At 71.2% G+C, this 56,949-nt stretch carries 47 protein-coding genes, 1 tRNA gene, 4 pseudogenes and 1 riboswitch (2 of these 53 only partly in view); of the genes and pseudogenes, 24 read left to right on the top strand and 28 right to left on the bottom strand.

The genetic code is table 11. The features are described 5' to 3' along the window. Positions 1-2,201: the 3' portion of an ABC transporter permease gene (locus tag G6W55_RS05585; RefSeq protein ID WP_175519609.1), read on the top strand. It extends 325 nt beyond the left edge of the window; only the last 2,201 of its 2,526 coding nucleotides appear in the window; the start codon falls outside the window, past its left edge; the stop codon is at positions 2,199-2,201. Positions 2,202-2,261: 60 nt separating this feature from the next. Here the strand turns inward: G6W55_RS05585 and G6W55_RS05580 are convergent, their stop codons facing one another. Then, positions 2,262-3,560, bottom strand: a complete 1,299-nt coding sequence (locus G6W55_RS05580) for a cyclopropane-fatty-acyl-phospholipid synthase family protein (protein WP_175519608.1) — start codon at positions 3,558-3,560, stop codon at positions 2,262-2,264. Between the two features lie 290 nt (positions 3,561-3,850). After that, positions 3,851-5,242, bottom strand: a complete 1,392-nt coding sequence (locus tag G6W55_RS05575; protein ID WP_175519607.1) for an NAD(P)/FAD-dependent oxidoreductase — start codon at positions 5,240-5,242, stop codon at positions 3,851-3,853. 468 nt (positions 5,243-5,710) lie between these two features. Between G6W55_RS05575 and G6W55_RS05570 the strand changes: the two genes are divergently transcribed. Both G6W55_RS05570 and G6W55_RS05565 read left to right on the top strand, forming a co-directional pair. After that, on the top strand, positions 5,711-5,983 hold the full coding sequence (locus G6W55_RS05570) for a type II toxin-antitoxin system Phd/YefM family antitoxin (protein WP_175519606.1): 273 nt from the start codon (positions 5,711-5,713) through the stop codon (positions 5,981-5,983). After that, positions 5,980-6,243, top strand: a complete 264-nt coding sequence (locus tag G6W55_RS05565; protein WP_175519605.1) for a type II toxin-antitoxin system RelE/ParE family toxin — start codon at positions 5,980-5,982, stop codon at positions 6,241-6,243. Before G6W55_RS05570 ends, G6W55_RS05565 begins: the two co-directional genes overlap by 4 nt. Positions 6,244-6,282: 39 nt before the next feature. Here the strand turns inward: G6W55_RS05565 and G6W55_RS05560 are convergent, their stop codons facing one another. From G6W55_RS05560 to G6W55_RS05515, 10 genes are all read right to left on the bottom strand, one after another. Further along, on the bottom strand, positions 6,283-7,224 hold the full coding sequence (locus tag G6W55_RS05560; RefSeq protein ID WP_175519604.1) for a Ppx/GppA phosphatase family protein: 942 nt from the start codon (positions 7,222-7,224) through the stop codon (positions 6,283-6,285). After that, positions 7,221-7,763 (bottom strand): DUF501 domain-containing protein, encoded by a 543-nt coding sequence (locus G6W55_RS05555; protein ID WP_030792648.1) that lies wholly within the window; start codon positions 7,761-7,763, stop codon positions 7,221-7,223. The genes G6W55_RS05560 and G6W55_RS05555 overlap by 4 nt, the downstream gene beginning before the upstream one ends. 26 nt (positions 7,764-7,789) lie before the next feature. Next, positions 7,790-8,266: a septum formation initiator family protein gene (locus G6W55_RS05550; protein WP_030792646.1), complete on the bottom strand. Its 477-nt coding sequence runs from the start codon at positions 8,264-8,266 to the stop codon at positions 7,790-7,792. Positions 8,267-8,372: 106 nt separating this feature from the next. Continuing rightward, positions 8,373-9,659, bottom strand: coding sequence for a phosphopyruvate hydratase (gene eno, locus G6W55_RS05545; protein WP_175519603.1), 1,287 nt, complete (start codon positions 9,657-9,659; stop codon positions 8,373-8,375). A gap of 375 nt (positions 9,660-10,034) precedes the next feature. After that, positions 10,035-10,772: a transglycosylase family protein gene (locus G6W55_RS05540; protein WP_175519602.1), complete on the bottom strand. Its 738-nt coding sequence runs from the start codon at positions 10,770-10,772 to the stop codon at positions 10,035-10,037. A gap of 4 nt (positions 10,773-10,776) precedes the next feature. After that, positions 10,777-10,945: riboswitch (cyclic di-AMP (ydaO/yuaA leader) on the bottom strand. 204 nt (positions 10,946-11,149) lie between these two features. Continuing rightward, the gene (locus G6W55_RS05535) at positions 11,150-12,160 is read right to left on the bottom strand and encodes a transglycosylase family protein (protein WP_175519601.1); all 1,011 of its coding nucleotides are present in this window, start codon (positions 12,158-12,160) and stop codon (positions 11,150-11,152) included. 208 nt (positions 12,161-12,368) lie between these two features. After that, positions 12,369-13,703 carry a cytochrome P450 gene (locus G6W55_RS05530; protein ID WP_175519600.1) on the bottom strand — a complete coding sequence of 445 codons (1,335 nt, stop codon included), beginning with the start codon at positions 13,701-13,703 and terminating at the stop codon, positions 12,369-12,371. After that, positions 13,700-14,719 (bottom strand): nucleoside triphosphate pyrophosphohydrolase, encoded by a 1,020-nt coding sequence (locus tag G6W55_RS05525; protein WP_175519599.1) that lies wholly within the window; start codon positions 14,717-14,719, stop codon positions 13,700-13,702. The genes G6W55_RS05530 and G6W55_RS05525 overlap by 4 nt, the downstream gene beginning before the upstream one ends. 95 nt (positions 14,720-14,814) lie before the next feature. Then, on the bottom strand, positions 14,815-15,462 hold the full coding sequence (locus tag G6W55_RS05520) for a SurA N-terminal domain-containing protein (protein WP_175519598.1): 648 nt from the start codon (positions 15,460-15,462) through the stop codon (positions 14,815-14,817). Positions 15,463-15,613: 151 nt separating this feature from the next. Next, positions 15,614-16,444: a glycoside hydrolase domain-containing protein gene (locus G6W55_RS05515; RefSeq protein ID WP_175519597.1), complete on the bottom strand. Its 831-nt coding sequence runs from the start codon at positions 16,442-16,444 to the stop codon at positions 15,614-15,616. Positions 16,445-16,661: 217 nt separating this feature from the next. Here G6W55_RS05515 and G6W55_RS05510 point away from each other — a divergent pair, with 217 nt between their 5' ends. Next, positions 16,662-17,036, top strand: coding sequence for a hypothetical protein (locus tag G6W55_RS05510; protein WP_244368660.1), 375 nt, complete (start codon positions 16,662-16,664; stop codon positions 17,034-17,036). A gap of 84 nt (positions 17,037-17,120) precedes the next feature. Here G6W55_RS05510 and G6W55_RS05505 read toward each other — a convergent pair whose 3' ends face one another. Beyond that, positions 17,121-17,876, bottom strand: coding sequence for an HNH endonuclease family protein (locus G6W55_RS05505; RefSeq protein WP_309243635.1), 756 nt, complete (start codon positions 17,874-17,876; stop codon positions 17,121-17,123). Between the two features lie 208 nt (positions 17,877-18,084). On the opposite strand from G6W55_RS05505, the gene G6W55_RS05500 reads away from it, so the two are divergent. Beyond that, positions 18,085-18,267, top strand: coding sequence for an antitoxin (locus G6W55_RS05500; RefSeq protein WP_030792626.1), 183 nt, complete (start codon positions 18,085-18,087; stop codon positions 18,265-18,267). A 115-nt stretch (positions 18,268-18,382) separates the two neighbouring features. Here G6W55_RS05500 and G6W55_RS05495 read toward each other — a convergent pair whose 3' ends face one another. Next, complete coding sequence (locus G6W55_RS05495; RefSeq protein ID WP_175519595.1) at positions 18,383-19,297, bottom strand: hypothetical protein; 915 nt, start codon at positions 19,295-19,297, stop codon at positions 18,383-18,385. Positions 19,298-19,424: 127 nt separating this feature from the next. Here G6W55_RS05495 and G6W55_RS05490 point away from each other — a divergent pair, with 127 nt between their 5' ends. Then, a complete protein-coding gene (locus G6W55_RS05490) occupies positions 19,425-19,994 on the top strand; it encodes a TetR/AcrR family transcriptional regulator (RefSeq protein WP_175519594.1) in 570 nt (189 codons plus the stop codon). Between the two features lie 46 nt (positions 19,995-20,040). On the opposite strand, the pseudogene G6W55_RS05485 reads toward G6W55_RS05490, so the two are convergent. Next, positions 20,041-20,518 (bottom strand): annotated as a pseudogene (locus G6W55_RS05485) (IS5 family transposase); the annotation flags it as partial. 37 nt (positions 20,519-20,555) lie between these two features. On the opposite strand from G6W55_RS05485, the pseudogene G6W55_RS05480 reads away from it, so the two are divergent. Further along, positions 20,556-21,365: pseudogene (locus G6W55_RS05480) on the top strand (IS5 family transposase). 8 nt (positions 21,366-21,373) lie between these two features. Here the strand turns inward: G6W55_RS05480 and G6W55_RS05475 are convergent. Next, positions 21,374-21,732, bottom strand: a pseudogene (locus G6W55_RS05475) (transposase); the annotation flags it as partial. 227 nt (positions 21,733-21,959) lie between these two features. Between G6W55_RS05475 and G6W55_RS05470 the strand changes: the two are divergent. After that, complete coding sequence (locus G6W55_RS05470; RefSeq protein ID WP_254876102.1) at positions 21,960-22,433, top strand: trypco2 family protein; 474 nt, start codon at positions 21,960-21,962, stop codon at positions 22,431-22,433. 1 nt (position 22,434) lies between these two features. After that, a complete protein-coding gene (locus G6W55_RS05465) occupies positions 22,435-24,150 on the top strand; it encodes a trypsin-like peptidase domain-containing protein (RefSeq protein ID WP_175519593.1) in 1,716 nt (571 codons plus the stop codon). Between the two features lie 493 nt (positions 24,151-24,643). On the opposite strand, the gene G6W55_RS05460 is transcribed toward G6W55_RS05465, so the two are convergent. Continuing rightward, positions 24,644-25,003: a DUF6193 family natural product biosynthesis protein gene (locus G6W55_RS05460; protein WP_175519592.1), complete on the bottom strand. Its 360-nt coding sequence runs from the start codon at positions 25,001-25,003 to the stop codon at positions 24,644-24,646. Between G6W55_RS05460 and G6W55_RS05455 the strand changes: the two are divergent. Further along, a pseudogene (locus tag G6W55_RS05455) lies at positions 24,985-25,808 on the top strand (IS5 family transposase). The gene G6W55_RS05460 and the pseudogene G6W55_RS05455 overlap by 19 nt on opposite strands. Here the strand turns inward: G6W55_RS05455 and G6W55_RS05450 are convergent. From G6W55_RS05450 to G6W55_RS05440, 3 genes are all read right to left on the bottom strand, one after another. Next, positions 25,790-26,257: a DUF5959 family protein gene (locus G6W55_RS05450; RefSeq protein ID WP_175519591.1), complete on the bottom strand. Its 468-nt coding sequence runs from the start codon at positions 26,255-26,257 to the stop codon at positions 25,790-25,792. The pseudogene G6W55_RS05455 and the gene G6W55_RS05450 sit on opposite strands and share 19 nt — an antisense overlap. An 85-nt stretch (positions 26,258-26,342) precedes the next feature. Beyond that, on the bottom strand, positions 26,343-29,873 hold the full coding sequence (gene mfd, locus G6W55_RS05445) for a transcription-repair coupling factor (RefSeq protein WP_175519590.1): 3,531 nt from the start codon (positions 29,871-29,873) through the stop codon (positions 26,343-26,345). Positions 29,874-30,082: 209 nt separating this feature from the next. Next, positions 30,083-30,424 carry a helix-turn-helix domain-containing protein gene (locus tag G6W55_RS05440; protein ID WP_175519589.1) on the bottom strand — a complete coding sequence of 114 codons (342 nt, stop codon included), beginning with the start codon at positions 30,422-30,424 and terminating at the stop codon, positions 30,083-30,085. A gap of 451 nt (positions 30,425-30,875) precedes the next feature. On the opposite strand from G6W55_RS05440, the gene G6W55_RS05435 reads away from it, so the two are divergent. Next, positions 30,876-31,304, top strand: coding sequence for a phospholipase A2 (locus G6W55_RS05435; protein WP_309243634.1), 429 nt, complete (start codon positions 30,876-30,878; stop codon positions 31,302-31,304). Positions 31,305-31,491: 187 nt separating this feature from the next. Here G6W55_RS05435 and G6W55_RS05430 read toward each other — a convergent pair whose 3' ends face one another. Beyond that, a complete protein-coding gene (locus G6W55_RS05430; protein WP_175519587.1) occupies positions 31,492-34,071 on the bottom strand; it encodes an ABC transporter permease in 2,580 nt (859 codons plus the stop codon). After that, on the bottom strand, positions 34,068-34,856 hold the full coding sequence (locus G6W55_RS05425) for an ABC transporter ATP-binding protein (RefSeq protein WP_030792612.1): 789 nt from the start codon (positions 34,854-34,856) through the stop codon (positions 34,068-34,070). Before G6W55_RS05425 ends, G6W55_RS05430 begins: the two co-directional genes overlap by 4 nt. 415 nt (positions 34,857-35,271) lie before the next feature. On the opposite strand from G6W55_RS05425, the gene G6W55_RS05420 reads away from it, so the two are divergent. The 3 genes from G6W55_RS05420 to G6W55_RS05410 all read left to right on the top strand — a co-directional run bounded on the left by G6W55_RS05420 (position 35,272) and on the right by G6W55_RS05410 (position 39,074). Then, the gene (locus G6W55_RS05420; RefSeq protein WP_175519586.1) at positions 35,272-36,822 is read left to right on the top strand and encodes an MFS transporter; all 1,551 of its coding nucleotides are present in this window, start codon (positions 35,272-35,274) and stop codon (positions 36,820-36,822) included. A gap of 204 nt (positions 36,823-37,026) precedes the next feature. Next, positions 37,027-37,428: a DUF485 domain-containing protein gene (locus tag G6W55_RS05415; RefSeq protein ID WP_175519585.1), complete on the top strand. Its 402-nt coding sequence runs from the start codon at positions 37,027-37,029 to the stop codon at positions 37,426-37,428. Then, on the top strand, positions 37,425-39,074 hold the full coding sequence (locus tag G6W55_RS05410; protein ID WP_175519584.1) for a cation acetate symporter: 1,650 nt from the start codon (positions 37,425-37,427) through the stop codon (positions 39,072-39,074). The genes G6W55_RS05415 and G6W55_RS05410 overlap by 4 nt, the downstream gene beginning before the upstream one ends. Before the next feature lie 104 nt (positions 39,075-39,178). On the opposite strand, the gene G6W55_RS05405 is transcribed toward G6W55_RS05410, so the two are convergent. The 3 genes from G6W55_RS05405 to G6W55_RS05395 all read right to left on the bottom strand — a co-directional run bounded on the left by G6W55_RS05405 (position 39,179) and on the right by G6W55_RS05395 (position 44,039). Further along, the gene (locus G6W55_RS05405) at positions 39,179-40,063 is read right to left on the bottom strand and encodes a cellulose-binding protein (RefSeq protein WP_175519583.1); all 885 of its coding nucleotides are present in this window, start codon (positions 40,061-40,063) and stop codon (positions 39,179-39,181) included. A gap of 174 nt (positions 40,064-40,237) precedes the next feature. After that, positions 40,238-43,036, bottom strand: coding sequence for an SUKH-4 family immunity protein (locus G6W55_RS05400; RefSeq protein WP_175519582.1), 2,799 nt, complete (start codon positions 43,034-43,036; stop codon positions 40,238-40,240). Positions 43,037-43,043: 7 nt separating this feature from the next. Then, a complete protein-coding gene (locus G6W55_RS05395; protein ID WP_175519581.1) occupies positions 43,044-44,039 on the bottom strand; it encodes an SMI1/KNR4 family protein in 996 nt (331 codons plus the stop codon). Between the two features lie 301 nt (positions 44,040-44,340). Here G6W55_RS05395 and G6W55_RS05390 point away from each other — a divergent pair, with 301 nt between their 5' ends. Further along, positions 44,341-44,901, top strand: a complete 561-nt coding sequence (locus tag G6W55_RS05390) for a YwqJ-related putative deaminase (RefSeq protein ID WP_175519580.1) — start codon at positions 44,341-44,343, stop codon at positions 44,899-44,901. Between the two features lie 52 nt (positions 44,902-44,953). Then, entirely contained in the window at positions 44,954-45,451 is a 498-nt protein-coding gene (locus G6W55_RS05385; protein WP_175519579.1) for an SUKH-3 domain-containing protein, read from the top strand. A 247-nt stretch (positions 45,452-45,698) separates the two neighbouring features. Here G6W55_RS05385 and G6W55_RS05380 read toward each other — a convergent pair whose 3' ends face one another. After that, positions 45,699-47,003 (bottom strand): sensor histidine kinase, encoded by a 1,305-nt coding sequence (locus G6W55_RS05380; protein ID WP_175519578.1) that lies wholly within the window; start codon positions 47,001-47,003, stop codon positions 45,699-45,701. Between the two features lie 110 nt (positions 47,004-47,113). On the opposite strand from G6W55_RS05380, the gene G6W55_RS05375 reads away from it, so the two are divergent. The 6 genes from G6W55_RS05375 (at position 47,114) to G6W55_RS05350 (ending at position 51,925) form a co-directional block, all read left to right on the top strand. Beyond that, positions 47,114-47,186: transfer RNA gene (locus tag G6W55_RS05375), tRNA-Gln, on the top strand. A gap of 125 nt (positions 47,187-47,311) precedes the next feature. Next, entirely contained in the window at positions 47,312-48,760 is a 1,449-nt protein-coding gene (glmU, locus tag G6W55_RS05370; protein WP_175519577.1) for a bifunctional UDP-N-acetylglucosamine diphosphorylase/glucosamine-1-phosphate N-acetyltransferase GlmU, read from the top strand. Between the two features lie 130 nt (positions 48,761-48,890). Next, a complete protein-coding gene (locus G6W55_RS05365) occupies positions 48,891-49,865 on the top strand; it encodes a ribose-phosphate diphosphokinase (protein ID WP_175519576.1) in 975 nt (324 codons plus the stop codon). Positions 49,866-50,058: 193 nt separating this feature from the next. Further along, positions 50,059-50,655 carry a 50S ribosomal protein L25/general stress protein Ctc gene (locus G6W55_RS05360; RefSeq protein WP_030792579.1) on the top strand — a complete coding sequence of 199 codons (597 nt, stop codon included), beginning with the start codon at positions 50,059-50,061 and terminating at the stop codon, positions 50,653-50,655. A gap of 86 nt (positions 50,656-50,741) precedes the next feature. Next, a complete protein-coding gene (gene pth / locus G6W55_RS05355; protein ID WP_175519575.1) occupies positions 50,742-51,344 on the top strand; it encodes an aminoacyl-tRNA hydrolase in 603 nt (200 codons plus the stop codon). Positions 51,345-51,397: 53 nt separating this feature from the next. Next, the gene (locus G6W55_RS05350; RefSeq protein WP_175519574.1) at positions 51,398-51,925 is read left to right on the top strand and encodes a hypothetical protein; all 528 of its coding nucleotides are present in this window, start codon (positions 51,398-51,400) and stop codon (positions 51,923-51,925) included. Positions 51,926-51,989: 64 nt separating this feature from the next. Here the strand turns inward: G6W55_RS05350 and ppc are convergent, their stop codons facing one another. Beyond that, positions 51,990-54,719, bottom strand: a complete 2,730-nt coding sequence (gene ppc / locus G6W55_RS05345) for a phosphoenolpyruvate carboxylase (protein ID WP_175519573.1) — start codon at positions 54,717-54,719, stop codon at positions 51,990-51,992. 302 nt (positions 54,720-55,021) lie between these two features. Here ppc and G6W55_RS05340 point away from each other — a divergent pair, with 302 nt between their 5' ends. Then, complete coding sequence (locus tag G6W55_RS05340) at positions 55,022-56,035, top strand: acyl-CoA desaturase (protein WP_175519572.1); 1,014 nt, start codon at positions 55,022-55,024, stop codon at positions 56,033-56,035. Continuing rightward, complete coding sequence (locus G6W55_RS05335; RefSeq protein WP_078633738.1) at positions 56,032-56,712, top strand: TetR/AcrR family transcriptional regulator; 681 nt, start codon at positions 56,032-56,034, stop codon at positions 56,710-56,712. The genes G6W55_RS05340 and G6W55_RS05335 overlap by 4 nt, the downstream gene beginning before the upstream one ends. Before the next feature lie 78 nt (positions 56,713-56,790). Here G6W55_RS05335 and G6W55_RS05330 read toward each other — a convergent pair whose 3' ends face one another. Next, on the bottom strand, positions 56,791-56,949 hold the 3' portion of the coding sequence (locus tag G6W55_RS05330; RefSeq protein WP_175519571.1) for a CsbD family protein. It continues 15 nt past the right edge of the window; the window shows 159 of its 174 coding nt (coding positions 16-174); the start codon falls outside the window, past its right edge — the gene reads right to left on this strand; the stop codon is at positions 56,791-56,793.

Genomic DNA, 56,949 nt, shown 5'->3' with positions numbered 1-56,949 from the left:
GCAAGCTCGTCGGCGGCGGCTTCCAGTCCCAGGGCGGCAACTACTGGGGCACCGACGACCCCCGCTACCCGATGGAGAAGGGCGCGGCCCCGCACGGCGCCGACGAGGTCGCCATCGACACCGAGACCGCCCGCCGGGCCGGCTACGACGTCGGCGACACCGTCCGCATCTCGGTCGACGGACCCGTCCTCACCCCGAAGATCACCGGTGTCTTCCGCACCGACGACGGCAATGTCGCGGCCGGCGGCAGCCTCGCCCTGTTCGACACCCCGACCGCCCAGAAGCTGTTCGGCAAGACCGGTACCTACGACGAGATCGACGTCAAGGCCGCCGCCGGCACCTCGCAGGCCGCGCTGAAGTCCGCCCTGGACGCGGCCCTGCCCCAGGGCGAGGTGGAGACCACCACCGCACAGCGACTGGCCGACGACCAGGCCGAGATGATCTCCGCCTCGATGAGCGGGCTGAAGCAGGGCCTGCTGGTCTTCGCCGGGATCGCGCTCTTCGTCGGCACCTTCATCATCGCCAACACCTTCACCATGCTGGTCGCCCAGCGCACCAGGGAACTGGCGCTGCTGCGGGCCGTCGGCGCCTCGCGCCGCCAGGTGACCCGCTCGGTGCTGATCGAGGCGCTGGTGGTCGGCGCGGTGGCGGGCGGCACCGGTCTGGTGGCCGGCATCGGCATCGGCGCCGGACTGCGCTCGCTGATGAACACGCTCGGCGCGACCGTCCCCGACGGACCGCTGGTCGTCTCGCCCGGCACGGTCGCCACCTCGCTGGTGGTGGGCGTCGTCGTCACCGTGCTGGCCGCCTGGCTGCCCGGCCGCCGGGCCGCGAAGATCCCGCCGGTCGCCGCGATGAACAGCGTGCACGCCAAGGCGACCACCAAGTCCCTGGTGCTGCGCAACACCCTGGGCGCGCTGTTCTCCGCGGCGGGTGTCGCCGTGGTGCTGGCCGCGACGACGATGGACGGCTCCGACGGCCAGGCCCCCATGGGGATCGGCGCGGTCCTGCTGATCATCGGCGTGTTCATCCTGACCCCGCTGCTGTCCCGTCCGCTGATCGCGGCCGCCGCGCCCGTCCTGCGGATCTTCGGGATCTCCGGCAAGCTGGCCCGGCAGAACTCGGTGCGCAACCCGCGCCGTACGGCGGCCACGGCGTCCGCGCTGATGATCGGCCTCACCCTGATCACCGGGATGACGGTGATGGCGGGCAGCCTCCAGAAGTCCATCGACAAGATGGCGTCCGCCGCGATCCGCGCCGACTACATCGTGTCCATGGCGAACGGCAACACGCTCTCCCCCGACGTCGAGGAGAAGCTGAGGGCCACCGACGGGGTGACCGCCACCAGCCCGCTGCGCAACGCGCCCGCGCGCATCGGCGGGACGACCGAGTACCTCACCGGCGTCACGCCCGCGATCGGCGAGCTGACCGACCTCAAGGTCGAGGACGGCACGTTCGCGGTCGGCGGCACGAAGGTCGTGGTGGACGAGGACACCGCGAAGGACCACGGCTGGAAGGCCGGTTCGGCCTTCACCGCCGCCTACGAGGACGGCGAGAAGCAGAAGCTGACGGTCGCCGGGGTCTACCAGGGCAACGAGCTGATCCGGGGCATCATGCTGGACGCCTCGGTGCTCGCCCCGCACCAGGAGGACCCGACCGACATGCAGGTCATGGTCAAGACGTCCGGCGGCGCGTCGGACGCGACCAAGGACCGGCTGGAGAAGGCCCTCGGCTCCAACCCGGCCATCAAGGTGCAGAGCAAGCAGGACCTGTCCGACGAGATCGCGCAGATGTTCACGCTGATGCTGAACATGCTCTACGGGCTGCTCGCGATGGCCGTGATCGTGGCCGTGCTCGGGGTGATCAACACGCTGGCGATGTCCGTCTTCGAGCGTTCGCAGGAGATCGGCATGCTGCGGGCGATCGGTCTGGACCGGCGTGCGGTCAAGCGGATGGTCCGGCTCGAATCGCTGGTCATCTCGCTGTTCGGCGGGGTGCTCGGCATCGGCCTGGGCGTGTTCTTCGGCTGGGCGGCCGGTGAACTGCTCGGCACCAGGATGGCCACCTACGAGCTGGTCCTGCCCTGGGACCGGATGGCCGTCTTCCTGCTGCTGGCCGCCGGGGTGGGCGTCCTGGCCGCGCTCTGGCCGGCCCGGCGGGCGGCCCGGCTGAACATGCTGGCGGCGATCAAGTCGGAGTAGGCGGCCGCCGAGAAGGACGAGGGGGAGGGGTTCCGTCGCCGGGACCCCTCCTTCGCCGTGTCAGGGCGTCTCCCGCCAGACGCGGGCCCGCAGGGGCGCCCCGGAGACGCCGGACTCCGGGGTGCGGACGGCCAGGACCTGGTTGACGCCGATCCGGTTGCGTTCGAAGGCGACGGCGCTGGCGGCCATGTAGAGCCGCCAGACCCGGGCCCGGCCGGGCGAGGTGAGGCGGACGGCGCGGGCCCAGTCGGCCTCCAGCCGGGCCACCCACCGGCGCAGGGTGAGGGCGTAGTGCTCGCGGAGCACCTCCACGTCACGGACCTCGAACCCGGCGCGTTCGAGCTGGGTGACGGTGGTGCCGAGGGGGGCCAGCTCGCCGTCCGGGAAGACGTAGGCGTCGATGAACTCGTCGACGTGATAGGCGGTCTCGTCGCGTTCGGGGCGGCGGGCGATCTGGTGGTTGAGCAGCCGGCCGCCGGGCGCGAGCAGCGCGTGCAGGTCGCAGGCGTAGGCGAGGTACTTGTCGGCGCCGACGTGCTCGGCCATCCCGATCGAGGAGATCGCGTCGTACGGCCCGTCGCGCACGTCCCGGTAGTCCTGCACCCTGATCTCCACCCGGTCGGTGAGACCGGCGTCGGCGACGCGCTTACGGGCGTAGGCGGCCTGTTCGCGGGAGAGGGTGATGCCGACGACGGACGCGCCGTGCTCGCGGGCCGCGTGGATCGCCAGCGAGCCCCAGCCGCAGCCGACGTCGAGGAGGCGCTGACCGGGGGTCAGGGCGAGTTTGCGGCAGACGAGTTCGAGCTTGTCGTCCTGGGCCTGTTCAAGGGTGGCGCCGGGGTCCGGCCAGTAGGCGCACGAGTACACCATCGACGGGCCGAGGACGATCTCGTAGAAGTCGTTGCCGACGTCGTAGTGGTGGCTGACGGCCCGGTGGTCGGTGCGGCGGGTGTGGAGGTGGCCGCGGCGGCGGACCTCCTCGCGGGGCGGGGCCGGCGGGACGGGGAGTCCGGCGAGCTTCAGCAGGCCGCGGGCCGCCGACCGGAACTGCGGGTCGCGCAGGGCGCGGGTGAGCGTACGGCCGTCCTCGCCGCGTTCCCAGAAGAGGCCGGAGAGCAGGTCGAGGGCGGTGTAGAGGTCGCCCTCGATGTCGACCTCCCCGGCGACCCAGGCGCGGGCGAGGCCCAGTTCACCGGGCTTGAACAGCAGCCGGCGCAGGGCTCTTCGGTGGCGTACGACGAGGGTGGGCGCGTCGGGAGGGCCGGCCTGCGAACCGTCCCAGGCGCGGACGCGCACCGGGAGCGGGGCCCCCAGTAGCTGTTCGGCGAGTGTGTGGAGCCGCGACGCGGCATCGGCCATGGAGCACACCTCCGTGACGGTGATCCCGGACTGTCCTGACTCCACGTAAACACCTGAGGGGCCCTGTCGCAGTCCCCCACGCGCGTCATGACTGGGCAAACCCACGGGACGGAGGCGGGAGGGCGACGGCGGGGCGGAGGCGGGAGGGCGACGGCGGGACGGTGGCCGGGGGCGGTGGCTGGGGACAGTGGCCGGGGAACGCCGAAGGGGCCGCCCGCACCACGGATGGCGGGCGGCCCCTTCGGGGTGTGCCGGGGTGTGCCGGACGTCCGGCTCGGGGTGACCCGAGGTCAGGACGCCTTGGCCTTCTCGGACTCGGGCTTGGCGGCGGCCGGGGCCGGAGCCGGGGCCGGCTTGGCGGCCTCGTAGAACTCCTCGCGCGGGGACTCCAGGGCGCCGAGGGAGACCACCTCGCGCTTGAGGAACATGCCGAGGGTCCAGTCGGCGAAGACGCGGATCTTACGGTTCCACGTCGGCATCGCCATGCCGTGGTAGCCGCGGTGCATGTACCAGGCGAGACGGCCCTTGACCTTGATCTTCATCTTGCCCATGACGATCATCGCGACGCCCTTGTGGAGGCCGAGGCCCGCCACCGCGCCCTTGTTGGAGTGCGCGTACTCCTTCTGCGGGAAGCCCCGCAGGCCGGCCACGACGTTGTCGCCGAGGACCTTGGCCTGGCGCAGCGCGTGCTGGGCGTTCGGCGGGCACCATGCGTTCTCGACCCCGGCCTTGCGGGCGGCGAGGTCCGGGACCTGGGCGTTGTCTCCGGCGGCCCAGATGTAGTCGGTGCCCTGGACCTGGAGGGTCGGGGCGGTGTCGACGTGACCGCGGGGGCCGAGCGGGAGGCCGTAGCGGGCGAGGACCGGGTTCGGCTTGACGCCGGCCGTCCACACGATCGTGTTGGAGTCGACCTCCAGGCCGTTCTTCAGCACGACGTGGCCGTCGACGCAGGAGTCCATCGAGGTGGAGAGGTAGATCTCCACACCGCGGCTCTCCAGGTGCTCCTTGCCGTACTGGCCGAGCTTGGGGCCGACCTCGGGGAGGATCTTGTCCGCGGCGTCGACGAGGATGAAGCGCATGTCCTCGCGGGACACGGTCTTGTAGTACTTGGCCGCGTCCCGGGCCAGGTCCTCGACCTCACCGATGGTCTCCGCGCCGGCGAAGCCGCCGCCGATGAAGACGAAGGTCAGCGCCTTGCGGCGGATCTCCTCGTCGGTGGTGGAGTCGGCCTTGTCCAACTGCTCGAGGACGTGGTTGCGCAGGCCGATGGCCTCCTCGACGCCCTTCATACCGATGCCCTGCTCGGCGAGGCCGGGGATCGGGAAGGTGCGGGAGACCGCGCCGAGCGCGACGACCAGGTAGTCGAAGGGCAGCTCGTACGCCTCGCCGACCAGCGGGGCGATCGTGGCGACCTTGCGGTCCTGGTCGATGGTGGTGACCCGGCCGGTGAGGACCTCCGCCTTGGGCAGCACGCGTCGCAGCGGGACGACGACATGGCGCGGGGAGATGTTGCCGGCGGCGGTTTCGGGGAGGAAGGGCTGGTAGGTCATGTACGACCGGGGGTCGACGACCGTGACGGTCGCCTCGCCGTAGCGCATCTTCTTGAGAATGCGCCGAGCTGCGTACAGGCCTACGTACCCACCGCCTACTACGAGGATCCTGGGACGCTCCGTGGTGCTCATGCCATCGAGTATCCACCCGCCGGAGGGGGGTCGCTCGTGCGCCCCTTCACAAGCTTCGGGAGGGTGTGTGCTATCCTCCGCGGCCCGCGTGATCCACATCATGGCGCGATGCGGGAACCAGCGTGTAGGGCGGGGCGTTGTCAATGCCCCGTGAGCTGCCTCTCCGGGCCCGAACGGCCCCCGTGAGCACCCCGAAACACCCCCGCGCGAGCGCCCCTCGACACCTCCCCACGCGCCTCTTTTGAACACGTTCACACGAGGGTCGCCCCCTCGGAAGGGCCAACCGGCCCTCCTCCACCCTCCGACAGGACCGAATTCCTTGTGAAGAACTTCACGAACTTTCCCGAGGGGCCACGAGGAAGGCCCCCCGAAGGCCCCCTGAAGCCCGCTCAAACGCGCTTACGGCCTGCTCAGCAGAGTGCGGGCGACGCCTAGCGGCGTGTACACGTGAGTGCGTACACTCGATCCATGAGCGACCACACCGTGACCGTCAGGGAAGCTCGCGCACACCTGGCCGAACACATCAACAGGGCCGAGGAAGGCACTCCGACCGTCATCACGCGCAACGGCGCCCCCGTGGCCGCGGTCGTGCCGATCGCCGACTTCGAGGCACTGGAGGAGGCGGCAGACGTGCTGCTGGCCCGCGAGGCGGAGGCGGTCCTGGCCGAGGGCGGGCCCACCGTCTCGATGGCCGAACTCCTGGCGGACCTGTTCAGCGAGCGCGGTGAGGGCACGGCGTGAAGTGCCGGTTCACCACGGCGGCGCAGCGGCAACTCCGGTCCATCAGCCGTCCCGACGCCATGCGCATCCTCACCGCGCTGACCCTGCTCGGTGACGACCCGTACCGCGAGGGCGCCGACATCAAGAAGCTCACGGGCCCGTCGGGGCTCCACCGCCTCCGGGTCGGCGGCCACCGGGTCGCCTACCAGATCAACGACGGCGAACTCGTCGTCCTCGTCGTGAAGGTGGGCGCCCGGCGGGACGTCTACCGCAACCTGTAGCCCTTGTCGCGGCCTGCGCCGCCCCGCCTCACCCACCGCCTACGCCACCGACCACGCGATGCCGTCCAGGATGTCGTGTTCGCTGACCACTACCTCCTGGGCGTCGGTGCGTTCCATGAGGGTCAGGAGGATCAGGGCGCCTGCTGCGATGACGTCGACGCGGCCGGGGTGGAGGGCGCCGATCTCCGTGCGTTCGGTGTGGGTGGAGTGGAGGAGGCGGTCGGTGATCTCGCGGACCTGGGTGCGGGAGACGCGGGAGTGGTGGATGGCCGACGAGTCGTAGGCGGGGAGGTTCTGGGCGATCGCCGAGATCGTCGTGACCGAGCCGGCCAGGCCGACCAGGGTGTGGGCCTCGCGCAGCGGGACCGTCTTCTCGGCGAGGTCGAGGGCCGCCTCGATGTCGGCCCGTATCGCCGCGATCTGCTCCGGCGCCGGCGGGTCCGACACGACGCCGTCGCGGACCAGGTGACGCTCGGTCATGCGCACGCAGCCGATGTCCACGGAGCGCGCGGCGCGCACCGCGCCGTCGCCGACGACGAACTCCGTGGAGCCGCCGCCGATGTCCACCACCAGGTAGGGACGCGTGAGGTCCTGACGTCCGGCCAGTTCGCGGGTGGCGCCGGTGAAGGAGAACTCGGCCTCCTGGTCCCCGCTGATCACCTCGGGTTCGACGCCCAGGATGTCCAGCACCCCGCGCACGAACTCGTCGCGGTTCTCGGCGTCCCGGGAGGCGGAGGTGGCGACGAAACGCAGCCGCCGCGCGCCGAGCACCTCGATGACGGCCGCGTACTCCCGGCAGGCGGCGAAGGTCCGCTCCAGGGCCTCGGGGGCGAGCCGGCCGGTGCGGTCGACGCCCTGGCCGAGCCGGACGATCGTCATCCGGCGGTCCAGCTCGGTCAGTTCACCGGTGGCCGGGTCGCAGTCGGCGACCAGCAGCCGGATGGAGTTCGTGCCGCAGTCGACGGCGGCGACCCGGGTCACCGTCCGCCGTCCTTCGCGTCCGCGTCGGAGGTGATGACGCAGGTGCCCTTGCGCCACCATTCCGGCAGCATGGCGAGCGCCTCGTCGCCGAGCGGGTTCACGCCCGGGCCGGCGGCCAGCGAGTGGGCGACGAGGACGTGCAGGCACTTCACCCGGTCCGGCATGCCGCCCGCGCTCGGGAAGCCCTTCAGCTCCTCGATCTCGTCCCGGCGCCGGATGTAGTCCTCGTGCGCCGCGCGGTAGGCGGCGGCCAGCTCCGGGTCGGTCTCCAGACGGGCCGTCATCTCCTTCATCACGCCGTTCGCCTCCAGCGTGCCGATGGCCGAGTTGGCCTTGGGGCACGTCAGGTAGTACAGCGTCGGGAAGGGTGTGCCGTCGGGGAGGCGGGGGGCCGTCTCGACGACGTCCGGCTGTCCGCACGGGCACCGGTGCGCGATCGCGCGCAGCCCGCGCGGGGGCCGGCCGAGCTGCTGCTTGAATGCCTCGACGTCGGCCTCGGTGGGCTCGGTGCGCGGAGTGGTCGGCGGGGCAGTGTCCATGCCTGTACGAAAATCTCTCTGTCGGTTCACTGGTCGGAGGCGTCGGACTTGTCGACGCCGTCCCAGACGTTCGAGTACCAGGGGCGGTCGGCCGCTCCGAGTCCGGCGCGGGACTGCTTGGCCGCCTCGGGGTCGATCACGACGTATCCGGTCTCCCCCGGCAGCACATAGTGCAGGCGCAACCGGATCTGCTGCTCGGCGTACGCGTCGTCCTGCCAGCGTGCCTTGAGGTCGCGCAGCTCTTCCACCCGCTCGGCGGCCTGCCGCTTCTCCCGCTCCAGATCGGCGATCTCGGCGCGCTGGGAGACGTACTGCCGCATCGGGTAGGCGAGGGCCACGATCAGGGTGCACAGCACCAGCGCCAGCAGGGCCGCGCGGCCGGTGAGCCGGGAGCGGCGGGCCTGGCGCTTGGTCTGGGAGCGGTAGACCCGGGCCGCGGTCTGCTCGCCGAGCAGCCGGATCCTGGTCGTGGTGGAGAAACGGTCCCGGTCCTTGACGGCCATCGGCTCTCCGCCTCCCCTTCCACGTGCGTACGTCCCCGCACACGGTACGGGACCGGGTACGGGGACGTACGTACGACTGGCTGAGGCTTACCCAGGTGGGGTCAGGTCAGCCCTTGAAGCGCGGGAAGGCGCTGCGCCCGGCGTAGACCGCCGCGTCGTCGAGGATCTCCTCGATGCGCAGGAGCTGGTTGTACTTGGCGACGCGCTCGGAGCGGGCCGGGGCGCCGGTCTTGATCTGGCCGCAGTTGGTGGCGACGGCGAGGTCGGCGATCGTGACGTCCTCGGTCTCGCCGGAGCGGTGGGACATCATGCACTTGAAGCCGTTGCGCTGGGCCAGCTCGACGGCGTCCAGCGTCTCGGTGAGCGAGCCGATCTGGTTGACCTTGACGAGCAGGGCGTTGGCGGTGCCCTCCTCGATGCCGCGGGCGAGGCGCTCGGGGTTGGTGACGAACAGGTCGTCGCCGACGATCTGCACCTTGTCGCCGAGGCGGTCGGTGAGGACCTTCCAGCCGGCCCAGTCGTCCTCGAACAGCGGGTCCTCGATGGAGACCAGCGGGTAGGACGCCACCAGCTCCTCGTAGTACTCGGTCATCTCGGCGGCCGAGCGGGACTTGCCCTCGAACTGGTACGTGCCGTCCTTGTAGAACTCGGAGGCGGCGACGTCGAGCGCGAGCGCGATCTGCTCGCCGGGCGCGTAGCCGGCTTCCTTGATCGCTTCGAGGATGAGGTCGAGGGCCTCACGGTTGGAGCCGAGGTTCGGGGCGAAGCCGCCCTCGTCACCGAGGCCGGTGGACAGGCCCTTGGACTTCAGCACCTTCTTGAGGGTGTGGTAGACCTCGGTGCCCCAGCGCAGCGCCTCGGAGAAGGACTCCGCGCCGATCGGGGCGATCATGAACTCCTGGATGTCCACGTTGGAGTCGGCGTGCGAGCCGCCGTTCAGGATGTTCATCATCGGAACGGGCAGCAGGTGCGCGTTCGGGCCGCCCAGGTAGCGGAAGAGCGGGAGGTCGCTGGCCTCGGAGGCGGCGTGGGCGACGGCGAGGGAGACGCCGAGGATCGCGTTGGCGCCGAGGGAGCCCTTGTTGTCGGTGGCGTCCAGGTCGAACATCGCCTGGTCGATCAGGCGCTGCTCGGTGGCGTCGTAGCCGACCAGCTCGGGGCCGATCTGCTCGATGACGGCGAGGACGGCCTTCTCGACACCCTTGCCCTGGTAGCGGTTCGGGTCACCGTCGCGCAGCTCGATGGCCTCGAAGGCGCCGGTGGAGGCGCCGGACGGGACGGCGGCACGACCCGTGCTGCCGTCGTCGAGGCCGACCTCGACCTCGACCGTGGGGTTGCCTCGGGAGTCCAGGATTTCCCGGGCTACGACGACGTCGATGGACGGCACGAGCATCTCCTTCTTGGATGTGACGCTGGGTGTGCGGGGCCGGGTGGGCCTTGCGACTAGAGCCTAACCGCCTTCGGGGCGTCGGCAGCCGACCGACCGTCCCGTGGACAGACAGACCGTCCGGTGGACAGGCAGGCCGTACCCCTAGACCGTACCCATTGTTTCCGCCCGGAACAAAGGGTGGGTGGCGCGGAGGCGAAAAACCGGCGCACGAAAAACCCCGCCCCGGTGCGTACGGGGGAAGACGCACCGGGGCGGGGGCCCGTGAGGACGGGGGGTGACCCTCACGGGGTATTCAGTGTGCGGGGCCCGCTTGTGGGGAAGCTGTGGTCCCGCTGGGGGCCGGGTGTCACCTGGGGGGAGCGACGGCCCGGCCGCGGCTCACTTGAGGTGGAGCTGCTGGCCCGGGTAGATCAGGTCGGCGTCCTGGACGACGCCCTTGTTGAGCTGGAACAGCTTCTGCCAGCCGCCCTTGACCTTGTGCTCGGCCGCGATGGTGCTGAGGGTGTCGCCCTTGACGACCTTGTACTCGCCGTCGCCCTTCTTGACCTTCTTGCCGGTCGGGGTGGTGACGGTCTTGGTGCTCTGCTCGCGCTTGACGACGGCCGGGCGCTCGGCGGAGCGGGAGGCGGCCTGCTGCTCGCCGGCGCGGGAGCCGGTGCTGCCCGCGGTCGGGGCGGCGGACGGGGTCTGGGCCGAGGAGGAGCCGCTGTCGGAGCCGGTCGAGGCGCCGCCGCCGTTGAACGGCGTGCTGGACAGGCCGACGCCGCAGGTCGGCCAGGCACCCTTGCCCTGGCCCGCGAGGACCTTCTCGGCGATGGTGATCTGCTGCGTCTTGGAAGCCAGGTCGGCGCGGGAGGCGTAGGCGGTGCCGCCGTACGCGGCCCAGGTGGAGGCGGAGAACTGGAGGCCGCCGTAGTAGCCGTTGCCGGTGTTGATGGACCAGTTGCCGCCCGACTCGCACTGGGCGACCGCGTCCCACTCGGAGGCGGTGGCGGCGGAGGCGTTGCCGGCGGCCATCAGCGGGGCGGCGACGGCGACACCGGTGACGCCGGCGATCATGGCGGCGCGGGTGGTCTTGGACGGACGGCGGTGCTTGCCCTTACCGGAAAACAGCATGGATCGATCCCCTCACCGACGCCTGCGAGGTGAGCTGTCGGGTTCGGGCCGGTTGAGTTGCCCGGCCGCGCACCTCACGGTGCACGGCTTCACCCCAAGCCGGTTCCGGCGTCGACCGCCGGTTCCGGCACTTACCTTGGGTCCCCCGCTCCTGCCTGCGGCGCTTGACGCGACGACTGTTCCCGGGCCGCCACTGGCAGGATTCGGCGTTGCGACGACCGGGGCCCGGGTTGCCGAGCGGCTCGACCGTAGACACGGAATTCGCGGAATTTCAAAGACGATCAGGGCTTCTGAGACTCATCCCACACTTTCACCAAACCGGACATTCGGCGCGAAGTGTGACGTGAACTCCCGGTGTCTTTGGGGGTGTTCCGGCCCTATTCGGCGCCGGTGTCCAGCGTCTGACCGGGGACGATGGCGCCCGGGTCGGCACCGATGCGCTCCAGGTTCTCCTCGTACAGGGCGCGCCATCCGCCCTCCAGGCCAAGGGAGTCGGTGATGGAGGCGAGGGAGTCGCCGTCCTGGACCGTGTAGATCTCCTCGGCGGCGTGCCGGCCGGCAGAGGCGGGCGCCAGGCCGTCCGCCGGGGCCTCCTCGGCGGTGGCGCCGCGGTGACGGCCGCCGGAGCCGAGGGAGCCGGTGTCGACGAGGCTCCAAGAACCCACGTCCTGCACCCACTTGTCCGACTCGCCCGACTCGTCCGCTTCGGGGCTGCCGGAGGGCGTGCCGCCGCCCGTCGCCACACCGCCCGGTTTCGCGGCACCCTCGGAGGCGGCCGCGTCGTCCTCGTCGGTGGACGAAGCGGACGAAGAGGGGGAAGGGGAAGAAGAGGAGGAAGGGGACGAACTCGCCGGACCCTCGGCGGAGTCGGAGGCGTCGGGCGACGAGGTCGCGCCGGAGCCGGTGGAGCCGCCGGACGCCGAGGAGCCGGACTCCCCCTTGGACAGGTCGGACAAACCAGACGAACCGGATGAACCGTCAGCTATGCCCGTGTCCACGTTCAGCGCGCCGGACTCCTTGGTGAGTCCGGAGGTCAGCCCGCAGGTGCCCCAGGCGCCGACCCCCTCGGCCGCGAGCAGCTTCTGCGCGACGGCTATCTGCTGGTTGCGGCTGGCCAGGTCGGGGCTGGCGGCGTAGTCCAGCCCGCCGTAGGTCTCCCACCGCTCCTGGGTGAGGCTGAGGCCGCCGTACTCGCCGGTGCCCTTGTCGGCGCTCCAGGAGCCGCCGGTCTCGCACTGGGCCACCTGGTCCCACACCGTGCCCTCGGCCGCGCTGGCGCCGGTTGCGGCGAGCAGCGGGATCGCGATGGCGGAGCCGGTCACGCCGGCTGCGACAAGGAGCGCCGGAGCCTGGCGAGGACGACGGTGACGACCGGACCCGGAGAGCATGCGGGGGCCTTTCTCTGGACAGCGTTGACCGGCGCGACAACGGTGCGGACGCATCCGGAACCGTGGATGCCGCGCTGACGAGTGAACGTATCGGCAGACGATCACTTGTCACAAGTTAATGCCGCGCAGATCACGTGAAGATCACAGACTTGAGAGTCGGTCACCTTTGGTCCGCACGCCCGTCACACTGCCGCTGACGTGCGTTCAGTCACGGAGCGGAGATCGCTCCGTCACGCACCGGGGTGGGTTCGGCCGGTGTGAACGCGACCGGCAGGGTGCGCAGTCCGCGCATGATGAGCCCGCCGCGCCATCTCAAGTCGGCCGGGTCCGCGGCGAGTCGGAGGTCCGGCAGCCGGGTGAGCAGGGTGGCGAGCGCGGTCTGTCCCTCCAGCCGGGCCAGCGGGGCGCCCAGACAGTAGTGGATGCCATGGCCGTAGCCGAGGTGCTGGTTGTCGCGGCGGGAGAGGTCGAGGGTGTCCGGGTCGGTGAACCGGGCCGGGTCACGGTCGGCGGCGGCCAGCACGACGAGCACGGGGTCCCCGGCCGCGATGTCCTGCCCGCCGAGGGTGAGCGGCTCGGTGGCGAAGCGCCAGGTGGCCAGCTCCACGGGGCCGTCGAAGCGCAGGAGTTCCTCGACGCCGGTCTCCAGCAGGCCGCGGTCCCCGGCGGCCAGGGAGTCCTGGAGGCGGCGGCGCTGCTCGGGGTGGGTGAGCAGGGCGTAGGTGCCGTTGCCGATGAGGTTGACGGTGGTCTCGAAACCGGCGAAGAGCAGGATGAACGCCATGGCGGCGGCCTCGTTCTCGGTGAGGTGCTCGCCGTGGTCGGAGGCGCGGATGAGACCGGAGATGAGGTCCTCGCCGGGTCCCGGTTCGGCAGGGAGTGCCTGCCGCTTGCGGTGGATCAGCTCGGCGAGATAGCCGCGCATCTTCTTCACCGACCGCGCGACCCCGCCCCGGGGCCCTCCGCCGTGCCGGATCATCATGCCCGCCCAGTCCCGGAAGTCGTCCTGGTCCTCGCGCGGGACGCCGAGCAGGTCGCAGATGGCGTAGATGGGGAGCGGGAAGGCGAAGTCGTGGATGAGGTCGGCGCCGCCCTCCTGGGCGAACCGGTCGATGAGCCGGTCCGTCAACTCCTGCACCCGGGGCGCGAACTCGGCGACCCGGCGCGGGGTGAACGCCTTGCTGACCAGCCGCCGCAGCCGGGTGTGGTCCGGCGGGTCGATGTTCAGCAGATGGGTCATCAGCTCGGCCTTGCGCTCACCGGGGATGCCGGTCTTCCCCTTGGCGTGCGCCGGTTCGTCGTGGTGCGCCGGGTTCTTGGAGAGCCGTTGGTCGGCGAGGGCCTGCTTGGCGTCCCCGTACCGGGTGACCAGCCATGCCTCCACGCCGCTGGGCAGCCGGGTGCGATGCACGGGCGCGTGCTCCCGCAGCCAGGCGTAGGCGGGGTAGGGGTCGGTGGCGAACTCCCAGGAGAACAGCTCGGGGAGGGGGCCGGGGGTGGGAGTGGGAGCAGGTGCGGGATGGGGGGTCGGCTTGCCGGTCACTGCTCGGTTCCCTCGGCTTCCGTGTCTGTTCCCCCTTCTGCCAGCCCTTCGGTCGCGCGGATCGCGTCCCGGTAGGTTCTGGACGCCGCGCGCAGGGCCGCCTCCGGGTCGATGCCCTCGGACTCGGCGCGGGCGGCCAGGGCGAGGAGGTCGTAGCCGAGGCCGCCGGCCGTCGGCACGGGGACCTCCAGGCCCGCCGAGCGGACGCGCGAGGCCAGTTTGGCGGCGAGGGCCAGCGCCGGCTGGTGGAGGGGGATGCCGTCGGTGACGGACTCACGGCGCTTCTCGGCCGCCTTGGTGCGCAGCCAGTGGTCCCTGACCTCCTCCGGGGTGGTGGCGGTGGCGCTCCCGAAGACATGGGGGTGACGGTGGATGAGCTTGGCGACGATCGTGGCCGCCACGTCGTCGACCGAGAAGGGCGCCTCCGGGTCCTCCTCGGCGATCCGGGCGTGGAAGACGACCTGGAGCAGGACGTCGCCCAGTTCCTCGCGGAGTTCGTCGCGGTCGCCGTCCTCGATCGCCTCGACCAGTTCGTACGACTCCTCGACCGCGTACTTGGCGAGGCCCTGGTGGGTCTGGCGGGAGGACCACGGGCACTCGACGCGGATACGGTCCATGACCTGCACCAGGTCGAGGAGACGGGCGCCGGGGAGGTCGTAGGAGGCGGGGAGCAGCTCCAGCTCGGGCATCGACACCCGGCCGGAGCCGGCCAGCCGGGCCAGACCGTCGGTGAGGGCCGGTTCGCCCTCGCCGGTCGCGACGACCACGACCGTGCGGCCGCCGGCGCAGGCGGCGAGCAGGTCCTCGGCGGTCGGGGAGACCTCCTCGACCGCTATGCCCGCCTCCTTGAGGTACGGGAGCTGGGGGTGCGTGCCGTCCGCGCACAGCACCCGGTCCGCCGAGCGCAGGGCCTGCCAGGCGGGCCAGGAGAGCAGGCCGGGGGCGACGCGGTGGCTCGTGGTGAGCAGGACGACCCGGCCCGTCGCGGAGCCGGTGGGTGCGGTCACATCGTTCACACCTCGAACGTAACCCACGCCCGTCGGCCGCCCCGCGCGTTGTCCACAGACCGGCCCGCCCGGTCATATCGTCGGACCAGGCACCCTGGGGAACGTCAGGTCGTCTGCTGGCTGTCCGCGGCCGTGACCTCGCGGACCCACGGGGTCTTGGCGTCGACGCGGCTGACCTTCTTCGGGTCCCAGCTTCCGTAGCGCGGGTTGAGGTCGACGTCGAGTTCCTCGGACGCCTTGGAGAGGTTGTCCCAGAACGCCTGCTGACCCGTGTCCGTGCCGAGCTTGGCGGCCAGCTTCTGGGCCTCCAACTGGAGCCGCAGATTGTCGTCGAGGCGCTGCGGCGGGATGCCGTACTGCTGGAGCCATGCCGTCTCCAGGCCCTTCGCGCCGCCCGCCTGCTGCTCCAGGCCGGTACGCATCGCCTGGACCTCGTTGCGGCTGACGGTGACCCCGGCGTCCTCGGCGGCGCGGTGCAGCACCCGGTCCAGGATCATGCCGTGCAGGGTGTCGCGGGTCAGGGTGCCGGTCTGGGCGACCACCTGCGCGTACTGGGTGTCGTCGGCGACCGCCGCGCGCTGGGCGGCGCGGACCTCGTCCACCCGGTTCTCGAGCTGCGCGACGGTGATGCGCTGGTCGCCGACGACCGCCGCCGCTCCCGGATGCGCGTCGTTGCCGCAGGCGGTGAGGAGGGGGGCGGCCGCGATCGCGGCGGACAGCAGGAGCGCGGTGCGACGACTGCGGCGGTGCAAGGAAACCTCCCGAGGAGATTGTGCGACGGTGCACAAAGTCTTGCGGTGATCGATGGTAGGCAGTGGCGGGCCCGGGGCCAACCCATTCGACCAACGATTCACCGGGACTTCGGGCACCGCCGCGCCCGCACGGTCCGGCTCGGCGTCCGGCTCAGCCGATCAGGGCCACCGGGGCGTCCCACGCGTTGCGGTCGACGGTGATGGTGTAACCGCCGCGCTTCTCCTTGCTGTTCACCATGTACTGGTGGCCCCGGCTGTGGTCGGTGTACAGCTTGGGGTCCCACGGCCAGTCGGTCGTGGTGGTGTTCTTCTTGTCCCACAGCGCGTACCAGAGGTTGCCCGGCAGGTCCGTCCTGTTCGTCGCGGTGGCGATCGCCTTGGCGCTGGAGCTGCTGAAGCCGTAGTAACCCGCGCGGTACGTCTTGGCGCGCAGCGTCTTGGTGAAGGAGCGCACATAGGTCAGCACGGCGTCGTTGCACGCCTTGTTCGTGATGTCGTACGGCTCCATGTCCAGGTAGATCGGGGAGCCGGCCTTCATCCCGAGCGCGGCCGCCTTGGCGATCGCGTCGTTGGCGTTCGCGGCCCCCACGGAGGCGGCGTTGGCCGCGGTGAACTTCTCGGGGTTGGCGCTGGTCTGGCACGGAGGCTGGGCGCCGACGTAGAGCGGGATGAGCTTCCAGCCGGCGGTGTTGACCGACTTCACCCAGGACGCGGTCAGGTTCGGCTGCGCGCAGCCGCGGTTCTTGCCGCCGATGTAGACCGCGGCGGCGCCGTAGAAGCCGTCGGTCTTCCATGCCTTCATCGCCGCGAGCGAGGGCGCCGTGCAGGTGTCGAACGCGCGGCCCGTGTACGTCTTCTGCGCGGGCCAGGTGGTCGCGGCCATGGACGTCTGCGCCGCGATGCCGGCACCGGCGACGACGGCGGCCCCCGCCACGCCCCACGTGATGTATCTGCGCTTCCTCGACTGCCGGTGCTCGGCCATTCCCCACCCCTGTGTTTCGCTCACGCGTTCGCATGTCATGTACGTACGAAGCGATCGCACCTTAGCGTGCGGTGTCCCCGTGATCGGGAAACACCTCTTCCTCCGCGCCACAAGATTCGCTGATGTCCCGGCAAAAGGACGTCCGGCCTGTCGCGGCCCGTTCGTGGCCTACCCTGGCTCCCAGCCGACTTGGGGGGCGATGAGAATGACGACAGCCATGACGACGGGCGCACCGAGACAGTTGCCGGCCGGCTGGATGCAGCGGGTGGCCTGGACGGCCCTGGTGTGGTGCTCGCTGGGGATGCTGGTCTGGGTGCCCTTCCTCTACGTGGCGATCCGCCGCGGACTCCCCTCGGACTGGGGCGCCTTCGCCGCGTTCGCCCTGTACGAGTGCGTGACCCTGCCCTGGGCGGTGATCACCTCCGAGGACGACAGCGACGCGTTCTTCGGGGGCGCGGTGATCGTGACGTTCCTGGTGGCGAGCTGGCTGCTGCTGTTCGCCGTGTTCGACGCCAAGACCCGCCCGGCCCTCGCCCCGGCCTACGGCCAGCCGCCGTACCAGCAGCAGCCCGGGTACCCGTACGGACGTTGACCGCGTGGGCCGGGACGCCCCGGCCCTGACACGGCGGGCCGTGACCCGGCGGGCGGTCGGTCCGCACCCCGGCGCAACAGCCGGTCAGTCCGCGTGGAAGCGGTCCGGGGCGTTCGTCGGGTTGCCGCCGGTGGGGAGCTTCTGGTCGGGGCAGCCCGTCAGGACCTTCTTCATCGCGGCTTTCTCCGCCGCCGTGACCCACAGGCCGTACTTCTTCTTCACGGCGACCTGGGCCGCCACATACGCACAGCGGTAGGACTTGTTCGGCGGCAGCCAGGTCGCCGTGTCGCCGTCGCCCTTGGAACGGTTGGTGCTCGCGTCGACCGCCAGCAGGTTCAGCGGGTCGTTGGCGAGCGCTATCCGCTTTCCGGCGTCCCAGTACTTCGCGCCCTTCTGCCAGGCGTCGGAGAGGGCCACGACATGGTCGATGTCGACCTGGCTCGCGCCGCGCCGGTAGGTGACCTCCTTGCCGGAGTACGGGTCCGACACCAGCACGCCGTAGGAGACCTTGCAGTCGCCGCCGGTGAACCGCACCTCCTTCAGATCGCGCTTGAGGATGTCGTCACGGGTGCCGCAGCCGTTGGAGTCGGTGTCGGCCCAGGCACTGCCGAACCTGGCCCGCTCGTAACCCGTCTTGGGCGCCCGCCCCTTCACGGTCAGCGACTCGGCGGCCGCGAGGGCCGCTCCCCCGCCCGCCGTCGCCCCGGCCCCGCCGGACCCGGTGCCGGCCCCGGAGCCCACACCTGAGTCGGCAAGCTCGTCGCACCCGGCCACGGACCCCATGGCCACGGCACACATCAACGCGACGGCCGCCGCCGTCCCACCCTGTCGACGCCTCACGCGCCCCTCCCCTTGCCCACCCGCTCGTCGCCCCGCCCAGGGCGGCTTCCCCGGCGGACGGGGATCCACACCGGACGCGGATCCCCACACCGTAGCGAGGGGACGCCCGGAGGCGGACAGGAGGTCCAGACCAAAGCGCCCAGAAGTGGGCATCCGGCACAGGTCAGGAATATCGTCGGTGGTGAGTCACCTCGGGAAGGAGCTCTGGATGGGCATCTTCGACAAGTTCCGCCACCACGACAAGGCCAAGGACATGTCGGACACCGCGGAACAGAAGGTCAACGAGAAGACGGGCGGCAAGTACGAGTCCCAGGTCGACGACGCGCAGCAGCGGGCAGAAGGTGCGCTCGGCATGGACCGCGAACGGCCCGATCGGCCCGAGCAGCAGTAGCCGTCGGAGACTCAACGGGAACGACGCCCGCACCAGAGAAGCCGTCCGCGCAGCCCACCTCCCGCGGGCGGCTTCCCTCATGCCCGGCCGCCACCCGCAGCCCCCTGCCCCGCCCTCAGACCTTGCCGATGCCCAGCGTCGTCTCCGAGGGCAGCAGGCCGGAGCCGAGCACCGCGACCCAGTAGTCGCCGAGGAGCGCGGCGAGCCGCTCGCCGGCCTCCGCGCCGAGCGCCCGCCAGGGGCCGATGGCGAGACGGTCGGTGTCCTGCTCGACGCGGCGGCGCAGGTCACGGCCCGCCTCCGTCGCCGTACCGTCCGCCTCGACGAGCCCCCGGGCGGCCAGGCGGTCACGGGCGGCCGCCCATTCGGCGGGGGTCCAGCCGCGGCTCTCGAAGCGCTCGACGGGCGCGGCGCCTATCGCCGCGAAGGACACCAGCGCCTCGACGGGATCGAGTTCGGCGGTGAGCAGGGCGGCGAGATGGCCGTCCCCCCGGTGCTCGCGCAGGATCGTCGCCGCGTGCCAGAGCTGGAGGTGGGGTGTGGCCGGCCAGTCCAGCGCGGCGTTGGCCGCGGCGAGCGGGCGGCCCGCGGTCTGCGCGGCCTCGGCGGCCCGCCGGGCGAGGGCGGCGGCCTCCGCCAGATCCGGACTGTCGACGCGGTCGCCGAAGAGGGTGCGGTAGGCCCGGTCCATGCCGCGCAGCCTGGCTTCAAGGGCGGCCTCGGGGGTGGTGGTCTTCCGTGCGGCGTCGACGTACCGGGCGACCATGGCGGGCGCGAAGCTGTAGAACGCGGACGTCACCGCCTCGGCGCCCACCGGGCCCAACGGCGCGGCGCGCAGCGGGAAGTAGCTCCACCAGCGCTCCTCGGTCGACAGGCCGAGCCTGCCCGCCTCCTCGAAGACCTCCGGCGCGTAGTACAGCACCGCGTGGAGCGGCTCCAGCAGGTGCCAGAGGCGCCGCGCCTGGGCGGCTTCCACGGGCCGGCCGGTTCCGGTGATTCCACTGCTTTCGGTGATTCCGGTGTCCGACATGACTGTTCCCCCTGTCTCCATCCGTCTCCGTGCGTGCCCCCTCGGACGCATCGCACAACTTGACACTGACAAGATTGCCCGCCCATGCCGAACTTGTCAATGCCTAGATTCGACGTAGGCTGCTGTCATGAGCCCGTACCACCACGGCGATCTGCGCCGCGCCATCCTCACCGCCGCGCTCGACGTCATCGCCGCCGACGGCCCCGCCGCGCTCAGCCTGCGCGATCTCGCCCGTCGCGCCGGTGTCTCGCACGCGGCGCCCGCCCACCACTTCCGGGACCGCACCGGTCTGCTGACGGCCATCGCGGCCGAGGGCTTCGGCCTGCTCGCCGCCGCGACGAGGGAGTCGGCGGACCTGAAGGAGGCGGGGGTGCGCTACGTCCGCTTCGCCCGCGAGCACCCCGCCCATTTCCAGGTCATGTTCACGCCCAGCCTGCTGCGCGCCGACGACCTCGAACTCACCACGGCCCGCTCCCTGTCCGCCGACGCCCTGCGCACCGTCGTCGCGCAGGCCCGCCACACGGACGAGGGCCCGGAAAAGACAGAGGACGCCCGCCTCACCGGCATCGCCGCCTGGTCCGTGGCGCACGGCTTCGCCACGCTCCTGCTCAGCCACAACCTCGACGAGCTGGTGGGCGACCGCGCCCCCGAGGAGGTCTTCGAGACCCTGACCGGCCTGCTGTTCCGGCCACTCTGACCTCCCCGGGGCCGCCCCCGGGACCCGGCCGAGGCCCTAACAACGGCTACCGCAATGAGCTGAGTTGTCGGTGGGTGATGAGGCAGCAAGCGAGTTCGAGGAAAGCTTCATGGATGTCGACTCTGCGTTCCCAGCGGATTCGCAGGCGTCGGAAGCCGTGCAGCCGCGCGAAACTCCTCTCCACGACCCAGCGGCAGGTGCCAAGTCCGGTGCCGTGCCGGGTGCCGCGACGGGCGATCGCGGGCACGATGCCGCGGGCGCGGACCTGGTCGCGGTAGATGTCGTGGTCGTAGCCCCGGTCGGCGAACAGCGAGTCGGGCTTGCGGCGGGGGCCTGCCGGCCCGGCCGCGGACCGGCGGGATCGCGTCGAGCAGCGGCAGCAGCTGGGTGACGTTGTTGCGGTTGCCGCCGGTCAGCAGGACCGCGAGCGGGGTGCCGTGCCCGTCAGTGATCAAGTGGTGCTTCGAGCCCGCCCGCCCCCGGTCGACCGGCGAGGGGCCCGTGTGGCTCCCCCTCTTAGACGCCATTTCAGTTGGCGTGGTCTTGCGGCAGTCCGGGGTGATGACTGCTGCGCTTGTCGAGCGGATGGCGCCCGAAGAGTTGTGGACGTTGTTCCAGCGGGTGGTGCCGCCGGCACCGGTCCGCCCCGCAGGGCGGAGGGCACCGCCGGCGAGGGGACCGCGAGGTGCCGGCCGCGATCGTCTTCGTGGCCACCTCGGGCTGTACCTGGAACCAACTCCCGCCGGGCTTCGGGCTGTCGGGGGTGACCGCCTTCCGACGGTTCACCGAGTGGACCGAGGCCGGGGTGTGGGCCAAGCTTCACCGCCTGGTCCTGGACGAACTCGGTGCCCGGGGTGACCTCGACTGGTCGCGGTGCGCGATCGACTCCGTCAGCGTCCGGGCCCTCAAAGGGGGCAGCCGACGGGACCGAATCCAACCGACCGCGGCAAGAAGGGATCGAAAATCCACCTCATCGTCGACCGTCAAGGTCTGCCCCTGTCGGTCGGCATCTCCGCCGCCAACCTCCACGACAGCCAGGCCCTCATCCCGCTGGTCTGCGGCATCCCGCCCATCCGCTCCCGACGCGGCCCGCGCCGCCGGCGGCCCGGCAAGCTGCACGGCGACAAAGGCTACGCCTACCGCTACCTGCGGCAATGGCTCGACTCCCGCGGCATCCGGCACCGTCTCGCCCGAAAGGGCATCGAGTCATCCCAGCGCCTGGGCAGACACCGCTGGGTCGTGGAGCGGACCGTGTCCTGGCTGTCCGGCTGCCGACGCCTCCACCGCCGCTACGAGCGCAAGCCGGAACACTTCCTCGCCTTCACCGCCATCGCCGCAACCCTCATATGCCACCGCAGACTCGCCAAGTGAAATGACGTCTTAACGCCCACATGCGAGGAGTCGACCACGCAGCGGGACCAGTCCAGCCTCGACGCCGCGTTCAGCTCAGCCAGCAGGACCTCGTGCAGCCGCTGCAATACGCCGGCCTTGTTCCAGTCCCGCAGGCGACGCCAGCACGCCATGCCCGAGCCGAAGCCCAACTCCTGTGGCAGGTACTCCCACTGGATTCCTGTGTGCAGCACGTAGAAGATCCGCACAGCACTTCCCGGTCGAGCAATGCCTTGCGACCCGGATACCGGAACCTGCGCTCACGCTGCGGCAGCAGCGACTCCAGGCGGTCCCACAGCTCATCCGACACGATCCACAGCGACGTTCCCACACCAAACCGAACGCTCAACTACCGCCCCGAACAAGGCCACCAGGGCCGATCCACCTCATTGTGTCAGCCGTTACAAGGCGCCCAGCCCCAGCCTCGTCGGCCTGCCTGGCGCACCGCCGAGGGCGAGCTCGTACCACTCAATATTCCGTACGCACACCACCGCCTGCCGTGAGCGACGAGGTACTGCCCGGCCATGCGCCCACGACGGCCGCACACCGAGCTCGTGGACGCGCACAACAGCGGGAATGGAGATCCAGCGGTTCGGCGTTGACGCCCGCGCCGCAGTCGTGTCGATGTCGGGTACGCGCGCAGGTGAATTCGGCTGCGCACAGGGCGCGGTGTTGGGCAGACTGATGCCCGATGAGCCCGCTGCTGGGGTCGGGCTCCAGGGGCGGGGTGCCAGGGTGACGGAGATCGGGTTGGCGGCAGCGATCGAGGAGCTCCGCCGGGAGCTGTACGCCGCGCAGGACGCCGGTGCTGGGCAGCAGTTCGCCCTCGAGATCGACGAGGCGCAGTTGGAGCTGCTTCTGGAAGTGCGCGCCGAGGGCCGTGGCGAGGGTCGGTTGTCGTTCGGCGTGGCGTCCCTGAGCGGCGGCGGGGCGGCATCCCAGGCTCGTACCCACAAATTGACATTGAAGTTGAAGGTGAAGGATCGCGCCGCCGGCGGCGCGCGTGCCGAGATCGGTCACCAGGAAAGTGGCTCCTGGGAGGTGGTGTGAAGTGGACCCACGACGGCTGACGGACGTCCGGGCGGGGGACGACGAGAAGCGTCATATCGTCGGCTCCGGGTACCTGATCGCACCGAGACTGGTGCTCACCGCCCGCCACGTGGTGTCCAAGGAGGGCGAGGACGGGACCTGGGAACGCTGGGAGCGTATCGAGGTCCGGGTGGGGCATCCAGGCGCGCCGTACGGGGGGGTGACACGGTGCGGGGCCGCTGTGGCGTGGGTGGCGGCCTCCCTGGACGTGGCTGTCCTGGAGCTCGACAAGGAGGTCGAGGCGACTAGGGCCGTGGTCTGGGGTCTGCCCACCGGCAGGGACGCGCTGGACTACAACGGCATGGCGTTCCCGTTTCACGCGAGCGAGGACGGCACGAGGATCGTCGAGCAGTTACGGGGCAGTCTTCCCCCACTGGCCGCAGGGGGCAAGGAGCACAACCTCTACGTCTTGGACCAGGCAGCTGCCCCCAGCTCGCCGTCCAAGAAAGGTGTGCAGCCGTGGGGCGGGGCGTCAGGGGCAGCTGTGTTCTGCCAGGACCTGCTGGTCGGTGTGGTGGTGTCCGACGACCCCCGTCACGGCCACCGGCGGCTGCACGCCGTACCCGTGCACGGCTTCGTCTGCGACGCCGCATTCCACGAGGTCCTGACAGCGCACGGCCTGGCCGTGCCGGACCTCCAACCTGTGTCGGCCAACCCCAGGCCTTTGTACCCACACGACGGGACCCGCCACCGTGTGCAAAGAGCGGCCACCTGGGCGGTGTCCGTCCTCACATTGTGTGCGGTGGTGGTTGCGGTGGGGGTGGCCTTCACACGGATCGACCTGCCAGACCGGAAAGACCGAGGAGACCGAGGTCACCCCGGACAGCCTTCCGCCTCAGCGGCCGCGAAGTCTCCGGCCGCCCTGAGCGACCCGGCCGGTACGGCGGACAGCGACGTCGGGGGGCTGCCGCGCGGGACGAGGCTGCGGATGACAGCGACAGTCAGCGGCCCGGAGGAAACCATGCAGGCGGCGTTCGCCGAGAGCGATCTCGCTCTGCTCACTGGCGTCCTGAAGATGCCTATGATTTCCGCGGCCCCCATGCCCGCAGACCTGGCCAAACTCATCGAGACCAAGGGGTATCTAGTACCCGGGGCGTTGGTGAATCTAGTGGTCGAAGGCTTGGACGGAGACGTCGAGATCACCAAGATCCGGCCTGTCGGCACCAGCAGAGAACAGATCCCGCTCGGTGCCGCCTTCTACTTCCCGAGCCAGGGCGGCGGGGACGTCCGCCAGATGGACTTCGACATGGACGACGACTCACCTGTCGCCAGGATCCCCTCTGACGGCACGGCCTCCAGCTCTGTCGGCAGGCCCTTCTTCACGTCTCAGCGGATCACGGTCGAACAGGGTGAGTCGGAGAAGCTTGCACTGAACTTCAGCACCGTCAGAGGCGCGTACACATTCAGGGTGGCCGTCAACTATGTGGCGGGCGGCAAGGAGTACAGCCAGTTCATCGAGGACGGCCTGGGGAAGCCACGCCTGTTCCGCATCAGCGCTGACCCATGCCCGTGGGAGGGCATGCGCAGCCGCCTGACGCCACAGGACATCCGCATGCTCGGGACGATGCACTACCGCCACGTCAGAGACATCGACGAGCAGGCTGCACCGCTGGGCACCTACCAACTCGTCTCCGCCGACCCAGCAGACCGCGCTATGGGCGAGGCCCTGTGCTCCTGAGTCCAGACCGCCCGTTGCCATCTGCCGACAAAGGGACAAGGGACCCAAGCCCACGACGGCATGGCCACCCCGTACTCCGGCCATTTACCTGTACGTCGTTGCCGCCGATGACGTCCGCAGCGATCTAGCCCGGTGCGCAGGCCATCTCGGCGCCGGACACGACCTCGGTGAAAACGTCCGGGAGAGCGCCCCGCCGTAGCCGCTCGGTTACGAAGCCGGCCTACTCGACGTTCACCCGCGCACTTCGCCGCTCGCAAGTGTGGCCTCACTGCGAGCCGTGTCATGCCGCGACCGGCCGCAACGTCGCGGTGGTCGCATATCCGCCCGGCAAGGAAGTCCAGCTCGCTGGCTGGAGCTGCCGGACGCACCGGACGCCCGGGGAGTCAGCGCGCCTGCTGATGGCGATATCTGAATATGGCTCTGGCCGCTCGATCGTGAAGGATCTCGACGAGAAGCTGCGGGTGATGATGTCGACGTGTGCGGCCACACACCGTCACACGTGCTCGTCCGAGGAGGTGGTGCTGACAGGCTCGGGGCCGGTGGGCAGGAGTTCGCGTACCAGGGCCACGGCCTCTTCGGCGGTCTCGACTTCGCCGATCACGGCGAAAGGACTGCGTCGGCAGATCTTGAACCGTCCGTTGTACAGGGGCTCGATCGATCCGGCCTCCACACTCCAGGGGTAGCTGGTGGAGCTGCTGAAGAGCAGGGCGAAGTAGCTGGTAAACGGATACAGCCGTCGCAGTCGCGGTTGAACGGGGGCAGCCTCGAGCAGCGGAACGATGCCCGGATACAGGCTCCCGGGCGAGCGGACCTGGTGTTTTGTCGGGGTGCGAGGTGGCTCGGCCGAAGCCATGGGAAGTCGATGACGAGTTGTGGACGGTGGTCGAGCCGCTCTTGCCCAGGGTCGAGCGGCGGACTCGTCACCCTGGGCACAAGCAGCATCCGGACCGTCTGGTCTTTCAGAGCATCCTGTTCGTCTTGCACACCGGGAGCGCCTGGGAACACCTGCCGCAGGAACTCGGCTTCGGCTCAGGCATGACGTACTGGCGCCGGCTGACCGAGTGGACCGAGGCTGGCGTCTGGCCCGGCTGCACAAGGTCCTCCTGGCCGAACTGCGTGGTGCGAACGCCCTCGGCTTCTCCCGGGCGGCGATCGACGGCTCCCACATCCGGGCATTAAAGGGGGGACCAAGACGGAACGAAGCCCCGTCGATCGGGGCAGGGCGGGCAGCAAGCACCACCTGATCACCGACGCCACCGGCATCCCCCTCGCGGCCACGCTGACCGGTGGCAACCGCAACGATGTCACTCGGCTCATCCCACTGCTGCAAGCGGTCTTGCCAGTGCGCGGCAAGCGCGGCCGGCCCAGGCGCCGCCCGGCCGCACTGCTCGCCGACCGCGGCTACAACCACGACAAGTACCGCCGCCTCGTCTGGGGCCTCGGCGTGAAGCCGGTCATCACCCGGCGCGGCACCGAGCACGACACCGGGCTCGGGACTCAACGCTGGGTGGCGGAACGCCTTTGCCCACCTGCACTGGTTCCGCCGCCTACGGATCCGCTGGGAGATCCGCGACGACATCCATGAGGCCTTCCTCACTTTGGCCTGCGCGCTCAGCTGCCGGCGCCGGCTGACAGCAATTCAGCGCCGCCACTCGTAGGCGCCTGTGGAGGTCTCCACAACTTCCCGAGGCCAGGCGCTCCTGACGCGCTGCAACCGTTCGTGATGGTCATTGGCCCATCCGTCAGCCAACCGCACCGGAACCCGGACCGATGTCCCCGTACTGGCAAAGTCTTCCACCACGACCACGGCGACTCCGTTCTGGCCGGACGGTTCGAATCGGATCTCGGGGTTGCGTCCGTCGTCCATCCATGCCGCGCCCCGTCCGGCGACGAGCGCACTCAGCACCTGTGACCAGCTGTCCAGGTCGTCCGGAGCCAGGCAGACACCAAGGCGCCCCTTGGCGAACCCGCTCGTGACGACGATCTCAGCGTCGAGGAAGTCGTGCCACGGCAACACCCCGGGCATATGGCGGCTCAACACCCGAACCAAGAGAGTGCTCTCTCCGTCGGCCAGACAAATGAGATCTATGGCGTTCTCTTCGGCCATCCCCACCCCCCACGCCACACATTGACTGCCGTCATGATGCACGCGCCCACCAGTCGGCCCGAACGAGGGCATTTCGTTAGGAGTTCTAGGACACCACCGACGTCAGGAACTCCCCCACCCAGCCCAGCAGTTCCCGCCCGACCAGCGGCTTGCCGCCGACCTTCGCGGTCTTCGGGCGGGGCACCAGCACCTGATGGGCCGCCGGCTTGATGACGGACCCGGGGTAGAGCCGCTTGAGCCGCAGCTCCTGCGACTCGCGCAACTCCACCGGCGCGAAGCGGATGTTGGTGCCCTGGAGGACGATCTCGCCGACCCCGCAGGCCCGCGCCAGCATCCGCAGCCCGGCCACCAGCAGCAGGTTCTCCACCGGCTCGGGCAACTTGCCGTAGCGGTCGACGAGTTCCTCGCGCACCGCCTTGATGTCGTCCTCCGAGTTGGCGGAGGCGATGGAGCGGTACGCCTGGAGCCGCAGCCGCTCGCCGGGCGCGTAGTCGTGCGGGACGTGCGCGTCGACGGGCAGCTCGATCTTGACCTCCAGCGGCGGCTCCTCCTCGATCCCGCCGGTCTCCAACTGGCGCCGGTAGTCCGCGACGGCCTCGCCGACCATCCGGACGTACAGGTCGAAGCCGACGCCCGCGATATGGCCGGACTGCTCGCCGCCCAGGAGGTTGCCCGCGCCGCGGATCTCCAGGTCCTTCATGGCCACGTACATGCCGGCGCCCATCTCGGTGTGCTGGGCGATGGTCGCGAGCCGTTCGTGGGCGGTCTCCGTCAGGGGCTTCTCCGGCGGGTACAGGAAGTACGCGTAGCCGCGCTCGCGGCCCCGGCCGACCCGGCCGCGCAACTGGTGCAACTGGGACAGGCCGAAGGTGTCGCCGCGCTCCACGATCAGGGTATTGGCGTTGGAGATGTCGATGCCGGACTCGACGATCGTCGTGGAGACGAGCACGTCAAACTTCTTCTCCCAGAAGTCGACCACGACCTGTTCGAGCGCGGTCTCCGACATCTGGCCGTGGGCGGTGGCGATCCGCGCCTCGGGCACGATCTCGCGCAGCCGCGCCGCCGCCCGATCGATCGACTCGACCCGGTTGTGGATGTAGAAGACCTGGCCCTCGCGCAGCAGTTCACGGCGGACGGCGGCGCCGATCTGCTTCTGCTCGTACGGTCCGACGAAGGTGAGCACCGGGTGGCGCTCCTCCGGGGGCGTGGTGATCGTGGACATCTCGCGGATGCCCGTCACCGCCATCTCCAGGGTGCGCGGGATCGGGGTGGCGGACATGGTGAGGACGTCGACGTTGGCGCGGAGCTTCTTGAGCTGCTCCTTGTGCTCGACGCCGAAGCGCTGTTCCTCGTCGACGATGACCAGGCCCAGGTCCTTGAACTTCGTCTCCGAGGAGAACAGGCGGTGGGTGCCGATGACGATGTCCACGGAGCCCTCGCGCAGGCCCTCCAGGGTGGCCTTGGCCTCGGCGTCGGTCTGGAAGCGGGACAGGGCGCGCACGTTGACCGGGAACTGCGCGTACCGCTCGCTGAAGGTGCCGAAGTGCTGCTGCACGAGCAGGGTGGTGGGGACCAGGACCGCCACCTGCTTGCCGTCCTGGACGGCTTTGAAGGCGGCGCGGACCGCGATCTCCGTCTTGCCGTAGCCGACGTCGCCGCAGATCAGGCGGTCCATCGGGACCGTCTTCTCCATGTCGTCCTTGACCTCGGCGATGGTGGTGAGCTGGTCCGGGGTCTCGGCGTAGGGGAAGGCGTCCTCCAGCTCGCGCTGCCAGGGGGTGTCGGTGCCGAAGGCGTGGCCGGGGGCGGCCATCCGGGCGCTGTAGAGCTTGATGAGGTCGGCGGCGATCTCCTTGACCGCCTTCTTCGCGCGGGCCTTGGTCTTGGTCCAGTCGGCGCCGCCCAGCCGGTGCAGGGTGGGGGCCTCGCCGCCGACGTACTTGGTGATCTGTTCGAGCTGGTCGGTGGGGATGTAGAGGCGGTCGCCGGGCTGGCCGCGCTTGGCGGGGGCGTACTCCACGACGAGGTACTCGCGCGTGGCGCCCTGCACCGTGCGCTGCACCATCTCGATGTAGCGGCCCACGCCGTGCTGTTCGTGGACGATGTAGTCGCCCGTCTCCAGGGTGAGCGGGTCGATGGTCTTGCGGCGGCGGGCGGGCATCCGGGCGCCGTCCCTGCCGGCCGCCTTCTGGCCGGACAGGTCGGTCTCGGTGAGGACGACGAGGCGCAGCGCGGGGTCGACGAAGCCGTAGTCGATCGAGCCGCACGCCACGTGCACGACCGCGGGGGTGATCTCGGTGAGGTCGGTGTGCAGCCGGGCGGCGACGCCCTCGCCGCCGAGCACCTCGACGGTGCGGGCGGCCGGGCCGTGGGCCTCGGTGACGAAGACGACGCGCCAGCCGTCGGCGAGCCAGCCCTTGGTGTCGGCGAGGGCCTTGGCGGTGTCGCCGCGGTAGGTGTCGGGGGCGTGCATGCCGAACTGGAGGGTGTCCGCCTCCAGTTCCAGGTCGGCGGCGAACGGCGACACCGACCACCACATCATGTCCAGCTCGCGCGCGCGGTCACGCACGTCGGCGAGGGACCACAGGGAGGCCGCGTCGACGTCGATGGGCGCCTCGCCGCCGCCCGCGGTGGCCGCCCAGGACGCCTGGAGGAACTCCTGCGAGGTGGCCACCAGGTCGGTGGCGCGCGTGCGGACCCGCTCCGGGTCGCAGACGACGGCCATCGCGCCCTTCGGCAGGACGTCGATCAGCAGCTCCATGTCGTCGACCAGCACCGGTGCCAGGGACTCCATGCCCTCGACGGCGATGCCCTCGGCGATCCTGCCGAGCAGCTCGCCCAGTTCGGGATGGTCCTCGGCGAGGGCACGCGCACGCGTGCGGACGTCTTCCGTCAACAGGAGTTCACGGCAGGGCGGGGCCCACAGGCCGTGTTCGGCGACCTCCAGGGAGCGCTGGTCGGCCACCTTGAAGTAGCGGATCTCCTCGACGTCGTCGCCCCAGAACTCGACGCGCAGGGGGTGTTCCTCGGTGGGCGGGAAGACGTCCAGGATGCCGCCGCGTACGGCGAACTCGCCGCGCTTCTCGACCAGCTCCACGCGCGCGTACGCGGCTGCCGCGAGCGCCTCGACCGTCTCGTTCAGGTCGGCCTGCTGACCGGTGCGCAGGGCGACGGGTTCCAGGTCGCCCAGGCCCTTCACCTGCGGCTGGAGCACGGACCGCACCGGCGCGACGACGACCGACACCGGGCCGGTCTCGGGGTCGTCGGAGCGGGGGTGGGCCAGCCGCCGCAGGACGGCGAGGCGGCGGCCTACGGTGTCGCTGCGGGGGCTGAGGCGCTCGTGCGGGAGGGTCTCCCAGGACGGGTACTCGACGACGCCGTCCGCGGGCAGCAGGGAGCGCAGGGCGGCGGCGAGGTCCTCGGCCTCGCGGCCGGTGGCGGTGACCGCGAGGACCGTACGGCCGGTCTCGCGGGCCAGCGCGGCGATCGCGAAGGGGCGGGCCGCCGGGGGCCCGACCAGGTCGACGTGCATGCGGTTGCCGTCCGCGGCCGCGGGGATCGCTTCCGCGAGGGCGCTGTCCTCGACGACGGCGTCGAGCAGACCGTGCAGGCTCATGTGGGGCTTTCCGTCCGGCGGCCCGGGGGACGCGCGCCCGGGAGGGGCGGGCGTACCGGGGACCTGGGTGGGCAACACGAAGGGCCCGACGCGTGTCACGGGCCGGGGGTGTCCAGAGTACGACGGGGCGGTGCGGTTCGCCGGGGGCTGTGGACAACGCGGCGTCACCCCGTGCCGGGCCCTGTGGACGGAGCCCTCGGCGCGGGGGGTCAGCGCGCCCCGGCCTCCGTCGCGGCCCTGGCGTTCGGCTCACGGGAACCGCGGAAGCCGACGGCCACCCCGCGGCCCGGTTCTATCACCACGAACAGCGCGGAATCGAATGCCGCCGCGATTCTCTCCAATAAGGGAATGGTCGGCATGCACTTCCCGTGCTCCAGCCGGGATATCGCCGCCTGTGTCATACCGGCGAGTTCGGCGAGCCGAACCTGGGTCATCCCGACCTCACTCCTCCGATTCCGGACGGCCTTCCCCAAGGATTCCTCGACGGATTCCTGACGTTTCCTCCCGGTGCGTAATGCCGCCTTGTTCGCCCCCCGCTGGTACCGATCCACCACAGCTCCCGTCTGTTGTCACGTCCGGTCGGCGCCTGTTCCTGGTCGATCACGCAGCAGGGAGAGTAGACGCCGCAAGGCCGCTCGATCCCTTGCTTGAGGAAGATCTGAGCTTCATCCCGCACCCTTCATCCCGCGCCCTTCATCTCACGTATTACATATAGCGGAACCGATATGGCGCGATCGCCGCAGAACAATGCCTGATCAGCGGCTCGGAATTCATGGTTCCACTTCACCCTGACCGAGAATTCCCAATTGTCAATTGCCATCGCCGCGGCGGGCGTGCCAACGTTGCGCCACCTCGCACCGAGAAGGGAAGAAATTGAAGACTGTACGAAATTCTCTCCAGGTCGCCGCCCTTTCGGGAATCATCCTGCTGGCCGGAACCACACCCGCTCTCGCGGATTCCTCCTCGTCGACCACTTCGGCTTCGACACAGGCGGCAGCCGCTGTGACGAAGGCCCAGAGACTCGCGAAGCTGAAGACTCTCACCGGGAATTCCTCGGCCTCCCAGGACTCCTGGTTCACCGCTCTCGGACAGTACCGGCAGCACAAGCAGGCGATCACCAAGTACAAGTTCAACTGGTCGACCGACTACTGCTCCGGCTCCCCGGACTCCCTTGCCGGCGGATACGACCTGAAATTCGCCTGCTACCGGCATGACTTCGGATACCGGAACTACAAGAAAATCGCGGGCAACGCCGCATTCCGGAGGGACCACAAGCTCAGGATCGACAAGGCTCTCCTCGGCGACCTGAACCGGGTATGCGGCAACAGGTTCTGGGCCGACCCGTACACGCCGGCCCAGCGCAAGAAGCTGAAGACCGCCTGCCTCAAGTCGGCCAAGAAGTACTACAACGCGGTCCGCGCCCTCGGCTGACCTCCCCCGTCGGCCCGTCACCGCTCGGCCAGTCCCCCTCCCCGACCGCTCCCCCCTCCGGCCGGACCCTGTGGCGGTGGCAGGCACACGACGGCGGGGCGTGGGATCACACCCCACGCCCCGCCGTCCGGGCCGCGCCGGAACCCCCTGGGCCCTGTCGGCCCAGGCCCTGTCGTCACGACAGGACCTAGTCCGTCGCGATCGCGTTCAGTACGTTCATGCGTCCCGCCCGGAACGCCGGGATCAGGGCCGCGAACAGGCCGACGAACGCCGAGCCGATGAACACCCCAGTGATCGTGGGCCACGGGATGTCGAGGATCTTCAGGCCCTCCAGCGCCAGCAGCTTCTGCGCCGTCGCGCCCCAGGCCATTCCCAGTCCGAGTCCCAGCGCGGCACCGAACAGCGCGATGACGACCGACTCCATGCGGATCATGCGGCGCAGCTGGCGGCGGGAGAGGCCGATGGCCCGCATCAGGCCGATCTCCCGGGTGCGTTCCACGACCGAGAGGGCCAGGGTGTTGACCACGCCCAGGACCGCCACGACGATCGCCAGGGCCAGCAGGCCATAGACCATGTTGAGCAGCTGCCCGACCTGGTCCTTCAGGGTCTGCTTGTAGTCGGCCTGGTCCATCACCTTGACCGTGGGGTTCGTCGCCACGGCGGCCTTCAGCGAGGCGTACGCCTCGTCCTTGTGCCCGTCCTCCGCCGTGGCCAGCAGGGCGGAGGCCAGCGGCATCCGGTCGGCCGGGACGTACCGTTCGGCCGTCGCGAGAGCCAGATACATCGCGCCCTGGTCGAGCCCGGTGTCGTCCGAGGTGACGGCGGCGACCCGGAGCCTGGCCGTGCGGCCCTGGTCGAAGGCCACCGTCAGCGTGTCACCGACCTTCACGCCGGTCTTCTCCGCGAACTCCGACCCGACGGACATCGCGCCGTCGCCGTAGGCGGCGGACAGCTCACCCGAGAGGGTCTCGCGGCGCAGGTCCTCGGCATAGGTGGGATCGGCGGCAAGCAGGTCCTCCTTGTGGACCGAGCCGTCCGGCGCGGTCAGCTCGGCGGGCACCTCCTTGATCCGGGTGACATGGGCGAGGCCCGGCACCGCCGTCACGTCGCGCTCCGTCTGCGGGTTGAGAAGAGTACGGCCGTCGGCGGTCCGGACGATGAAGTCCGCCCCGACGGATCTGTCGAGCTCGTCGGTCGCCGAGGCCACCAGCGAGGAGCCGACCACCGACAGGCACGCCACCAGGGCCAGACCGATCATCAGGGCCGCGCCCGTGGCACCGGTCCGGCGCGGGTTGCGCAGGGCGTTGCGTTCCGCCATGCGGCCGACCGGGCCGAAGGCCCGCAGCAGCACCGCGCCGAGCACGCGGACCATGCCGCCCGCGAGCAGCGGGCCGATGACGACGAAGCCGATCAGGGACAGGACCACACCCGCCCCGAGGACCAGGGAACCCTCGCTCGCCTTGTCCGCCGTCGTCGCCGTGTAGAGGGCGAACCCGCCGGCGCCGGTCAGAACCAGGCCCAGCACGCCGCGTACGAGGCCCGCCCTGCCGTCCGCCGGTGTACCCGCGTCCCGCAGGGCGGCCATCGGGGAGATCTTGCCGGCCCGGCGGGCGGGCAGGTAGGCGGCGAGGACGGTGACGACGACGCCGAGGACCAGGCCGATCACCGGGGTCGTCCAGGCCACCGTCAGATCGTCGGTGGACAGGTTCATGCCGGTCATGCCCATGAGCTTCATCAGGCCGATCGCGAGGCCGACGCCCGCGCCGATGCCGAGGACCGAGCCGACGAAGCCCAGGAGGAGGGCCTCGGCGAGGACCGAGCGGTTGACCTGGCGGCGGCTGGAGCCGATGGCGCGCATCAGACCGATCTCGCGGGTGCGCTGGGCGACCAGCATCGAGAAGGTGTTGATGATCAGGAAGATGCCGACGAGGAAGGCGATCCCGGCGAAGCCGAGCATCGCGTACTTCATGACGTTCAGGAACTCGCCGACGTCCTCGCGGTTGGCGTCGGCGGTCTCCTTGGCGGTCTGCACCTTGTAGTCGGCGCCGATCGCGGCCGTGACGTTCTTCTTGAGCTGGTCGTCGCTGACGCCGGCCGCGGCGGTGACGTTGACGTTGGTGTAGACGTCGGGCTCGCCGACCAGCGCCCGCTGGGCGGTCGGGGCGTCCAGGTAGAAGATCGCGGCGCCGGGGTTGGTGACGGTGAAGGTGGCGATGCCGGAGATCTTCGCGGTGTGCGTGCCGACCGCGGTGATCACGCCGATCTCGTCGCCGAGCTTCAGGCCGTGCTTGTCGGCGGTGTCCGCGTCGACCATGATCTGGCCGGCGCCCTGGGGGGCCGCGCCCGAGGTCACCTTCATGGTGCGGGCCTCGTTGGCGTTCCAGCTCCCGACGATGGTGGGCGCGCCGCTGGACGGCGACAGGTTGTCCTTGTCGGCGTCGACCACGGTGACCGCGCTGGAGAAGACGCTTCCCTCCGCCGACTTCACACCTTGCGCCCCGCGGACCTCGTCGAGGACGGCGGCGGGCATGACCGGCGGCTTGCCGTTGCCGGAGGTGGTCTCACCGGTGTCGGAGGCGCCCTTGGCGCTCACCGTGACGTCGGAGGAGGTGGCGGCGAAGAGCTTGTCGAAGGTGGTGTTCATCGTGTCGGTGAACACCAGCGTCCCGCACACGAACGCCACCGACAGCAGGACGGCGACGGCCGAGAGGGCCATGCGTCCCTTGTGCGCGAAGAAGTTGCGCATCGAGGTCTTCATGACGGTCATGACGTGCGCCCCCGGGCGTCGAAGTCCTTCATGCGGTCCAGGACGGTGTCCGCGGTGGGCTTGAACATCTCGTCGACGATCCGGCCGTCGGCGAGATACAGCACCCGGTCCGCGTAGGAGGCGGCCACCGGGTCGTGGGTGACCATGACGATGGTCTGGCCCAGCTCGTCCACGGAACGGCGCAGGAAGCCCAGGACCTCGGCGCCCGCGCGGGAGTCGAGGTTGCCGGTGGGCTCGTCGCCGAAGATGATCTCGGGGCGGGCCGCCAGGGCGCGGGCCACGGCGACGCGCTGCTGCTGGCCGCCGGAGAGCTGGGTGGGGCGGTGCTTGAGCCGCCCGGCGAGTCCGACGGTCTCCACGACCCGGTCCAGCCACTCCTTGTCGGGCTTGCGGCCCGCGATGTCCATGGGGAGCGTGATGTTCTCGAGCGCGTTCAGCGTCGGCAGCAGGTTGAACGCCTGGAAGATGAACCCGATCCGGTCCCGGCGCAGCCGGGTGAGCTTCTTGTCCTTCAGCCCGGTGATCTCGGTCTCGTCGAGATAGATCTCCCCGGACGTGACGGTGTCGAGTCCGGCGAGGCAGTGCATCAGGGTGGACTTGCCGGACCCGGAGGGGCCCATGATCGCGGTGAACTGTCCCCGCGCGATGTCCACGTCCACATGGTCGAGCGCGACGACGCGGGTCTCTCCGGACCCGTACGCCTTGACGACCTGCCGCGCCCGCGCGGCGACGGCCGTACGCCCTCCAGTGCCCCCGTGCCTGGGAATGGTCACAGCCGAAGTCACGGTAAGTCTCCTCAGTGGGAAGCCGGTGCGTAGCGGGAAGCGCTACGTCGAAGAGTCTGTCGGCGGGAGGGGGTCCGGCGCGCTGGTGCCGGGACCCCTCTTCTCGGGGGGTTAACCCCACCCTCCGCCGGAGGGGTTGGCCGCCCCCCAGCGGCCTGATGCCAGGTTATGGACGCGGACGGGCCGTTCTCCTCCTCCGGCGGTACGAACCCTCCCCGAGCCGTAGTACGGAGGAACCCCTAGGGGGCCTCCACCGACAGGTGGAGAGCCTCTCGGGGTGTCTCCACCCCGCCGCCTCACCAGGCTCCACCCTGCCGTCGCGTGAGGGTCAACCCTCCCCGGGTACGGGCCCCGGATGCGAAGCTGTCCCGCGGCAGATGGATGCAAGGGGCACGAGATTCGGGGAGGGCATCCGGTGGGCGACGCGAGACCCGTGGCGCGTGAGAGCACACGGCGGCCGGCCGAGGCGCACCGGCGGGGCGCGGTGGTCGCCGCGCTGATGCTCGCCATGGCGCTGGCCGCCCTGGACTCCACCATCGTGGCCACGGCCGTCCCGCAGATCGTGGGCGATCTCGGCGGGTTCTCCGTCTTCTCGTGGCTGTTCTCCGGCTATCTGCTGGCCGTGACGGTCACCCTGCCCGTCTACGGCAAGCTCTCCGACACCTTCGGCCGCAAGCCGGTGCTGGTCGTCGGCGCCGCGCTGTTCCTGCTCGGCTCGCTGCTGTGCGCGCTGGCCTGGAACATGGGGGCGCTGATCGCGTTCCGGGTGGTGCAGGGGCTGGGCGGCGGGGCGTTGCAGGGCACGGTGCAGACGCTCGCGGCGGATCTGTACCCGCTGCGGGAGCGGCCGCGGATCCAGGCACGGCTGTCCACGGTGTGGGCGGTGTCGGCGGTCGCGGGTCCCGCGGTGGGCGGGGTGCTCGCCGCGTACGCGGACTGGCGCTGGATCTTCCTGGTCAACCTGCCGGTCGGCGCGGTGGCGTTGTGGCTGATCGTCCGTCATCTGCACGAGCCGCAGCGGGAGTCGGGCCCCGGATCGGTGCGGTCGGCGCCCCGCGCGCGGGTCGACTGGGCGGGCGCGCTGGCCGTGTTCGCGTGCGGCGGGACGCTGTTGACGGCGCTGGTGCAGGGCGGGGTGGCCTGGCCGTGGCTGTCGGCGCCGTCGCTGGCGCTGTTCGGGGCGGGGCTCGCGCTGGCCGGGCTGGTCGTGGTGGTGGAGCGCCGGGCGGCGGAGCCGGTCGTGCCGGGCTGGGTGTGGCGGCGCCGTACGATCGCGGCGGTCAATCTGGCGCTGGGCGCGCTCGGTCTGCTGATGGTGGCGCCGACGGTGTTCCTGCCGACGTACGCCCAGGCGGTGCTGGGTCTGGGGCCGGTGGCGGCCGGATTCGTGCTGTCGGTGTGGACGCTGAGCTGGCCGGTGTCGGCCGCGCTCAGCCAGCACGTCTACCGGCGGGTGGGTTTCCGGGACACCGCGCTGCTCGGCATCGGGGCGGCCGCGCTGATCCTGCTGGCGTTCCCGTTCCTGCCGTATCCGGGCGCGGCCTGGCAGCCGGCGCTGCTGATGCTGCTGCTCGGGGCGGCCCTCGGGCTGTTCCAACTGCCGCTGATCGTCGGGGTGCAGTCGACGGTGGGCTGGTCGGAGCGCGGGACGGCGACCGCGTCGGTGCTGTTCTGCCGGCAGACCGGGCAGACGGTCGGCGCCGCCGTGTTCGGCGCGGTGGCCAACGGGGTGCTGGCGGCCCGGCTGGGCGGCGCGGGCGACCTGGACTCCGTCACGCGCGCGCTGGACGCGGGGACGGGAGAGGCGGGGGCGGCGGGGACGGCGCACGAGGCGATCCGGCACGCCGTCGCGAGCGCCGTGCACGCCGTGTATCTGGGTGCCGCGTGCGCTGCCGCACTGGCGTTCGTCGTTCTGCTGTGCGTGGCGCCGCGACGGTTCCCGGTACTGCGGGAACCGGGCGACTGACGGGTCGACGCCGCGCGAAGCGGGGTGGTCGGGGCGGACGACGTCGCAGGTCAGGTCCAGTTGTGAAGACTCCGCGCGTACCGACCGACCAGTTTGGTGAAAAGCCTTCGCTATCCGGCTACTGCCAAGTAACGTGCGTCACCTCACACCCCCCAGCCTCCCTGCCGTCCAGCGCCATGGACCCGAGCCTGCAAGGAGTACGGGATGTCCCACGACCCGTATCCGCACGACCTGACCTACCCCTGGCAGCCGCCTCCCCCGCCCCCGCCCGCCCCGCGCAGGACGGACCACCGCACCCCCCTCGGGCACCACAGCGACCTGCGGATCCTGCGCGGCGCCTACCGCCGCCAGCGGCGCGTGGCCACGCTCACCGCACTCGGCTACTTCGTGCTGTTCCTGGTGCTGTCCGCGTTCGCGCCGTCCCTGATGACGGCCACCGTGGGCACCGGCCTGCCCACCGGGCTGCTCCTCGCCCTGCTCCAACTGCCCGTCACCTGGCTGGCGATCACCCTCTACGAGCGCACCGCCCGCCGCCATGTCGACCCGCTCGCGGACCGCATCCGCCGGCAGTCGGAGATCGACGTACGCCGAGGAGCGACCCGATGAGTACCGCCCCGCTCCCCCGACTCGCCGCCTCCGTCACGGAGTTCAGCGGCGACGCGCAGACCATGTCGCTCGTCGCCTTCACCGCCGTCGCCACCATCACCCTCCTGCTGTGCGTGATGACCGGCCCGGACCGCGACGACCTCGACGAGTTCTACACCGGCTACCGCTCCCTGTCCCCGCTGCGCAACGGCCTGGCCATCGCAGGTGACTACATCTCGGCGGCCACCGTCCTCGGCACCACCGGCGTGATCGCCCTGTGCGGCTACGACGGCGTGGTCCTCGCCCTGAGCACCGCCCTGTCGCTGATGCTGCTGATGTTCCTGCTGGCCGAACCGCTGCGCAACGCGGGCCGGTTCACCATGGGCGACGCGCTGGCCCGCCGGATGCCCGGCCGTGCCGTGCGCATCACCGCCTGCGCCGTCACCCTCGCCGCGCTACTGCCGATGATGCTGGTCCAGCTCGCCGGCACCGGCCAGCTCCTCGCCTTCATGCTGGGCTTCTCCGGGGACGCGGTGAAAACCGCCTGCATCGTCTGCATGGGCGCCCTGATGATCAGTTACGCGGCGATCGGCGGTATGAAGGGCACCGCCCTCATCCAGATCCTGAAGATCGTGATGCTGCTCGGCTCGGGGGCGGTCGTCGCGCTGCTGCTGCTCAGCCGCTTCGACTGGAACCCGGGCGCCCTCTTCGACGCGGCGGCCCGCGGCAGCGGTGTCGGGGACGCCTTCCTGCGCTCCGGGCTGGAGTTCGCCGGCGGACCCTACCCGCGCCTCGACATGATCACCGGTCAGCTCGCGGTCGTCCTGGGCGGCGCCTGTCTGCCGCACATCACCATGCGCATGTACACCGCCACCGACGCCCGCCAGGTACGCCGTTCGCTGTCCTGGGCGGTCTCGGGCGTGACGCTGTTCGTGCTGGTCATCACCGTCGTCGGATTCGGCGCCACGGCCCTGATCGGGCGCGCGGTGATCGCCCAGGCCGACCCGCAGGGCAACACCGCCTATCTGCTGGGGTCGCGGGCCGCGTTCGGCGCCGACGTCTCCACCGCGGAGACCCTGCTGTTCACGGCCGTCACCACGGCGATCTTCCTGACCGTGCTCGCCTCGGTCGCCGGGATGATCCTGGCCTGCGCCAACTCCCTGGCCCACGACGTGTTCGCCGGTATGGTCCGGGACACCTCGGCGCGCCGCGAGATGCTGCTGGCCCGGCTCTCCGCGCTCGCCGTCGGCATCCCCACCATCCTGCTCGCCACCCAGGTGCAGCACCGCAGCCTCCAGCCGCTGATCACCCTGGCCTTCTGCATCGGCGCCTCGGCCCTGGCCCCCGCCCTGGTCTACAGCCTCTTCTGGCGCCGCTACACCCGCACGGGCCTGCTGTGCACCCTGATCGGCGGCACCCTCGCCGTGCTGGTGCTGATGCCGGGCACCAACCTGGTCTCCGGCTCCCCGGCCGCGGCCTTCCCCGAGGCCGACTTCAACTGGTTCCCGTTCACCACCACCGGCGTCGTCACCGTGCCGCTCGGCTTCGCCCTCGGCTGGCTGGGCACGCTCGCCTCCGGCCGCACCGAGTCCGAACAGCAGCGCCGCCGCTACGAGTCGGTGGAGGGCTGGATCCTGGCGGGGGCGGCGGTGCGCAAGGGGGACTGACCTCGCGTCGGGACACCGCGGAGGGAACCGTCGGCCGCTCCGGCGCGCGGCGCGGAAGGGGGGCCGCCGGCCCTCCGCCGTGCGGCACGCGAGAGGGCCGACGGTCACTCGACGGTGTTGCCGGTGAGCACTCTCAGACTGTCGCGCATCTGGTCCATGTGCGCCTGCACCTCGTCCCAGCGCTCGCCGTGCTCGCGCAGGACCCGCTCGGTGTCCCGGGCGACCCGCTCCTCCTGGAGCCGGGCCTCGGCGAGGATCTCCGCGGCCCGCTTCTGGGCCTCCTCGTGCCGCCGCCGGTTGGAGTCCTCCATCTCGGCGAGTTCCCGCTCCGCCTCGGCCAGCGACTCCTGTGCCCGGGCCATCGCCTTGGCGTGCTGCGCCTCCATGGCGGCGATCCGCTCCTCGGTCTCCCGCTCCAGCGCGGCCGTCTTCTCGGCGTGGTCCCGCTTGGGGTCGACCAGCATGCCGGCCGTGCTGTTGCGGACCTTGCGCAGCCCGGACAGCTCCTCCTGACGGAACTCCTTGAGCTTGTTGCGGGCGTCGACCCTGATCCCGTGCGCCTCGGCGCGGGCGGCGAGCAGCCGGCGGCGGGCGTTCTCCCTGGCGTCCTCGCGGAGCATGTCGGCCTGCTTCTGCGCCGACCTGCGCACCACGTCGGCACGTTCCTCGGCCTGCGCGACCTGCGCCTCGGCGTCGGCGCGGGCGTTCGCCACGACGGCCGTCGCCTCCTCCTCCACCAGCCGGAACAGCTCGCGGGCGCGCTCGCCGAGGGCCTCGTACTCCTGCGGTCCGAGCCGGGTGAGGGCCGAGCGCAGCCGCTCGACCTCGCCCACCATGTCCTTGGCGAGCACCGTGAGCCGGGCGACGCGCTCCCACGCGGCGTCGCGTTCGGCGGAGAGCGCGGCGGTGTAGACATCGACCTCTCTGGGCCGGTAGCCACGCCCGCGAACGGTCACGAACCCCGGCACTGCAACCCGTGCGCTGCTCATGTGCAGCCCCTCTCACCAGACGAACGCGAAATAGGATTTCGCGCATATCTTGATGTATCGGGCGTAAGTGTTCATAACGCGACACTCCGCGCGCAGGTTATGGGCGGCGCGGGGCATAAAAAGGGCCTGGCCCGGTCGTCCGACCGGGCCAGGCCCTCACACCGCACCACTCGTCTAGAGCAGTCCGTCCCACATCTGTTCGAGCAGCACGGACCACCAACTGTCCGGCGACCCCAGTGCCGCCGGGTCCAGCGAGACCAACTGCGCCTGGAAGTCGACGGTCCAGCGGCCCGCCTGCTCCTGGTTCAGCCCGTACCGCAGCCGCCACATCCGCCCGAGCAGCGCGAGGCAGCGCGCGAACTCCGGCAGCCCGGTGTTCACGAACTGCGGCGGTACGGACGCCCCGCCCGGCCCCGCCTCCACGGGCACCGCGACGATGTTCGCCGTCCCGTACTGCACACAGATCGCCTTGCCGAAGTCACTGCCCATGACGAGGTACGAGCCCGCGTCCGGGGCCGGCTGCACACCCCGCTCGGCCGCCAGCTCCGCCAGCGTCGGCACCGGCCGCCCCGGCTGGGCCTGCGCCCAGAAGAACGGCCCCATGTCCAGCGGCAGTCCGGCCGCCACCAGCGTGTGCGCCACCACCGGCGGCACCCCCTGCCGGGACACCGCGGCCTGCTCGAACCGGAACACCCCAGGGCCGAACGCCGCCGCCAGCTCCTGCGCGATCGCCTCCGGCGGGATGGGCGGCGCCGGCTGCACCGCGGGCAGCGGCGCCCGCACCGGCGCGGGCCGCGCGGGGCCGTCCGCCACCTGGTGCAACTCGCCCTGGTGAACCAGCAGTTGCTGCATGCCCTGCTGCCGGCTCGCGTGGTCCGTGCCGTACGGCGCGATGCTCGTGATCCGCGCCTGCGGCCACTGCTCCCGGATCATCCGCGCGCAGTACGCGCCCGGCAGCTCGCACGACTCCAGCTCGGTGTGCAGCTCCAGCACCTGGTCCGGCGGCACGTTCAGGGCGCGCAGCTCGTGGAAGATCTGCCACTCCGGGTGCGGAGTGCCCGGCGCCGAACGCCGGATCACCTGCTGCTCCGACCCGTCCTGCGCCCGGTAGCGCAGCACGGCCTGGTAGCCGGGTCCGACCGTCGGCAGGCCCTGTGCCTGCGGATACCCGTACGACGGCGGCTGCCCCGGACCGGGAGCGGGGGCCGGCGGAGGCGGCACCGCACCGGGCGGCATCCCCGGAACACCGGGCGCGCCGGGAGCGCCAGGAGCACCGGGAGCGCCCGGGGCGTGCGCGGTGGGCGGCGGGGGCGCGCCCGGGCCGCCCACGGGGGGCGCCATGACCGTACGGGCGTGGTGTACGGCGCCCTGCGCGCCCCCCGCGGAGCCGGGAGCGCCGGGCGGGGTCTGGGGTGCGCCGGGCGCACCGGAGCCCGCGGGGGCGTTCGGCGGCTGCGGCGCGCCCGGCCCCATCTGGCCGGGGTCGGCGAACATCGTGGCGGCATGGTGCATCCCGCCGGGAGGCGTACCCGGCCCACCTGGGGCACCGGGGGCGCCGGGCGCACCCGGTACCTGCGGTGTGCCGTCCGGTTCGAGGGCGGAGACGAGCTGCGTCGGTACGTACCCGCCCGCCGGGGCACCGGGCGTACCTGGCGTACCGGGCGTGCCAGGCGTACCGGGGGGAGGCGGCGTGGCGCCCGGCCGCGCCCCCGGAGCGCCGGGCGCACCCGGCGGAGGCGGCGGCGTCGACCCGCCACCGCGCGCACGGCGCGGCGGCGGCGCGGCCTTGCTGGTCGCCGCGTCGGCGATGTCACCGGCGTGCGGCGGAAGCGGCCGCGCGGGCGTGGCCGGACCTGCCGGACCTGCCGGACCGGCCGGGGGCTGCGGCTGCGGCGCACCGGCGCCGAAGGAACCGCCGGGAGCACCCGGCGCCCCCGGAACACCGGCCCCCTGCGAGGAGCCGTACGACGGCGGAGGCGGCGGAGGCGTGGGCGCGCCCCCGGGCCCGCCCGGCGCACCGGGTCCACCCGCCGTGCCCGGACCGCCGAGCGCCGGCCCCACCGCCGTCGCCGGCAACTGGCTGCCGCCCGACATCAGCGCGGTCTTGGCGTCCGGCGCCGTGGAGGGCGGCGGCAGTTCGTCGTCCGAACCGCTCAGCGGCGGCGCGAAGACGGTCGCGGGCAGCGGTACGGAACGGTCGTCCCCCGCGTCGGCGTTGGTGTCGGTCCCGGTCCAGGGCGTCGCCCCGGGCGGCACGGCGGCGGCCGGAGCGGCGGGCACGGCGGGAGGCGGCCCGGCCGGCACCCCGGCCTGCGTCTCCGCGAGCCCGTTCCCCGGCAGCGGCACGGAACGGTCGTCCCCGGCGTTGGTGTCGGTCCCCGTCCACGGCGTCGCCCCGGACGGCACGGCGGCGGCCGGAGCCGCGGGCACGGCGGGAGGCGGCCCGGCCGGCACCCCCGCCTGCGTCTCCGCCAGCCCGCTCCCCGGCACCCCGGCCTGCGTCTGCGGCAGCGCGGCATCGGGAGCCACCGGCCCACCGGACCCACCGGAAGCGGCAGGAGCGGCGGACGAAGCCGGTGCCGACCCGCCCCGCTCCCCGATCCCCATCCGGTCCGCCGCCTCCTGCAACCACTCCGGCGGCGTCAGCAGGAACGACGTCTGGTTCAGATCCACCCGGGCCGGCGGCGCCGGCACCGCGTCCGCGGGCTCCTGCGCACGCCCGTACTCCTCCTCGTAGCGGCGGATCACCTCACCCACCGGCAGCGCCGGCCACAGCGTGGCCTCCCCGCTGTCCCGGGCGATCACCAGCCGCTGCGCGCCCCCGTCCGAGCGCGGACCGTCGGCACGGTCCTCCGCCCACACCACGAACCCCAGCTCGAACTCCCGCACCCGCACCTCACGGTGCTGGTACGCGGGCACGTCCCCGTTGATCCAGTCCTCGGCGCGCTCCTGCGCCTGCGCGAAGGTCACCATCGTCCGCTCACTCCCCCGCGGCCACGGACGCCACGGGCACCGCACGCGCGAACCCGCCGTCCACCATCAGATTCGCCACCGTCTCCAGCTCGGGCGGATTGCCCGCGAGCCGCGACAGGAACGCGTCGAAGTCCTCACCGCACGGCAGCAGCAGCCGCTCCACCCGCTCGGCGGGCGGCACCCCCGGATCCGCGTCGCGCACATCGTCGTAGGCGCAGAACCACACAGAACCGATCCGCTCGCCCTTCACCTTCACGGCCAGCAGACCGCCCTGGACGAAACCGACGCCCAGGTAGTCCTTCGTCAGATGGTCCCGCAGGCACTTGTTCACATAGACCAGGTCGTTGACCGCGGCCTCGTCGCGCACCGTGAAGAACGGCTGGTCGACCAGCAGCCCCAGCTCGGCGTCGAGCGCCGCGCCCACCGGGGCACAGCCGCCCGCCGCCCGCAGGAACGACCGGTACGCCCCAGGCAGCCGGTACCCGAGGTCCTCCTCGACTCCCTGCACCTGCTGCTCAGACACCGCCGCACCCGACTTCGGCAGCCCGAAGTGCGCCGGACGCGTCTCCTGCAACGGGCGCGTGCCCCGCTTCGACTGGTCCACCACCGCCGTCGAAAGCCCGCCGTGGTGCCGCAGCAGCGCCTTCACCTCGACCGGCACCAGTTCGAGCCGCCGCGAGTCCACCACGTGGTGCCACGTCCAGCCGTGCGGCGTCGCCACGTTCGGCACCGTGTCCCACAGCTCGTGCCCCGAGGCCGCCATCGCCGCGTTCGCCGACACGTAGTCCGTCAGCCGCAGCTCGTCGACCCCGAAACCCTCCGGCGGCTCCGCGATCTCCGCGGCCGCCCTGGCGTACGCCGAGAAGTCCGGGTAGCCGCGCTCGTCCACCCGCACCCCTCTCGGGTGCCGTGCCGCCCGGACCGGATCCGGGAAATGCACGACCTGCCCGGCATAGGCCGCGTTCGGCGGCGCGGCTTGCTGCCCGAGCCGACTCGTCGTCATGGCGGTTGCCCCCTGCGGCACTCTGTACGGCCCGCAGCGGCCGGTTCCGCTTCCGGTCCCGAACCACCACGCCCCGTATGCGACTGTCTCCAACGGTTGCCAACGCGCGTCGACCGCGCGCCTCACAGTGGCGACAGCCTATGCGGTACGACGACACGGGTCACCGGGCCTCCGCTTCCGTGACCTGCCGTCACCCCGCCGTGACAGCCCGCCCAAACCCGGGCGTGTCGCGGCGCCCCAGCTTCCGCACCCGCCACGCCATTTGGCACTCTGTGACGTCCGGGGGGATGCTCGGGAGGGGATGACGATCATGAACGCAACGCAAACGGGACCGCACCAGGCCAGGTCGGGAGATGTGCGCCACACCGGCGCCGCCGGCGACTCCACCGGCGACCCCCGCGTCGGCTGGTCCGCCACCGACGCCCCCCACACGCCCACGCTCCGTCACCGCCGCGACGGCATACTCCCCACCGTCGCCGCCGCCCTCTCCGTCCAGGGCGCCACCCTCACCGGCACCGCCGCCCGCGGCGACCAGCCCCCGCCGCTGCACCCCCTCGTCCAGGACTTCCTCGACACCCTCACCAGCGCCCAGCGCGACCGCTTCACCGGCCGCTGCGCCGAGGCCCTCCTCATCTCCCGGCACCTCGCCGCCGCCGACGCCGCCCGCAGCAGACGCTCCGCCCGAAAACCCATGACCAACGGCGAAGCCCGCAAGGCGCTCAGAGCGGCCAAGCTCACCACCCGGCACATCCGCGAGGACGGCGACCCGCTGCACGGCAGCTTCGCCCCGCCCTGCCGCGCCTGTACGGCCCTCAGCGCCCACTTCGGCGTCCGCGTCGTCGACCCGGAAGCGACCGGCTGACCCCACGGCGGCCCACCCAGCACACCCGCACCGGCACGACGAACGAAGGCAGATGCACCCCGAACAGCGCACCTCCACCACCCGCTTCCCCGTCCCCATCGACGCCGCCCTGCGCACCGCGGGCTGGCAGCCCGGACGCTGGGACATCAAGCAGGCCGAGATCTGGGCCGACACCCTGCGCGACCACACCTCGCCCGCCGGCCACCGGCACGCCGTCTTCCCCGCCGCCGTCGAGGCGTGGGCCGAATTCGGCGGCCTCACCATCACCCCCGGCGCCGGCGGCCGCCGGATCGCCCCCGCCACCCTCCATCTCGACCCCCTGCACGGCCTCCACATGGCCCGCACCCTCGCCGACCTCGGCCGCGCCCTCGACACCGACGTGGCCCCGCTCGGCACCGAGACCGACACCGGGGCCGTCCTCGCCATCGACGACGAGGGACGCGTCTACGCCCTCGACCACACCGGCGACTGGTACCTCGGCCCCGACATCGACCACGCCCTGTCCGCCCTCCTCACCGGCACCGAACCGGCCCGCCTCACCGCGGACTGACCCCACGCCCGGCCAGAAGGCCCCACCGGAAGAATCGATTCACCACCGACGGGACCGACCGCCCCCACCAGGACGATCGACCCACCGCCGACCAGACCGGCCGCCTCCACCGGGACGATCAGCCCACCACCAGCCGAACCGACCGCCCCCCGCCGAGAAGTTCAGCCCACCGCCGACCGGACCGATCGCCCTCGCCAGGACGATCAGCCCACCGTCAGCCGAACCGACCGTCTCCCCGCCGGAAGGTTCAGCCCGCCGCCGACGGAATCACCGCCGACACCCGGAAACCCCCCGCGTCCGTCGGACCCGACACGAACACCCCGCCGAGCCCCACCACCCGCTCCTTCATCCCCACCAGGCCGTTGCCGCCCGACGGCAGACCCGCCGAGGACCCCGAACCCCCCTCCGGCGGCGGCTCGTTCTCCACCTGCATCGCGATCTCCGCCACCCGGTGCGCCAGCCGCACATACGTCTTCGCACCCGCCGCGTGCTTGTGGACGTTCGTCAACGCCTCCTGCACCACCCGGTACGCCGTCTGCTCGATCTCCGGCGCGTACGCCCGCACCTCCCCCACCACCGACAGATCCACGACCATCCCCGCGGCCGCCGACTGCCCCACCAGCTCCTCCAGCTCCTCCAGACACGGTCCCTCCGCCTCCTCCACCGCCCGCGACGCCGCGGCCGCCGCGGCCACCCCCACCGCCTCCAGCGGCACCCCCGCCCGCTCCCGCGGACCACCGCTGCGCAGCACCCCGAGCATCTCCCGCAGCTCCGTCAGCGCCTGACGCCCCATGTCCCCCACCAACGCGGCGTTGCGCACCGCCTTCTCCGGGTCCTTCCGCGCCACCGCCTGCAACGCCGCCGCGTGCACCACCATCAGGCTCACACGGTGCGCCACGACGTCGTGCATCTCCCGCGCGATCCGCGTCCGCTCCTCGTTCCGCGCCCACTCGGCCCGTTCCTCCGCACGCTCCGCCAGCAACTGCAACTCGCGCTCCAGGCTGTCCGCCCGCTCCCGCAGACTCTCCATCAGCCGCCGCCGCGCGCCCACGTACAGCCCCAGCAGCACCGGCGGCGCCGTCAGCCCCAGCGAGGTGGCCAGCGCGGCGAACGGGATGAACCAGTCCCCGACCGTCTGATGCCCCTGGTCCATGCCCTGCCGCACCTGCACGAACGTCACGATCAGCGTCCCCACGAGCTGCATCCCCGCCAGCGACGCGATGATCCGGCGCGGCAGCTCCGACGCCGCCAGGGTGTACAGCCCGACGATCCCCATCAGGAACCCCATCTGGGCCGGCGTGATGGCGATCGCCACCAGCACCACCGCGATCGGCCACTGCCGCCGCACCACCAGCACCGACCCGGCGAGCAGCCCGAACACCACCCCCACGGCCACCGGCACCCCCGCGTCCCGCGCGAACGGCACCCCCTCCACCGCGCACTCCACGGCCGACAGCAGCGCCAGCCCGCAGTCGAACACCGCACTACGCCGCCTGCTCCACCACAGCGGCCCTCCCCGGGCCCCCGCAAGCTCTACCCCCGTCGTGGTCATGCCTCCAGCCTACGGGCGCACACCCCGCCTTTTCCGACGAGTTTCACCGCCCGGTCCCCACCGCACCGCTACGGCTCGGGGGCCAGGCTCCGGTATGGTCTGAGGCGCTGTCCCCCGTGGTGTAACTGGCAGCACACTGGTTTTTGGTACCAGCAGGACAAGGTTCGAATCCTTGCGGGGGAGCAACTACGCATACGGCCGCGGTTCGGGCCCTGACAGCATCGTCGGGGCCCGCTCTCATGTCCGCCGTGAAACGCCCCGGTATCCTTCGGATGTCCCACCTCACTCCACAGCCGAAGGGCAACTTCGTGAGCGCCATTCGCCCGGCAGCCGTCGTCGTACTCGCAGCGGGTGAGGGCACCCGTATGAAGTCGGCCACTCCCAAGGTTCTGCACGAGATCTGCGGTCGCAGTCTCGTGGGTCATGTGCTGGCCGCCGCCCGCGAGTTGGAGCCCGAGCACCTGGTCGTGGTGGTCGGGCACGCGCGGGAGCTGGTCGCCGGGCATCTGCGTGAGACCGACAGCGAGGTGCGCACCGCGGTGCAGGCCGAGCAGAACGGCACCGGGCACGCCGTCCGGATGGGGCTGGAGGAGCTGGGGGGCGGGGTCGACGGCACGGTCGTCGTCGTGTGCGGTGACACACCGCTGCTGACCGGGGCCACGCTCGCCGCGCTCGCCGGCACGCACGAGGCCGACGGCAACGCCGTCACCGTGCTGACCGCCGAGGTGCCGGACGCGACCGGTTACGGCCGGATCGTGCGTGACGAGGCGACGGGCGCCGTCACCGCGATCGTCGAGCACAAGGACGCCACCGAGGCCCAGCGCGCGATCCGGGAGATCAACTCCGGGGTGTTCGCGTTCGACGGCGCGCTGCTGGCCGACGCCCTGAAGAAGGTCCGTACGGACAACAGCCAGGGCGAGGAGTACCTGACGGACGTCCTCGGCATTCTGCGCGAGGCCGGTCACCGGGTCGGCGCGTCGGTGGCCGGTGACCACCGGGAGATCGCCGGGATCAACAACCGGGTGCAGTTGAGCGAGGCGCGCCGGATCCTGAACGACCGGCTGCTGACGGCGGCCATGCTGTCGGGTGTGACGGTCGTGGACCCGGCGTCGACGTGGGTGGACGTGACGGTGACGTTCGGGCAGGACGCGATCGTGCAGCCGGGCACGCAGTTGCTCGGGGCCACGCAGATCGGCGAGGGCGCGGAGGTCGGCCCGAACAGCCGGCTGAAGGACACCGTCGTCGGCGCGGGCGCGCGCGTGGACAACACGGTCTCGGACACGGCGCACATCGGCGCGCACGCGACCGTCGGGCCGTTCGCCTATCTGCGTCCGGGGACCCGTCTGGGCGCCAAGGGCAAGATCGGCACGTACGTGGAGACGAAGAACGCCTCGATCGGCGAGGGCACGAAGATCCCGCACCTGTCGTACGTCGGTGACGCGACGATCGGTGACCAGACCAACATCGGCGCGGCGAGCGTGTTCGTGAACTACGACGGTCAGGACAAGCACCACACCACGGTGGGGTCGCACTGCCGCACGGGTTCGGACAACATGTTTGTGGCTCCTGTCACGATCGGGGACGGCGCGTACACCGCGGCCGGCTCCGTGATCACGAAGGACGTGCCGCCCGGTTCGCTGGCCGTGGCCCGTGGCCAGCAGCGGAATATCGAGGGCTGGGTGGCGCGCAAGCGTCCGGGGAGCGCGGCGGCGAAGGCGGCCGAGGCGGCTTCCCGGCCGGGCGATGCCGAGGACTGACCGGAAACAGGCGCGCCGGACACGGCGTACCGTGATAGGTGCACACCCCCCACCGGCCGAGACGGCCCGTCGTGTCCAGCGGCGGGACCGCTCGACACCCCCGTTGAGACACCTCTGAGGAGACAGTGCTGTGACCGGGATCAAGACGACCGGCGAGAAGAAGATGATGTTCTTCTCCGGCCGCGCCCACCCCGAGCTTGCCGAGGAGGTCGCCCACGAGCTGGGTGTCGGGGTCGTCCCGACGAAGGCCTTCGATTTCGCCAACGGTGAGATCTATGTGCGCTACCAGGAGTCGGCGCGTGGTGCGGACTGCTTCCTGATCCAGAGCCACACGGCTCCGATCAACAAGTGGATCATGGAGCAGCTCATCATGATCGACGCGCTGAAGCGCGCGTCGGCGCGGTCGATCACGGTGATCGTGCCGTTCTACGGCTATGCCCGGCAGGACAAGAAGCACCGCGGCCGTGAGCCGATCTCGGCGCGGCTGATCGCGGACCTGATGAAGACGGCGGGTGCGGACCGGATCCTGACGGTGGATCTGCACACGGACCAGATCCAGGGCTTCTTCGACGGCCCGGTGGACCACCTCTTCGCGCTGCCGCTGCTGGCGGACTACGTCGGCCAGAAGGTCGACAAGGAGAAGCTGACGGTGGTGTCGCCGGACGCCGGCCGGGTGCGGGTGGCGGACCGCTGGTGCGACCGGCTGGGCGCGCCGCTGGCGATCGTGCACAAGCGGCGCGACAAGGACGTGGCGAACCAGGTGACGGTCCACGAGGTCGTCGGTGAGGTCAAGGGCCGGGTGTGCGTCCTGGTCGACGACATGATCGACACCGGTGGCACGATCTGCGCGGCCGCGGACGCCCTGTTCGCGCACGGCGCGGAGGACGTGATCGTGACGGCGACGCACGGTGTGCTGTCGGGTCCGGCGGCGGACCGTCTGAAGAACTCGAAGGTGAGCGAGTTCGTGTTCACCAACACGCTGCCGACCCCGGGTGAGCTGGAGGTCGACAAGATCAAGGTGCTGTCGATCGCGCCGACGATCGCGAACGCGGTGCGTGAGGTCTTCGAGGACGGCTCGGTGACCAGCCTGTTCGACGAGCAGTAGGACCTGCTCGGGCCTTCTTCAAGGTCGATTTTTCCGCGGCCTCCCTCACCGTTAGACTGCTCCAGTTGCTCGGCGAGGGAGGCCGTCGTCCGTTTTCTTGACGGATGCGGTGGTCCGTTATCGACGCGCTCTTCGTAGCAGGCCGTTCGTGGCCGGGTGACCAGGTCCGTTTCGCTTTCTACGAGGAGTGATCATGTCCGAGGTAAAGATCTCCGCCGAGACCCGTTCCGAGTTCGGCAAGGGCGCCGCCCGCCGTATCCGCCGTGACAACAAGGTTCCCGGTGTGCTGTACGGCCACGGTTCCGACCCGCTGCACCTGACCCTTCCGGGCCACGAGCTGCTGCTCGCGCTGCGTACGCCGAACGTCCTGATCTCGCTGGACATCGACGGCAAGGCCAACGAGCTGGCGATCCCGAAGTCGGTGCAGCGCGACCCGATCAAGGGTTTCCTGGAGCACGTCGACCTCCAGCTCGTGAAGCGCGGCGAGAAGGTCACGGTCGAGATTCCGGTGCAGGCCGAGGGTGAGCTGGCGGCGGGTGGCAACCTGCTGGAGCACGTCCTGAACGCGCTGCCGGTCGAGACCGAGGCCACGCACATCCCGGAGGCCGTCACGGTGTCCGTGGAGGGTCTGGAGGCCGGTGCCTCGATCCTGGCGAAGGACATCACCCTGCCGTCCGGTACGACGCTGGCCGTCGACGGCGACACGGTCGTCCTCCAGGTCCTGTCCGCGCAGGCCGAGGAGGCCCCGGAGGGCGAGGCCGCCGAGGGCACCGAGGCCGCCGAGGCCTGAGCCGTACGGCTTCCGTAGCGGTACATCGAGGCTCCAGCCGCTGTTTCCCCCGCTCGGGGGGAGCAGCGGCTGCTGCGTAAGGAGACATGCACGTGACGACGGATGCGAACGCCCCGTGGCTCGTCGTGGGCCTGGGGAACCCGGGGCCGGAGTACGCGATGAACCGGCACAACGTGGGGTTCATGGTGGCGGATCTGCTGGCGGAGCGGATCGGCGGCAGGTTCAAGCGGGCCGGCAAGGCGCAGGCGCAGGTGGTGGAGGGGCGGATCGGTCCGCCGGGGCCCGCGAACCGTCGGGTGATCCTGGCGAAGCCGATGTCGTTCATGAACCTGTCGGGGGGTCCGGTGAACGCGCTGCGGGACTTCTACAAGGTGCCGGCGGCCCAGGTGGTGGCGGTGCATGACGAGCTGGACATCGACTACGGGGTGCTGCGGCTGAAGCTGGGCGGCGGGGACAACGGGCACAACGGCCTGAAGTCGATGACGAAGGTGCTGGGTCCCGACTATCACCGGGTGCGGTTCGGGATCGGGCGGCCGCCGGGGCGGATGCAGGTGGCGGACTTCGTGCTGAAGGATTTCGCGTCGGCGGAGCGCAAGGAGCTGGACTACTTCGTGGACCGGGCGGCGGACGCGGTGGAGTGTCTGGTGATCGAGGGTCTGGAGCGGGCGCAAAGCACGTACAACTCGTGATTTGTCGGGTGGCCGCCTCAGGCGGAGGTTGACGATCCGTTCAGGCATGGCCAATGATCCCGGCCATGCCCGCCTCCGCAACGTCCCATCGTCATCGGGCCGCTCCCCGCAAGGGCCGTTTCTCCGTGGTCGCGCTGCGCTTCGGGCGGCTGGCGGTGGCGGGGGCGGTCACCGCGCTGATCCTGCTGGCGGGGGTGTGGGCCTCCTGGGGCACGGCACAGCAGGTGATGCTGACCAAGGGCCGGGAGCAGGGCACGATCGAGGTGACCCGGTGCGGCGCGCGGACGTGTTCGGGGCCGTACACGCCGCTGTCGGCGGGGTCGACGGCGCGGGCGCGGGTGGTGATCGAGAAGTCCGTGGCGGTGCGCAAGGGGCAGACGTACACGGTGGTCGTGAAGCCGGGCGGTACCGAGGTGGTGCGTTCGGGCCCGGCCGGGGTGCTCTACGCGTGGGTGCCGATGGGCGGCGCGCTGCTGCTGGCGTCGGTGGTGGTGGCGGGCGGCCTCGGGCGGTCGCGGGCCGGCTGGGTGCTGGCGGGGTCGGGGGTGGCGCTGATGACGGCGGCGTTCCTGGCGATCTGAGAGACAGGGCAGTGCCCCCGGACGCGCGGCGTCCGGGGGCACTGCCCTGTCGTGGTGCGGTGGGTCAGCCGGTGTTGCGCAGTCCGGCGGCGACGCCGTTGACGGTGAGGAGCAGGGCGCGGGAGAGCAGCGGGTCGGGCTCGGCACCGGCGGCGGCCGCGTCGCGCTGGCGCTTGAGCAGGGTGACCTGGAGGTAGGAGATGGGGTCCAGGTAGGCGTCGCGGATGCTGAAGGTCTGCTTGAGGACGGGGGTGGCGTCCAGCAGTTCGTCCTCACCGGTGATCTTGAGGACTTCGGCGACGGTGAGGGCGTGTTCGGCCTTGATGCGGTCGAAGACGTGCTTGAGGTCGTCGGGGACGAGCGTGTCGACGTAGTGCTGGGCGATCCGCAGGTCGGTCTTGGCGAGGGTCATCTCGACGTTGGAGATGAAGTTGCGGAAGAAGTGCCACTGCCCGTGCATCTCGTCCAGGACGGTGTCGAGACCGGCCTCGCGCAGGGCCTTGAGGCCGGAGCCGACGCCGAACCAGCCGGGGACGATCTGGCGGGACTGGGTCCAGCCGAACACCCACGGGATGGCGCGCAGTCCGTCGAGCGAGACGCCCGAGCCGGGGCGGCGGGCGGGCCGCGAGCCCAGGTGCAGATCGGCGAGCTGGTCGACCGGCGTGGAGGCGAGGAAGTACGTCGGCAGGTCCGGGTCCTCGACGAGTTCGCGGTAGGCGGCGTGGGCGGCGTCGGAGACGACGTCCATCGCGGCGTCCCAGCGGGCGAGGGCCTCGTCGGACTGGCGGGGCGCGGTGTGCAGGGCGGACGCCTGGAGCGTGGCGGCGACCGTCAGCTCCAGGTTCTCCCTGGCCAGGGAGGGGATGAGGTACTTGTCGGAGATGACCTCGCCCTGCTCGGTCACCTTGATCTCGCCCTCCAGGGTGCCCCAGGGCTGGGCGAGGATCGCGTCGTGCGAGGGGCCGCCGCCGCGGCCGACGGTGCCGCCGCGGCCGTGGAAGAGGCGCAGCCGGACGCCGTAGCGGTGGGCGACGTCGCGCAGCCGGCGCTGGGCGCGGTGGATCTCCCACTGGCTGGTGGTGATGCCGCCGAACTTGGAGGAGTCGGAGTAGCCGAGCATGACCTCCTGGACGTCGCCGCGCAGGGCGACGAGCCGCCGGTAGGAGGGGTCGGAGAGCATCTCCTCCAGGATGGTGTCGGCGGCCTTCAGCTCGTCGGTGGTCTCCAGGAGCGGCACGATGCCGATCTTCGCCCAGCCGGCGTGCAGGTCGAGGAGCCCGGCCTCACGGGCGAGGACGACGGCGGCGAAGACGTCGTCGGCGCCCTGGCACATCGAGATGATGTACGACTCGATGACCTCGGGTCCGAAGACCTCCAGGGCGCGCTTGACGGTGAGGAAGACGCCGAGGGTCTTCTCGCCGGCGGCGTCGACGGGGGCCGGGGTGCCGGCCAGCGGGCGCCGGGAGCGCAGTTCCTTGGCGAGCAGCTTGGCGCGGTACTCGCGGGGCATGTCGGCGTACCGCCAGGACTCCTCGCCGAGGCGGTCGAAGAGCTGGCCGAGGGCGTGATGGTGGGCGTCGGCGTGTTCGCGGACGTCCATGGTGGCGAGCTGGAGGCCGAAGGCGGACAGGGTGCGCAGGGTGCGGTTGAGACGGCCGTCCGCGAAGAGCCCGCCGCGGTGGGCGCGCAGGGAGGTCTGGACGAGCGTGAGGTCCTGGAGCAGCTCGCTGGTGCCGAGGTAGTCGCGGCCCTCCTGGTGCGGGGTGCCCTGGGCGAGGCGCTGCTTGGTGTTCTCCAGCTTCTGCCGGATGCAGGTGGCCTTGAGCCGGTAGGGCTCCTCGGCGTTGAGGCGCTTGTAGCGGGGGCTGATCTCGGGCAGCCGTTCGAGGTCGGCCCGGAGGGACTCCAGGAGTTCCTCGGTGGCGCCGGCGTAGCGGATGGAGTTGGAGAGCAGGCCGCGGAGTTCGTCGATCGTCTCCAGGGCGTCGTTGATGCCGTGCTCGTGCTGGAGGATGAGGACGTCCCAGGTCACCTGGGGGGTGACATTGGGGTTGCCGTCGCGGTCGCCGCCGATCCAGGTGCCGAAGGTGAGCGGGCGGGTCTCCTCGGGGAGGTGGACGCCGACGCGCTCCAGTTCGGAGGTGAGGTCCTCCAGGACGTCCCCGACGGCGCCCGCGTGGAGTTCGTCGAGGTAGTAGATGGCGTTGCGGGCCTCGTCGGCGGGCTCGGGGCGGACGACGCGCAGTTCGTCGGTCTGCCACACGAGGTCGATGTTCTCGGCCAGACGGGTGTCCAGGCGCCGGCGGTCGGACTCGATGACCGGGGTCTCCAGGAGCGCGGCGATCCGCCGCAGCTTGTTGAGGACCGAACGGCGGGCGGCCTCGGTGGGGTGCGCGGTGAAGACGGGGCGCACGTTGAGGTTGCGGACCGTGTCGCGGACGTGCTCGGGGTCGGCGTCCTTGAGGCGGTCGGCGGTGCGGGCGAGGAGGCCGCCCTCGGCGGCGCGCCGGGCGCGCAGCTCACGGCCGCGGTGCACCTGCTCGGTGACGTTGGCGAGGTGGAAGTAGGTGGAGAAGGCGCGGACCAGCTTGGCCGCGGTCTCCAGTTCGGTGCCGCGCAGCAGCTCGGCGGCGGCCTCGCCGTCCTCACGGGTCAGGCGGCGGACCTTCTCGACCAGGTCGAGAAGCTCGGGACCCTCCTGCCGGACGAGGGTCTCGCCGAGGAGGTCACCCAGTCGGCGGATGTCGGCACGCAGCTCGGCGCTGGTCGTCGTCTGGTCGTCGGCACTGCTCACAGGTGCGGCTCCTTGCAGTGGTGAAGCTCGTCCGGGAGGAACCCGGACGCCGTCCGCGCGGCGGGCTGCCGCATAGGGCTCGGGCATCCGGGAAGAAAACAGAGCGGACCGCGCTGTCCGACCGTCTCCAAGGATATGTGCCGGGCCGGACGCGCTGACACGGGCTCTTGCCCCCGGACGACGCACTGCCATACTTACGATGCCGTAGGTTACGGAACCGTAGGAAGCGGTACCCGGCCGACTGCGCGAGTGCCGTGACCCGGCGACCCACCCCAGAACCCTCGACCCCACAGGGGACACGCATGACCACGAGCTCCGATGTGATCGACGATTCCCCGGACGCCGATGCGGGCGGCTCCGCGCTGCCCTCCGCCACGCTCGGTGGCGAGCAGAAGCGTTCGCTGGAGCAGATCACCCTTCTGCTCTTCATCACCGTGCCGTTCCTCGCCCTGCTGGCGGCCGTGCCGCTGGCCTGGGGGTGGGGGGTGAGCTGGCTGGACCTCGGTCTGCTGGTCTTCATGTACTTCCTCGGCTGCCACGGCATCACCATCGGCTTCCACCGCTACTTCACGCACGGCTCCTTCAAGGCCAAGCGGCCGCTGCGGATCGCGCTCGCGGTCATGGGGTCGATGGCGGTGGAGGGACCGCTGGTGCGCTGGGTGGCCGACCACCGCAAGCACCACAAGTTCTCCGACGCGGAGGGCGACCCGCACTCGCCGTGGCGGTTCGGGGAGACGATCCCGGCGCTGATGAAGGGCCTGTGGTGGGCGCACATCGCCTGGATGTTCGACGAGGAGCAGACCCCGCAGGAGAAGTACGCGCCGGATCTGATCAAGGACCCGGCGATCCGCGCGGTCTCGCGGCAGTTCATCTTCTGGACCGTGGTGTCGCTGGCGATCCCGCCGCTGGTGGGCGGTCTGGTGACGATGTCGTGGTGGGGCGCGTTCACCGCGTTCTTCTGGGGGTCCCTGGTGCGGGTGGCGCTGCTGCACCACGTCACCTGGTCGATCAACTCGATCTGTCACGCGGTGGGCAAGCGGCCGTTCAAGTCCCGGGACCGTTCGGGCAACGTGTGGTGGCTGGCGATCCTGTCCTGCGGCGAGTCCTGGCACAACCTGCACCACGCGGACCCCACGTCGGCGCGGCACGGCGTGATGCGGGGCCAGTTGGACTCCTCGGCCCGCTTCATCCGCTGGTTCGAACTGGCCGGATGGGCGTACGACGTGCGCTGGCCGTCACGCTCGCGTATCGATTCGCGCCGCAACACGGGTGAGGACGGCTCCCGGCGCCGGAAGGCGACCGCCGACGCGGCATGATGGACGGTGTGGCGACCGATTCCAGCAGCACCCCGAGCAACGAAACGAAGCCCAGACGCGCGCGGCGCACCCGGATGACCGGTGCGGAGCGGCGGCAGCAGTTGCTGGAGATCGGTCGCACCCTGTTCGCCGCGAAGGGGTTCGAGGGCACGTCGGTGGAGGAGATCGCGGCGAAGGCCGGGGTGTCCAAGCCGGTGGTGTACGAGCACTTCGGCGGCAAGGAGGGGCTGTACGCGGTCGTCGTGGACCGTGAGATGCGCCGGCTGCTGGACATGGTCACGTCGTCGCTGACGGCGGGGCATCCGCGGGAGCTGCTCGAACAGGCGGCGTTCGCGCTGCTCGACTACATCGAGGAGTACACGGACGGTTTCCGGATCCTGGTCCGTGACTCCCCCATCCCGCAGTCCACGGGGACGTTCGCCTCGCTGATCTCCGACATCGCGACGCAGGTCGAGGACATCCTGGGCCGCGAGTTCAAGAACCGCGGCTTCGACCCCAAGCTGGCCCCGCTGTACGCGCAGGCGCTGGTCGGGATGGTCGCGCTGACCGGCCAGTGGTGGCTGGACGTGCGCCGCCCGAAGAAGGCGGAGGTCGCCGCGCATCTGGTGAACCTCTCCTGGCACGGCCTGGACGGCCTGGAGGCCAAGCCGCACCTGATAGGGCGCCGTAAGGCGTAGGACGGACGCGCACGCGGCGGGGCCGCGCCCCTTCTTCCCGGGGGCGCGGCCCCGCCGCTTCTGGCTTCTGTGACCCGGTCAGTGCTTGAACACGTCCTTGGTCTTCTCCTTGGCCTGACGGGCGTCGCCCTTCGCCTGCTCGGCGCGGCCCTCGGCCTCCATCTCCTCGTTGCCCACGAGACGGCCGGCCGCTTCCTTCGCCTTGCCCTTGGCCTGCTCCATCTTCGCCTTGGACTT

Source organism: Streptomyces sp. CAI-85, assembly GCF_013363615.1.
GTDB lineage: Bacteria > Actinomycetota > Actinomycetes > Streptomycetales > Streptomycetaceae > Streptomyces > Streptomyces antibioticus_B.
The sequence above is the reverse complement of the archived record's forward strand: the minus strand, read 5'-3'. Positions and strand labels throughout refer to the sequence as shown.

Coding starts and splice junctions, on each gene's coding strand:
- G6W55_RS05350 (WP_175519574.1), top strand. CDS start 51,398: ATGATCCCGGCCATGCCCGCCTCCGCAACGTCCCATCGTCATCGGGCC.
- G6W55_RS05515 (WP_175519597.1), bottom strand. CDS start 16,444: ATGGCCGAGCACCGGCAGTCGAGGAAGCGCAGATACATCACGTGGGGC.
- G6W55_RS05570 (WP_175519606.1), top strand. CDS start 5,711: ATGAGCGACCACACCGTGACCGTCAGGGAAGCTCGCGCACACCTGGCC.
- G6W55_RS05490 (WP_175519594.1), top strand. CDS start 19,425: ATGAGCCCGTACCACCACGGCGATCTGCGCCGCGCCATCCTCACCGCC.
- G6W55_RS05495 (WP_175519595.1), bottom strand. CDS start 19,297: ATGTCGGACACCGGAATCACCGAAAGCAGTGGAATCACCGGAACCGGC.
- G6W55_RS05550 (WP_030792646.1), bottom strand. CDS start 8,266: ATGGCCGTCAAGGACCGGGACCGTTTCTCCACCACGACCAGGATCCGG.
- G6W55_RS05335 (WP_078633738.1), top strand. CDS start 56,032: ATGATGGACGGTGTGGCGACCGATTCCAGCAGCACCCCGAGCAACGAA.
- G6W55_RS05360 (WP_030792579.1), top strand. CDS start 50,059: ATGTCCGAGGTAAAGATCTCCGCCGAGACCCGTTCCGAGTTCGGCAAG.
- G6W55_RS05540 (WP_175519602.1), bottom strand. CDS start 10,772: ATGCTGTTTTCCGGTAAGGGCAAGCACCGCCGTCCGTCCAAGACCACC.
- G6W55_RS05415 (WP_175519585.1), top strand. CDS start 37,027: ATGTCCCACGACCCGTATCCGCACGACCTGACCTACCCCTGGCAGCCG.
- G6W55_RS05395 (WP_175519581.1), bottom strand. CDS start 44,039: ATGACGACGAGTCGGCTCGGGCAGCAAGCCGCGCCGCCGAACGCGGCC.
- G6W55_RS05575 (WP_175519607.1), bottom strand. CDS start 5,242: ATGAGCACCACGGAGCGTCCCAGGATCCTCGTAGTAGGCGGTGGGTAC.
- pth (WP_175519575.1), top strand. CDS start 50,742: ATGCACGTGACGACGGATGCGAACGCCCCGTGGCTCGTCGTGGGCCTG.
- G6W55_RS05555 (WP_030792648.1), bottom strand. CDS start 7,763: ATGGACACTGCCCCGCCGACCACTCCGCGCACCGAGCCCACCGAGGCC.
- mfd (WP_175519590.1), bottom strand. CDS start 29,873: ATGAGCCTGCACGGTCTGCTCGACGCCGTCGTCGAGGACAGCGCCCTC.
- G6W55_RS05580 (WP_175519608.1), bottom strand. CDS start 3,560: ATGGCCGATGCCGCGTCGCGGCTCCACACACTCGCCGAACAGCTACTG.
- G6W55_RS05385 (WP_175519579.1), top strand. CDS start 44,954: ATGCACCCCGAACAGCGCACCTCCACCACCCGCTTCCCCGTCCCCATC.
- G6W55_RS05535 (WP_175519601.1), bottom strand. CDS start 12,160: ATGCTCTCCGGGTCCGGTCGTCACCGTCGTCCTCGCCAGGCTCCGGCG.
- G6W55_RS05510 (WP_244368660.1), top strand. CDS start 16,662: ATGACGACGGGCGCACCGAGACAGTTGCCGGCCGGCTGGATGCAGCGG.
- G6W55_RS05470 (WP_254876102.1), top strand. CDS start 21,960: ATGGAGATCCAGCGGTTCGGCGTTGACGCCCGCGCCGCAGTCGTGTCG.
- G6W55_RS05410 (WP_175519584.1), top strand. CDS start 37,425: ATGAGTACCGCCCCGCTCCCCCGACTCGCCGCCTCCGTCACGGAGTTC.
- eno (WP_175519603.1), bottom strand. CDS start 9,659: ATGCTCGTGCCGTCCATCGACGTCGTCGTAGCCCGGGAAATCCTGGAC.
- G6W55_RS05460 (WP_175519592.1), bottom strand. CDS start 25,003: ATGGCTTCGGCCGAGCCACCTCGCACCCCGACAAAACACCAGGTCCGC.
- G6W55_RS05450 (WP_175519591.1), bottom strand. CDS start 26,257: ATGGCCGAAGAGAACGCCATAGATCTCATTTGTCTGGCCGACGGAGAG.
- G6W55_RS05500 (WP_030792626.1), top strand. CDS start 18,085: ATGGGCATCTTCGACAAGTTCCGCCACCACGACAAGGCCAAGGACATG.
- G6W55_RS05405 (WP_175519583.1), bottom strand. CDS start 40,063: ATGAGCAGCGCACGGGTTGCAGTGCCGGGGTTCGTGACCGTTCGCGGG.
- G6W55_RS05340 (WP_175519572.1), top strand. CDS start 55,022: ATGACCACGAGCTCCGATGTGATCGACGATTCCCCGGACGCCGATGCG.
- G6W55_RS05430 (WP_175519587.1), bottom strand. CDS start 34,071: ATGACCGTCATGAAGACCTCGATGCGCAACTTCTTCGCGCACAAGGGA.
- G6W55_RS05380 (WP_175519578.1), bottom strand. CDS start 47,003: ATGACCACGACGGGGGTAGAGCTTGCGGGGGCCCGGGGAGGGCCGCTG.
- G6W55_RS05400 (WP_175519582.1), bottom strand. CDS start 43,036: ATGGTGACCTTCGCGCAGGCGCAGGAGCGCGCCGAGGACTGGATCAAC.
- G6W55_RS05390 (WP_175519580.1), top strand. CDS start 44,341: ATGACGATCATGAACGCAACGCAAACGGGACCGCACCAGGCCAGGTCG.